Here is a 54,273-nt window from a genome sequence, read left to right as displayed (position 1 = left end):
GCGAGCGTCGCGGCGGCGCTCGCGGCGACCGTCGTCGGGACGCCCGAGCCGCGGCTGGGCGACCGCGAGGAGCTGGCCGACCTGGCCTGCGACGCGCTCTGCGACCTGGTCGCGGCCTACGCGCTGGCCGGCGCGGGCTGGTTGCTGGTGGTCGAGTCGGCGGCCGGCGAGGCGTTCCTCGGCGCGGACGGCGCCGCCCGTGCGCGCGGTCCGCTGCTGCAGGCGGCCGAGGACGCGAGGATCCACGGGATCGCCCTGCGCCCGCCGGCCGCGGACGGCGTCGCCGACGCCGATGCGCACGTCCACGTCCCGGCCGAGGTCTGGGCCGGCGCGCCGACCACGTTCGGCGACCGGTTCGCGCCGTTCGTCGCCGCCGCCGGGCCCGACGGCCTGCTGCTCAGCGACGGGCCGATCCCGGCCGACGCGCCGCACGAGAACCTGCGGGCCGGCCGCGCGCTGGTGACCGCCGCCTGACCGCCGGGCGGGGCGGGGCGGGCTCAGCGCCCGGTGCGCTTGGCGGTCCACGGGTTCTTGCGCGTGCAGGACCCGATGTCGTAGTCGATGACGCCGCCGGTGACGCGCGTTCCCCGCAGCCGGCCGCTGACCGTCAGCTTCAGCGGCTTGCCGTCGCGGGTCGTGCGGACGGCGCCGCGGAAGCGCCCGTCGCGCTTGATCGTCGTCGTCGGCAGGGTGACCGTGACGGTCATGACGTACGGGTCGTAGTTGCAGACGGCGGTGAAGGTCGCCTTCCAGCCGCTCAGGCGACGACCGTCGCGGCTGACCTTGAAGCTGACCGGCCCGCTGTCGATCGCCAGGTCGGCGGTCAGGCTGCCGCGGTAGCGCCCGTCCGGGTCCTTGGTGGCGGCGCCGACCGGCGTCGCGAGGACGGCGGCGGCGAGACCGGCGAGTGCGAGCGCGCCGAGCGACGAGCTGGGACGGGACATCGGGGAACCTCCGGGGGGAACGGACGCCGCGGCACCCGGCCGGGCGGGGGTGGGCGCCACGATACCGCCGGCGCGCCACCGACCGGGCCGGTTCGCGTCAGCCGTCGGCGTCGCCGCCGAACAGCGGCCGGCCGCGTCGCAGCAGGTCCAGCAGCGGTCCGCGCAGGTTGCGCAGGCCGTCGAGGTCGTCGAGGGCCAGGCGCGCGGTCACCATCGTGCTGATCGCCGCCACCAGCGCCTCGCAGGCGAACCGCTGCTCGGCGGTGCGGGCGTCGAGCGCGCTGGCGACCAGGTCGACGAAGCCGGCCTGGATCTCGATCCGGCGGGCGAGGGCGGCGGGGCCGGCCGCGTAGACCTCGATCAGGAAGAGGCGGGCGAACGCCGGCTCCGACGCGAGCCCCTCGAGGTAGGCACCGAGCAGCTGCTCGATCCGCTGGTCGGCGGGGGGCTCGGGATCGTCGGGCCCCGGGGCGGCGAGACCGCTGGCGGCGCCGATCTGGGCCAGCAGCAGCTCGACGGCGCGGTCGTAGGCGCTGGTGAAGCAGTCCTCCTTCGACGAGAACTGCTCGTAAAAGGTCTCGCGCGAGACGCCGGCGCGACGGATGATCTGCGCGACGGAGGTGCCGACGTAGCCGTTCTCGGCCATCGCGTCGGCCATCGCCAGCAGGATCCGGTCGCGCTGCGAGCGCACGACCTCCTCGCGGCTGAGGCCGTGGCGCCCGCGCGGCAGCTGGCTGCGGACCTCAGCCACGACGGGACCACGGCGGTCGTCGCGGCTGATCCGGCTGGATCCTGAGCGTGTTGAGCACGGTCGCAAGCATGTCGTAGTGGCCGACCAGCATGCAGAGCTCGATCGCCTCGCGCTCGTCGAGCGTGCCGCGCAGCGCCGCCCAGGCCTCGTCGTCGAGGTCGCGATCGGCCAGCAGCCGGTCGGCCGTCTGCAGCAGCAGCCGCTCGCGGGGGCCCCAGCCGGCGGCCTGGGGTCCTTCGACGACCCGCCGGACGTCGGCCGGGCCGAGGCCGGCGCGGCGCCCGAGCCGGACGTGGTGCTCGAACTCGTACCGCGAGCCGCGGAGGTGCGCGACCCGCAGGATCACCAGCTCGGTCTCGCGCCGCGGCAGCAGGCCGCCCGGCATCAGCCGGCCGGCGAAGCGCAGCCAGCCGCGGAACAGCTTGCGGTGGCGCCCGAGGGTCAGGAACAGGTGCGGGGCGCGGGTGCCGGTGACGACGCCCGCGACCTGGGACAGGGCCCAGACCGGCAGGCCGACGTCTCGACGACCGCCGGGGTGGATCCGCGGGCCGGCGCTGGACGGTTGCTGACCGGTGCGCGAGGATCCGCTGGTGCTGGGCATGCCGGCACGGTAGCATCTGCGAACAGTGGTGTTCGCAGAGCGCCCGTCGGGATCCGCGCCCAGCGCGGAGCGCCGCCGGAGCGACGCAGGGCCACGACCCCGGAGCCCCATCTCCGGGACCCCTCGTCGCTGCGCGCGGGACTCGGGGGATTCCCGTGCGCGGCCCCTGGGTCGGTGGCGCAGACGCGCCGCCGACCCGGGGCGGGGAGGAGGAGTCGCCCCGGGCCGGCGACGAGGGAGGGCGGCGACGCCGATCGTGGAAATTGGACGCCGCCTCGCTCTCCGTCGCGGGGGATCCGTCGCCGGACCCCCGGTGGGACCTCACCCGGATCGGCCGAACGGCCCCCGGGATCGGCCCCTCAGACCAGCGCGCCGGTCGATCCGCCGTCGAGCACGAAGGCTTCGGCGGTGGAGAACCGGCTGCGGTCCGAGGCCAGGAACAGGACCAGGCGGGCGACCTCCTCGGCGGTGCCCATCCGACCCTGCTTCGCGTTGATGACGTCCTCGATCGGCATCCCGATCGCGGCGCTCAGCTCGTCGGCGTGGTCGCGGACCAGCTGGGTGTCGATGAAGCCGGGGCAGACGGCGTTCACCCGCACTCCGTGGTCGCGCAGCTCCAGCGCCAGGGTCTTGGAGAGCGAGATCACGCCGGCCTTCGCCGCCGCGTAGGTCCCGATCAGCGGCGATCCCCGGAGCCCGGTGATCGAGGCCATGTTGATGATCGAGCCACCGCCCCGCGGAGCCATCTGGATCGCGGCCTCGCGGGCGGTCAGGAAGACGCCGTCGAGGTTGATCTCCATCAGCCCGCGCCAGTCCGCCAGCGACGTCTCCGTCAGCGGCTTCACGAACGCGACGCCGGCGTTGGCGACGACGACGTCCAGCCGCCCGTGCTGCTCGGCGGTGTCGGCGATCACCTGCTTGACCTGGGCCTCGTCGCGGACGTCGAGCGTCACGTCGGTGCCCTGGATGTCGGTGCGGACCACGGTCGCGCCCTCGCTCGCCAGCGCGTCGGAGACCGCCGCGCCCAGGCCCTGGGCGGCGCCGGTGACCAGCGCGACCCGTCCTTCCAGCTCACCGCTCACAGGAGACCAGCCACCAATCCACCGTCGAGGACGTACTGCGACCCGGTCGTGAACGACGAGTCGTCCGAGGCCAGGAACGCGACCATCTCGGCGACCTCGGCCGCCGTGCCGATCCGGCCCTGCTTGACCTTCAGGACCTCGCCGAACGGCATCCCGACCGCGGCCTCGAACGGCGAGACCAGCCGGTCGACCATCGCGGTGTCGATGAAGGCGGGGCAGACCGCGTTGACGCGGATGTTGGCCGCCTTCAGCTCGATCGCCGCGACCTCGGTCAGCCGCACGACCGCGCCCTTCGACGCGCAGTAGGCGCCGAGCAGCGGCGCGCCGCCGATCCCGGCGACCGAGGCCATGTTCACGATCGACCCGCCGCCGGCCTCCGCCAGCGCCGGCACCGCGGCCTTGATCCCGAGGAAGACGCCCGTGACGTTGATCTTCATCAACGCGTCGAACTCCTCCTCGGTGGTCTCGGTCAGCGGCTTGCCGATCTCGATCCCGGCGTTGTTGACCATCACGTCGAGGCCACCGAACGACGACCGCGCGACGTCGATCGTCTCGGCGATCTGGGCGGCGACGGTCACGTCGCAGGTCGCGGCGACCGCGTTCGGGCCGAGCGCGGCGGCGGCCTCGGCGGCCCCGTCGCCGTCGCGGTCGGAGACCACGACCTTGGCGCCCTGGGCGATGAACAGCTCAGCGGTCGCGCGGCCGAGGCCGGCGGCCGCGCCGGTGATCACGGCGCGCTTGCCGCTCAGGTCGGAGATCACGTGCCGTGCCTCCTCTGCCGCTGCCCGGAGCGCTCGGCGCTCCGCGCACGGCGAACGTGCGGGGTGTCCATGTGCTTCCTCCTCCTCGTGCTGACAGGACCCGGGACGGTGGCGCTGGACGCCCGCGCCGTCCCGGCAGGACGACCGTATCCGCGGCCTCCGGGGGCGTCGCTGGGCCTCGGCGCCACGCCCCGCGGCGCCCGGTGTGGTGCGGGCACACGAGGCCCGCCGGCGCCGCTCGGGAACGGCCCGCGGGGCGCGCGTCCCACCCCAGCGGAAGGCCGATTCCTCCCTCCGGCCGACGGCGGGCGCGGGACGCGGAGGCGCGGTCGTCGCGGTTCGGGGCGCTTGGTCCTCCGGAGCGGCGAGCGCCGGCCGCGGCCGTCAGTCCAGGGCCCGCAGCAGCCGGTCGAGGTCCTGCTCGTCGTTCCAGGCCCCGACCGAGGCCCGCACCCGGTCGCTGCCCGGCAGGTCGCGGACGACCACGCCGGCCGCCGCCAGCGCGGCGACCGTCGCCGCCGGGTCAGCCTCGCTCCAGGCGACCAGGGTCGTGCGACCGCGCGGGGCCACCGTCCGCCCGCGCGCGGCGAGCCCGTCCGCCAGCTGCTGCGCCAGATCGGCGGCCCGCTCGTGGAGCGCCGGCCAGCCGTGCTCGTCGAGCACGTCGAACGCCGCAAGCGCGGCCGCGGCGGCCTCGCCCGAGGTGGTGACCGCGTCGTGGGCGCGGGCGTCCGGCCACGGCCGCGCGGCGAGCCCGGCGGCGGGGTCCGACAGGTTGAGGTAGGTCGGGCCCGGGGCCCGCAGCCGCGCCTGCCAGGCCGGGTCGATCCACAGGAACCCGGTGCCGATCGGACCGCACAGCCACTTCTGGCCGGCCGCGGCGTAGAACGCGCAGCCGAGCGCGGCGACGTCGACGGGGATCGCGCCGGCTCCCTGCGCGCCGTCGATCAGCACCGGCACCTCGTCGCGCAGCTCGGCCAGGGCGCTCGGCGCCAGGGTCCCGTCGGTCCAGCGCACGTGCGAGCAGGCGACCAGGCGCGTGCGCTCGTCGACGGCCTCGACGATCCGCTCGAGCGGCACGGTCCGGATCCGGACGTCGTGCTGGCGGGCGAGCGCGGCCAGCGGCCCGAGCAGGCCGGGGTGCTCCTGCTCGGCCGTCAGGACCTCGTCGCCGGCGTGCCACTCGAGCCCCTGCAGCACCCGCACCATCCCCTCGGAGGTCGCCGTCGTCAGTGCCACGTCCTCGGGCTCGCCGCCGACCAGCGCGGCGTAGCGCCGGCGCCGCGCGTCCTGCGTGTGGCCGGTGGCGACGAAGTGGTCGTGGGTGCGGCCGTGCTGCTCGGCCTGGTGGACGACCCCGGCCGCGGCGGCCGAGGAGGCGCGGGGCAGGGGCCCGCAGGTCCCGGCGTTGAGATAGGCCACCTCGCGCAGGACGGGGAACTCGGCGCGCAGCTGGGCGGGGTCCATCGGCCGAGCATACGAGGAGCGCGCGACGGCCCGAGAGCCATCTCCGTGTCCCGTTCCTCGCGGCGGGCTCGAACCGGCCCTCGGTCGTCCGTCCCGCCGCGGGGCACGGAGCCCGGCGCTCGCATACCCTTGGCCTCGCTATGCAGGTGACGCTTCCCGACGGCAAGGCTCTCGATCTCCAGGACGGGGCCACGGGCGCGGACGCCGCCGCCGCCATCGGGCCCGGTCTCGCGCGGGCCGCGCTGGCGATCGTCGTCGACGGCGAGCAGCGCGACCTGGGGCGTCCGCTGCCGGACGGGGCGGTGATCGGGATCGTCACCGACCGCTCCGACGAGGCGCTCGAGCTGATCCGCCACGACACGGCGCACGTGCTGGCGGCGGCGATCCTCGACCTGTACCCGGGGACGAAGATCGCGATCGGCCCGCCGATCGAGAACGGCTTCTACTACGACTTCGAGTTCCCCGAGGGCGTCGTCCTCAACGACGGCGACTTCGCGGCGATCGAGGCCAGGATGGCCGAGCACGTCGCCGCCGACGAGCCGTTCGTGCGCCAGGACGTGACCGTGGCCGAGGCGCTGGAACGCTTCCGGGCCGAGGACCAGCCGTACAAGGTCGAGCTGATCGAGGACCTGGTCAGGAACGCGCCGGCCGACGCGCCGGTCGAGACCGTCTCGCTCTACACCAACGGCCCCTTCACCGACCTCTGCCGCGGCCCGCACGCGCCGACCACCAAGCGGATCGGCGCCTTCAAGCTGCAGTCGCTGGCCGGCGCCTACTGGCGCGGCGACTCCGACCGCCAGCAGCTGGTGCGGATCTACGGCACCGCGTTCTTCAAGCGCAAGGACCTCGAGGCGCACCTCGAGCGGCTCGAGCTGGCCCGCCAGCGCGACCACCGCAAGCTCGGCAAGGAGCTGGGGCTCTACCACTTCAGCGAGGCCGCGCCCGGCTCCGCCTTCTGGACCCCGGCCGGGACCCGGATCTTCAACGACCTCGTCGGCCTCAGCCGCGAGATGGGCGAGCCGCGCGGCTACACCGAGGTCAAGACCCCGCAGCTGTTCGACAGCTCGCTGTGGAAGACCTCCGGCCACTGGGACAAGTACCGCGACGACATGTTCCTGACCTCGACCGGCGACGCGGCGACCGCGGCCGAGGAGGGGCGCGCGATCGAGCCGAACATGGGCTTCAAGCCGATGAACTGCCCGGGCCACTACGAGCTGTACCGGCAGACCCGCTGGAGCTACCGCGACCTGCCCGTGCGCTTCAGCGAGCCGGGGCTGCTGCACCGCAACGAGCTGTCCGGCGCCCTGCACGGCCTGCTGCGCGTGCGCCAGTTCTGCCAGGACGACGCGCACCTGTTCGTCACCGAGGAGCAGATCCAGGACGAGGTCACCGCCTGCCTGAAGTTCGCCCAGGACACCTACCGGCTGTTCGGGTTCTCGGAGGAGGACTTCTCCTACGAGCTGTCGACCCGGCCCGAGAACCGCCTCGGCTCCGACGAGCTGTGGGACAAGGCCGAGGGCGACCTGCAGCGCGCGCTGGAGGCCAACGGGCTGGCCTACACGGTGCACGAGGGCGACGGCGCCTTCTACGGGCCGAAGATCGACATCCAGTTCCACGACTCGCTCGGGCGCTCGTGGCAGCTGGGCACGGTCCAGATCGACTACCAGGCCCCCGAGCGCTTCGACCTGACCTACACCGGCGCCGACAACGCCGAGCACCGCCCGGTCGTCCTGCACCGCGCGCTGCTGGGCTCCTACGAGCGCTTCATCGGGATCCTGCTCGAGCACACCGGCGGCGAGCTGCCGTTCTGGCTGCAGCCGGTCCACCTGACGCTGCTGACCGTGTCGGACCGCCACGCCGACGCCGCCCACCGGATCGCCGCCACGCTCAAGGCGGCGGGCCTGCGGGTCGCGATCGACGACCGGACCGAGACCGTCGGCCGCAAGATCCGCGAGACCGAGCTGGCGAAGGTGCCCCTGATGGCCGTGATCGGCGACCGCGAGGCCGACGAGGACGTCCTGACCCTGCGCCACCACGGCGGTGCCGAGGACGACGCGGCCGCGGTCGCCGAGATCGCGGCGACCCTCGGCGGCAAGCTGCGGGAGCGCGCCCTGCGCTGAGCGCCGGCCAACGCGGCCGCCGGATCGGCCGATGGAGGGAGGAAGTTCGGCCCAAGGGCCAATGGCGCGTTGGCGCTCTTGGCGGCTACGGTCGGGATCGTCGTGGGGACGCGCGCGGAACGACCGCGGGCGGCGCCCCGCCGATCGTCTCGCCACAGGAGCGCCACCGTGGGTCTCTCGTACGCCGCGCTGCTCACCCGCAGCGCCTCCAACCACCCCTCACGCGTCGCCGTCCGCCTGGACGACCGCACGCTGACCTACGCCGAGCTGGACGATGCCGCCGGCCGGATGACGACGCTGCTGCGCGAGCGCGGGATCGCTCCCGGCGACGCCGTCGCGCTGATGCTGCCGAACCTGCCCGAGTTCGTGATCGCCTACTGGGGCATCCTGCGGGCCGGCGGCGTGGTGATCCCGATGAACCCGCTGCTGCGCTCGCGCGAGATCGGGTACTTCCTCGCCGACTCGAGCGCCAGGGCGTTCATCCACCTGGCCGGCGCCGAGGAGCCCGACCCCGACGCCGACGTGCGCCTGGCGGCCCGCTGGACCGTCGGTGGCGATCCCGCCGGCGCCGACGATCTCTCGCTGGCCCTGGCCGGCGCCGCGTCGACCGCCGAGGTGCTCGCCCGCGGCGCCGACGACCCCGCCGTCGTGCTCTACACCAGCGGCACCACCGGGACCCCGAAGGGCGCGGTCCTGACGCAGTCGAACCTGGCGTGGAACGCGCACGTGATCTCGACCGAGCTGCTGACGGAGACCTGCGAGGACGTCGTCTTCGGCGCCTTGCCGCTGTTCCACAGCTTCGGCCAGGTGGTCGGGATGGGCGCGGCGATCCAGAGCGGCGCCGAGCTGACGCTGATGACCCGCTTCACGCCCGAGGCGGCGCTCGAGGTGATGGAGCGCGACGGCGTCAGCGTCCTGCCGGCGGTGCCGACGATGTTCAACGCGCTGCTCAACGCGCCCGACGCGCGGCCCGAGCGGCTGGCGTCGCTGCGGGTCTGCATCAGCGGCGGCGCGGCGATCCCCGTCGAGGTCCTGACCGGATTCCAGGAGCACTACGCCTGCACCGTGCTCGAGGGCTACGGGCTCTCGGAGACCTCGCCGGCGGCGTCGTTCAACCATCCCGACCGGCCGAGCAAGCCGGGCTCGATCGGCACGCCGATCACCGGCGTCCAGATGCGGGTCGTGGACCCCGAGGGCCGGGTGCCGGAGAGCGGCGGCGTGGGGGAGATCCAGATCCGCGGCCACAACGTCACCAGCGGCTACCTTGGGCGGCCGGACGCGACCGCCGAGGCGATCGACGAGCACGGCTGGTTCTCGACCGGCGACCTCGGCTACGTCGACGAGGACGGCTACTTCTTCATCGTCGACCGCAAGAAGGACCTGATCATCCGCGGCGGCTACAACGTGTACCCGCGCGAGGTCGAGGAGGTCCTCTACGAGCACCCGTCGGTGCTCGAGGCCGCCGTCGTCGGGATGCCGCACGACGAGCTGGGCGAGGAGATCGCGGCCGTGGTCGCCGTCAAGCCGGGGGCGACCTTCGACGCCGACGCGCTGCGCGACCACGTCAAGCAGCGGATCGCCGCCTACAAGTACCCGCGCGTGGTGATCGAGACCGACGCGCTGCCGAAGGGGCCGACCGGCAAGATCCTCAAGCGCGAGATCTCGATCGCGTCGTTGACCGCCGGCGCCGCCTGAGCGGCGGCCGGGGCGGAGCTCGCGGCTCCGTCCCGGCGCCCTTCGGCGCTGACGGCGTCCGCGTGACCGCGTCCCATCGGCGCCCCGGCGGCGGCTCCCGGTCCCTGTCGTCCCGGCCTGGCGAGCTGGTCGCTCGTGGGATCTCGTCCCTGCGCGCCCGCGGGCAGCGGTGATCACACCATCGAAACAGCCGTCCGGCCAGCGGCTAGCGTCGGCTCGACCGGATCAGGGGAGGGCCTGTCGATGGGCATCGAGCTCGCATCGCCGACCAAGCGCGCCAAGTGGGACGACCCGGAGATCCGGCGGCGTCGCGACGCCGCGCTCGAGCACCGGATCGTCGAGGCGCTCGACCGGGCGCGGCTGCTGACCGACGTCCCGTCGTGGACCGCGGGCCAGGGCGGTGAGCACATCGAGGGCGTCGAGCGCTATCTCGATGCCGCCGTGGGCGAGGTCCTCGACCGCGTCCGCGGCGACGGGGTCGGGATGTCGAAGGCCGAGCTGGTGCTGGCCTGCGAGCTGGCCGTCGAGCTGCAGCGGCTGCGTCAGCAGCACCAGGAGGGCCGGGTCCGCCAGCGCCTGCTGGCGCTGACCGCGATCAGCGACAGCCTCAACCGGCCGCGCGGCGAGGCCAGCCTGACCCGGCTGCTGCAGCGGGCCGCCGAGGAGGCATGCACCGCCTGCGGCTTCGATCGCGCGATGCTGTTCCGCGTCGACGGGTCGCTGCTGGTGATCGAGTCGACCCACTTCAACGGCCACCCGGTGTGGGCCTCGGACTGCCACCGCCACGCGGTCGAGCACCCGCTGGAGCTGGATCCCGAGCGGCTCGAGACCGAGATGCTGCGCCGCAAGGCGGCCGCGCTGATGACCGACCCGATGGACGATCCGCGCGCCTGGAAGCCGATCATCCACAAGGTCGAGACCGCCGGCTACGTCGCGGTGCCGCTGCTCGCCGACGGGCGGGTGATCGCCACGATCCACGCCGACACGCACTTCAGCGGCCGGGTCGTGGACGCGCTCGATCGCGACGCGATGTCGGCCTTCGCCGCCGGCCTCGGCTACGCGCTCGAGCGCGCCGTGCTGGTCCACCGGCTGGAGGCCCAGCGCGACGCCGTGCGCGAGATGGTCCGCGCGACCGAGGTCAGCGTCGCCCAGCTGTGCGAGGAGGAGATCAGCCTCGCCGGCCGCGACGGCCGAGGGCGGGGGACGCGCGAGCTCGGCGGCGCGGGAGCGGCCGGCGGCGGCCCGGCGCCGTCCCGGGTCCATGCCGGGTCGCGGCTGCACGAGCTGCTGACGCGGCGCGAGCTGGAGGTTCTGCAGCTGCTGGCCACCGGCGCCACCAACTCGTCGATCGCCGACCGGCTGGTGATCTCGCACGGGACCGTCAAGTCGCACGTCAAGCAGGTCCTGCGCAAGCTCCACGCGAGCAACCGCGCCGAGGCGGTGTCGCGGTTCATGCGGATGAACGCCGGCGATCCCACGTGCCCGTGACGCCGGACTATGCTTGCGGGATGGGAGTGGAGGGCAGGCCAGCCCTGGCCGTCGCCGACCCCGACGAGTGGCGATCGACCTCGCGGCCGATCGCGGATCCGGAGTTGCGGGCGGGGCTCGAGGACGTGCTCGACCGGGCCGCGTCGCTGACGCGGCTGGACGTCGGGCAGGACGGGCGATCGTCCGACCCGACGCTCGACGTCGACCGGCTGCGGGCCGTGCTCGACCGCGTTCACCGGTCGGTCGTCGAGGCGCTGCGGGACGAGGCGCCCGGCGGGCCGTCCCACCCGCGGCTGCTCGACCTGCTGCTCGATGCGCGGGCGCTGGACGACCGGGTCGTGGCGGTGGTCGAGGCCGACCGGGGGGCCGCCTTCGATCGCGTCCGCGAGGCGATGGCGGCGCTGCGCGATGCCGCCACCGTCGACCAGATGCTGGCGCGCGCGCCGGTCGCCGCCTCGCGCCTCGGCTTCGACCGCGCCTTCGTGTCGGCGATCGAGCGCTCCTGCTTCATCCCGCAGGCGTGCTTCATCCAGGGCGACCCGGAGTGGGCGGCCGCGGTCGTGCAGGCCGGCAAGGAGCGGCCGCGCCGGCTCGACCAGACGCTCGCCGAGACCGAGATCGTGCGGCGGCGGGCGCCGATTCGCGTCCTCGACGTCCAGCGCGATCCGCGGGTCCACCGCGAGATCGCCGAGGTCTCGATGTCGCGCTCCTACGTCGCCGCGCCGGTCGTGGTCCGCGGTCAGGTCGTGGGCTTCCTGCACGCCGACTACTTCGCGCAGCGGCGGCTCGTCAGCGCGCTCGACCGCGACATGCTCTGGATGTTCAGCGAGGCCTTCGGCCAGGCGTTCGAGGGCGTCGCCCTGGCGGCCCGGATGTCGACGCTCCGGCAGGTCGTCAAGCAGGCGGCGGCGACCACCGACGGCACGGTCGCGTGGGCGGTCGACGGCGAGCTGCCGCTGACGGCCGAGGCGTCGGCTCCGGCGGTCGACGCGCCGGGCGCACCGCCGGCCGCGGGCCCCCGCGTCGCGGCGATCTCCGGTGGCCCGGAGATCGACGAGCTGCTGACGCGTCGCGAGCGCGAGGTGCTGCGGCTGATGGCCGCGGGGGAGACCAACGGCGGGATCGCCGACCGGCTCGTGATCTCGCACGGGACCGCCAAGACGCACGTCAAGCACATCCTGCGCAAGCTGCGCGCGTCCAACCGCGCCGAGGCCGTCTCCCGCTACCTGCAGATCGAGCACCGGCGCGCCCACGCCGACGGCTGACCGCGCGCCGCCGGCCCGGCGCGACGGTCGCGGCGCCCGTGTCGCCCCGGCCTCAGGTCCAGGCCGCGGGCGCGGCGTGGATGCCGTGGATGAAGTTGTTGACCTGCAGCGTCGGCTCCGCGGTCAGGCGCAACCGCGGCATCCGGGTGTACAGCTCGAGGATCGACGACTTGATCATCTGCCGGCCGAGCGCCGCGCCGATGCAGAAGTGCGGCCCGCCCGCCCCGAACCCGAGGTGGCGGTTCGGGGTCCGCAGGACGTCGAAGCGGCCGGGCGCATCGAAGACCTCCTCGTCGCGGTTGCCGGAGCAGTACCAGAGCACGCACTTGTCGCCGGCCCGGATGTCGACGCCGCGGATCCGGGTGTCCGCGACGCAGGTGCGACGGAAGTGCATCACCGGCGAGACGTAGCGGAGGATCTCCTCGACCGCCGAGTCGGCGCGGCCCTCGAGGTCGGCCCTGAGGATCTCGAGCTGGTCGGGGTGCTCGTGGAACAGCCGGATCGCGTGGCCGATCGAGTGGCGCGTGGTGTCGTTGGCGGCGGAGCCCAGCAGCGAGAAGAACGCGGCGACCTCCCAGTCCTCGAGCACGCGATCCTCGAAGCGCGCGTTGACGACCCAGCTGACGAGGTTCTCGGCCGGGTTGCCGCGGTAGTGCTCGGCACGCGCCATCGCGATGTCCTGGATCCGCTGCGCCTCGTCGGCGAACGTCGTCAGCGCGTCGCGGCCGAGCGCGCAGTTCGGGTCGTCCCAGGCCAGCATCCGCTCGGCCGCCTCCATGATCACGTGCTGCTCCTCGCTGTCGCGCTCGACCCCGAAGAAGTGGGCGAAGATCCGCCCCGGCAGCTGCTTCGCGAACAGGTCGACGATGTCGCCCTCCCCGCGATCGATGATCTCGTCGACGAGCTCCGACGCGACCTCGCGGATCCAGCCCTCGATCTTGCGGACGTTGCGGGGCGTGAACGCCTGCGACACGATCCCGCGCACCTGGCGGTGCTCGGCGCCGTCCATCGCGAGGAACGACGTGGTCGCCAGCGTCACGACCTCCGGCATGTCCTCCATCAGCACGCCCTGGCCGTTGACGAAGGTCGCGGCATCGCGCGAGATCGCCCGGCAGTCCTCCCACTTGGTGATCGCCCAGAAGCCGGGCGTCTCGGCCGTCGGGGGCAGCAGCGAGGACTCGTACGGGCGGTGGAACGACACCGGCGCCTCGCGGCGCAGCCGGGCGAACGCCCGCTCCCGCTCCTCGAACGGGCGCTCCCAGAAGGCGCGGCCGCCGAGGTCGAGCTCGGGCTCCCAGGTCGGGTGCGGGGTGGGGGTGGTGGTGCTCATCTCAGGTCCTCCTGGTTGCGGCGGGCGGTCACCGGCCCGCCGGCGGCTCGGACAGCAGGGCGTCGAAGATGTGGCGGTCCAGGCGCGTGGTCAGGTCGACGTGGACGTGCCGCGGCTCGGTGTACTCGTCGAGCGCCCCCTGGCCCAGCTCGCGTCCGAGGCCGCTCTGCTTGCAGCCGCCGAACGGCAGAGCCGGGTCGATCTGGTGCCAGTTGTTGATCCAGACCGTGCCGGCGCGCAGCCGCTCCGCGACCTCGATCGCGCGCTCGGGATCGCTGCTCCAGATGCCGGCGGTGAGGCCGTAGGGGGTGTCGTTGGCGATCGCGACCGCCTCCTCCAGCGACGAGTAGCGCAGGACGCAGAGGACCGGCCCGAAGATCTCCTCGCGGGCGACGGTCATGTCGTTGGTCACGTCGGTCAGGATCGTCGGCTCGATCCAGAAGCCGCGCTCGAACTGCGCGCCGTCCGGGGCGCCGCCGCCGAGGGCGACGCGCGCGCCGTCGCGGCGCGCGGCGTCCAGGTAGCCCAGGACCCGGTCGCGCTGCCGGGCCGAGACGACCGGCCCCATGTCGGTGTCGAAGTCGGCCGGGTCGCCGAGCCGGATCGTCGCCGCGCGCGCCACGAGCCGCTCGACGACCTCGTCGTGGAGCGCGTCGGGCACGAGCAGGCGGGTGCCGGACTCGCAGATCTGCCCCGAGTAGAGCATGCAGCCGAAGAGCGCCCCGTCGACGGCGATGTCGAGGTCGGCGTCGTCGAGCAGGATCGCGGGCGCCTTGCCGCCGAGCTCGAGCGAGATCCGCTTGACGGTGCCGGACGCGAGGCGCATGATCTCGCGGCCGACCGCGGTCGACCCGGTGAAGGCGACCTTGTCGACGTCGGGGTGGGACGCCAGATGCGCGCCGACCTCCGGGCCGTCACCGGTCACCACGTTGAGGACGCCCTTCGGCAGCCCGCACTCGTGCGCGATCTCGGCCAGCCGCAGCAGGCTCAGCGGCGTCTTCTCGTCGGTCTTGACGACGATCGAGTTGCCGGCCGCCAGCGCCGGGCCGATCTTCCAGATGCCCAGCAGCAGCGGGAAGTTCCACGGCACGATCGCCGCGCAGACGCCGATCGGGTCGCGGTGGATCCGGTTGCTGGACGCCGTCGGGTAGGCCGCGGTCGCGACCGTCGACTCGAACGGGTAGCTGGCGGCCTGCTCGGCGAAGTACAGGAAGTGCGGCGCCGCGTAGCCGACGAGGAACGCCATCGCCTGGCGCAGCGTCGCGCCGTTGGCGGCGATCTCGAGCTCGCAGAGCTGCTCGGAGTCCTCGCCCAGGCGGTCGGCGATCGCGCGCATGACCTGCGAGCGCTCGTGCGGGGGCTTGCGCGACCACGACCCCTCCTCGAACGCCCGTCGCGCCGCCGCGACGGCCGCGTCGGCGTGCGCCACGGTCCCCTTGGCGACGGTGCAGACGAGCTGCTCGGTGGCGGGGCTGATGATCTCGTAGTGGTCCGGGGCGTCGATCTGCGCCCCGTCGATGAACAGCTGGTGGTGGCGGACGCCGACGGTCGACATGTCGTGCTCCTCGCTGGCGGCGGTCGTCAGACCGCGGCGCCGTCCTTCTCGGCGACCATCTCGCGGTAGAGCGGGAACAGCGGCTTGGTCAGCGGGACGAGCTTGAGGATCTTCGTCACGGGGCCCTTGGCCTTGACCTCGCCGCGGGCCAGGCCGACGGCGAGGTTGTACTCGCCGCGCCAGAAGCGGTTGCCGATGTCCGCGGGCATGAAGAGCTTCACGTCGGCGTCCTCGTCCTCGCCGCCGTCGACGACCTCGACGTTGGGGGCGCGGAGCTTGATCAGCACCTTCGCGTCGGGGTCGGCGTAGTAGACCTGCAGGTCGATGTCGGCGGTCGCCAGCTTCGGGCCGATCTCGCTCTCGGCGGCCTTGCGGAAGACCCCGCCGAGGTAGGCGAAGACCTCGTCGGCGTCGGTGAAGTAGGACATGGGGCTCCTCGTCGTCGTGATCGGACGGGTTGTCCGATCTGGAGCCACGCTAGTCGCGGTCCCGGGGCCGTCGCGTCTCCTCGACGGGAGATCTTTGCCCCCCGTTCTGCTCGGCCGGGAGCCGCGGAGCGCCGGTCCTCGCGGGCTGTTCGGAGGAGGAAGCTCTCCCGAACGACGCATGGTCGCCGGGCCCGGCCGGGGCTACGGTCGAGCCCCTTCGACCGCAACCGTCCGGGAGGACCCGTGAAGGCCACCGCAGCCGTGCTCCGAGAGATCGACCAGCCGCTCTCGATCGAGGAGGTCGAGCTCGACGAGCTCCAGGACGACGAGGTCCTCGTCGAGATCAAGGGTGCCGGCATCTGCCACACCGACATGACCGCGATCGACGGCACCGTGCCGCTCCCGCTGCCGACCGTCCTGGGGCACGAGGGATCGGGCGTGGTGGCCGCGGTTGGGGCGGCCGTGACGAGCGTCGCGCCCGGCGACCACGTCGTGCTGAGCTTCGGCCACTGCGGCGAGTGCCGCATCTGCTCCGCCGGGCGCCCGGCCTACTGCGAGCTGTTCGCCCCGCTGAACTACTTCGGCACCCGCCTGGACGGCTCCGTCACCCTCCACGGCCACGACCACGGCGAGGACGTGCACGGCAACTGGTTCCAGCAGTCGTCGTTCGCCAGCCGGGCGATCGCCAAGGCGACGAACACCGTCAAGGTGCCCGACGACGTCCCGATCGAGCTGCTCGGGCCGCTCGGCTGCGGGATCCAGACCGGGGCCGGGACGGTCCTCAACGTGCTGCGCGCCCGCGAGGGCGAGGGGATCGCGATCTTCGGGCTCGGCGGCGTTGGCCTGGCGGCGGTGATGGCCGCCAAGGCGGTCGGCTGCGCGCCGATCGTCGCGGTCGACACCAACCCCGAGCGGCTCGCCCTCGCCACCGAGCTCGGGGCGACCGACGTCTTCGACCCGGCCCGCCACCGCGACCTGGTCTGGGACGTGATGCAGATCGCCGCGCCCGGGCTCGATCACGCGTTCGACACCGTCGGCACCGGCCCGGTCGTCCGCCAGTGCCTCGAGGTGCTGCGGTCCCCGGGGCACGCGGCAACCGTCGGGTTCCAGGGGCTCGAGAACGAGATCACGATCGACCAGGGGCACCTGATGCTGGGCCGGACGCTCTCGGGCGTGATCGAGGGCGACTCCGACCCGCAGCAGCTGATCCCCGAGCTGATCGCGATGCACCGCGCCGGGCGCTTCCCCTTCGACCGGCTGATCGAGACCTTCCCGTTCGAGCGGATCAACGACGCGCTGGCCGCCTCGACGGCGGGACGGGTCGTCAAGCCGGTCGTGGTCTTCGCCTGATCGCGGCCGTCGCATCGCCCGAGCGGGGGAGGACAACCTGCCGTCCGACGTATGGCGGCGGCCCCGCCGCGTGAGCGAGGGTCGGTCGCAGTCCACCCGACGACCGAACGAGCCTGCCGCATGCATCCCGGAGCCCACCCGCCAGACCACCCCGCGATCGTGATGGCGGCCAGCGGCCGGACCGTCTCGTACGGCGAGCTGGACGCGGCCGCCAACCGGGTCTCGCGGCTCCTGCGCGGGCTCGGCCTCGAGGTCGGGGACCACGTCGCGCTCTGCCTGGAGAACGGCAGCCCGTTCTTCGAGGTCGCCTGGGGCGCGCACGGGGCGGGGCTGCTCTACACCGCCCTCTCGACGCGGTTGACCGCCGAGGAGCTGGCCTACGTCGTCGACGACTGCGGCGCGCGGGTGCTGCTGCTCTCCGCCCGCTACGCCGACCGGGCGGCGGCGGTCCGGGCGGCGACTCCGAGGGTCGAGCGGTACCTGAGCGTCGGCGGCGAGATCCCCGGGTACGAGCCGCTCGAGGCGCTGGTGGCCGACCAGCCGTCGACGCCGCTGGAGGGCACCCGGATCGCGGGGCGGGACATGCTCTACTCCTCGGGCACCACCGGACGCCCGAAGGGGATCAAGCCGACCGGCCTCGCGCAGCCGGTCGACGACGCGGCGATCATCGTGACGCCGATCCTCCGGGACCTGCTCGGCGTCGGCCCCGACACGGTCTACCTGTCGCCGGCGCCGCTCTACCACGCCGCCCCGCTGCGCTTCTCGATGGCGGTCCAGCAGCTGGGCGGGACCGTCGTCGCGATGGAGCGGTTCACGCCCGAGGCCGCTCTCGACCTGATCGCGGAGCGCGGCGTCACCCACACCCAGATGGTGCCGACGATGTTCGTCCGCCTGCTGCGCCTGCCGGAGGAGCTCCGGCGCGCGGCCGACCTGCGGAGCCTGCGCGCGGTGCTCCACGCCGGGGCGCCGTGCCCGAGCGAGGTCAAGCGGCAGATGATCGACTGGTGGGGGCCGATCCTCCACGAGTACTACGCCTCGACCGAGGGCGCGGGGCTGACGTGGATCACGAGCGAGCAGTGGCTCGCGCATCCCGGATCGGTCGGCCGGGCGCTCGTCGGCGTCCCGCGCGTGCTCGCGGACGACGAGGACGTCGAGCTGCCGGTGGGCCGGACGGGGCGCGTGTTCTTCTCCGACGGGCCGACCTTCGAGTACCACGGGGATCCGAGCAAGACCCGCGAGGCGCACAGCCGGCAGGGCTGGGCGACCGCCGGCGACATCGGCCATCTCGACGCGGACGGCTACCTCTACCTGACGGATCGCGCCTCGTTCACGATCATCAGCGGCGGGGTCAACGTCTACCCGCAGGAGGCCGAGAGCCTGCTGGCGGCGCACCCGAAGGTGATGGACGTCGCGGTCTTCGGCGTGCCCGACGAGGAGTTCGGCGAGCGCGTCCACGCCGTCGTGCAGCTGGTCGACCCGGTCGACGACGACGACGCGTGGGCGGCGCTGGAGCAGGAGCTGCTCGCGCACTGCCGCGCGCGGCTCGCCGACGTGAAGTGCCCCCGGCACATCGACTTCCGGGCCGAGCTGCCGCGGCACGACACCGGCAAGCTCTACAAGCGGCTGCTGAAGGAGGAGTACGCACGACGGGCGACCGCGGGGCCGGTCCGCTGATGGCCACCGGCGGGCGAGCGAGCGCGGTCATGGCGGCGTCGCGGGCGCGTCGGGACGGCGCGGTCAGGGGCGCGCCATACAAGGACGGTCCGCGCCTGTCACCCCGCCTGGACGGATGTGTGTCGTGGGCACACGACCTCCCGAAGGTCATGGCTCCCGACGACAGGACGCTCGCAGACGCCGGGGATAGGTTCGTCATGCCCTGTCGTACGACCGAGGAGGAGGGGCGGATGGGCAGCAGCGCTGCGCGGATGACGTGCGCGATCGATGGTTCGAGCACGCGGTGGCCGGTTCCCGACGGGACGCCGCCCGGGACTCGGCCGAAGGGGGCAGGAAGTCCTCTCCCGCGGAGGATGGCGACACCACCGCGCGCTGGAAGGCTGGCGCCGACCGTGGAGGGGAGTCAGGCATGAGGACCACCGAGAGCACCGGCTCGCGACTGCGCTCGCTGTTCGGCGGACGCGGCGTCGCGACCGCGACCGCGACCGGCGGCGACCAGGAGCGCGAGCTCTGGGACGGCAACGCCTGGGCCGAGCCCGAGGCAGCGACCGCGGCCTCCGCCTCCGCCGATCAGACCTTGATGGCCGCCACCCCCGTGGCGACCGCCGAGCCCGCCGCCACGCGCGTGCCGGCGGCGCAGGACCACGAGCCAGAGGACACCGTGCACGACCCGATCGGGAGCACCGAGCGCCGCGAGGCGCGGCCCGTCGCCGGCGATCACGCCGCGCGCCGCAGCTGGGACGCCGTCGTCGATCTGTTCGAGAAGGCAGCCGGCGACCCGTCCGTCGCCGAGCGCGTCGGCCGCGCGGACCTGGTGGTCCGCGTCCGGGCGCTCGACCTCGACGGCGAGGCGATCCTGCTCGACGCGCGCGGCGGGCTCGAGGTCCTCGACGACGGCTCCGGCGCGGACGTCGACCTGGGCCTCGCGACCGGCGACCTGGAGCGGCTGGCCGACGGCCGGCTGCGGATGGCGATGGCGATCGCCGCCGGCCGTGCGCCCTACTCGGGCCCGATCCGGCGCTTCCTGTGGGTGCTGCCGGTGGTGCAGGCGATGGCCCGGCCGCCGGTCGCGGTGGGCAGCGCCCACGCCGACGACGATTCGAACGAGGACCTCGCGTGAGCAGCGACATCCAGGTGCCGACCGCCGGTGGAGCGTCTCCCGAGACCGCTGCCCTGCTGGACCGGGCGGCCGGCTACGACCTGCACCAGGGCGCGATGCAGGTCCAGGAGGACCGGCCAGGCGACTTCTGGTCGATCGAGTGCATCGACCTGTACAAGCGGTTCGGCTCCAACCGGGTCATGAACGGGCTCAACGTGGGCATCCCGGAGGGGATGATCACGGTGATCCTGGGTCCGTCGGGCACCGGCAAGTCGGTGCTGCTGAGCCACCTGATAGGGCTGATGTTCCCGGATCAGGGCGACATCCTCGTGCACGGCCATTCGGTGCCGAACATGACGATGAAGCAGCTGCTGGAGATGCGGCGCAAGTTCGGGATCCTGTTCCAGGACGGCGCGCTCTTCGGGTCGATGTCGGTCTACGACAACGTCGCGTTCCCGCTGCGGCAGCACACCGACTTCAACGAGAAGCAGATCCGCGACATCGTGATGGGCCGTCTGCAGGAGGTCGGCCTGACCGGCGGCGCCGAGGCCCGGATGCCGTCGGAGCTCTCGGGCGGCATGAAGAAGCGCGCCGGGTTCGCCCGCGCGCTGGTGCTGGATCCGCAGATCGTGATGTTCGACGAGCCGGACTCCGGCCTCGACCCGGTTCGCACCGCGCTGCTCTGCCAGCTGATCGAGAAGGTGCATGCCGAGAACGGCGGCACCTACGTCGTGATCACGCACGACATCGCCTCCGCTCGCCGGATCGGCGAGTACATCGCGGTCCTCTGGAAGGGCCGGATCGTGCAGTCGGGCGATCGCGACGACATGTTCGACTCGCCCAACCCGTTCGTCCGCCAGTTCCTCGCCGGAGCCCCGGAGGGTCCCCTTGGCATGGAGTAGCCATCGCGCGGCCCCCGTGGCCGCCGCGACCGACAACGTGCCCGCGACCAGCGGGGAGGTCCGCTGATGGAAGCCGGAATCCTGCGTCCGCCCGCGGTGCCAGACGCCCCGACGATCCCCGCGCCGCCCAAGGAGCGCCGCGGCCCGTCGTCGACATCGGGACCGTTCGCGCTGCTCGAGCAGATCGCCGGGATGATCATCCTGACGGCCCGCTCGACGGTGGCGATGCTGACCCCGCCGTTCTCGTGGACCGACGAGTTCATCGAGCAGGCGTGGCTGATCATCCGCCGCTGCGCGATCCCGGTGATGGTCTCGACCACGTTCTTCGGGCTCGGCGCGCCGGGCCTCCAGGGCGGCAACATCACCTACATCTTCGGCACCGTCGACCGGCTCGGCGCCTTCTTCGTGATGGCGTCGGTTCGCGAGTTCGCGCCGTGGATCAACGGGATGGTGATCGCCGGCGTCGGCGGCACCGCGATCTGCGCCGACCTCGGCGCCCGCAAGGTCCGCCAGGAGCTCGACGCGCTGGCGGTGCTGGGGTTGGATCCCGTGCGCACGATCGTCGTGCCGCGGTTCCTGGCGCTGGGCCTGATCACGGCCCTGATGAACCTGGTCGCGATCGTCTTCGGCGTGCTCGGCGGCTGGATCGCCGCGGTCGTCGTCTTCGGCGACACGACCGCCGGGTACCTGTCGACCTTCACGTCGAACTTCACGATGCCGGACCTGATCGGCAGCGTGCTCAAGACGAGCCTCTTCGGGTTCATCATCGCCGTCGTCTGCTGTTACAAGGGGATGCACGTCAAGGGTGGTGCCGAAGGCGTGGGGAAGGCGGTGAACCAAGCGGTCGTCATCTCGTTCGTGGCGATCTGGGCGTTCAACTTCCTCTTCACCACCACCATGCTCGCCGCGTTCCCCGAGACCGGGAACCTCCACTGATGAACGCTCCCTCAGTCGCAGAAGGGGCGGTCGTTCGCCGCCCGACCGCGGGCAAGCGGCTCGGGGAAGGCCTCGCCGGCCCCGTCCGCGGCCTCCTCAACGAGGCCGGCGCGATGGCCGCCTTCTCCGGGCGCGCGGTGCTGGAGCTGCGCGGGGTCTTCCGCTACACGTCGGAGATCCTGCGCCAGGCCGGGATCCTGATCACCGGCTCGATGGCCGTGGTCTGCCTGATGCAGTTCGTGATGGGCATGGAGTGCGGCACGGAGGCCAACTACGTCCTCCGCGGCTACGGCGCCAGCGCCTACTCCGGCGTCTTCACCGCCTGGTGCGGCGTCCGCGAGATGGGCCCCTACATGTGGGGCTACATCATCAGCGCCAAGGTCGGGTGCGGCCTGGTGGCCGAGCTCGGATCGATGCGGATCAACAACGAGTTCGACGCGATGGAGTCGCTGGGCCTGAACCCGATGCGCTACGTCGTGGCGACCCGCCTGGTCGCCGCGTGGCTCGCGTTCCCGTTCATCTACCTCGTGGCGCTGGCGTTCCACAACCTCGCCGACTACGTGATCATCGTCGGGCAGATCAAGGAGGTCTCCCAAGGCGGGTGGGAAGGGGTCCACTGGGCGTTCATGCAACCCCAGGACATCCTCTTCTCCGAGATCAAGATCATGGTGATGGGCACCGCGATCGTGTTGGTGGCCATGTACTACGGCTACACCGCGCGGGGAGGGCCCGTCGGGGTGGGGACCGCCACGGCCAAGTCGATGATCCTCAACCTGGTCATCGTCCACATCATCGGGTCGGTCTTCACGATGGTGTTCTGGGGACTCAATCCGAGCTCGCCCGTCGGAGGCTGAACGTGCGAAAGCTTGTGTTGGACCGCCCCTGGGCGTTGATCGCCGCTGCCCTCTTGGTGGTGCTGACGATCGTCGTGATCCAGGGCCGCTCGCAGCCCCACAGCGTCCGAGCCTCGTTCTCGGCCGCCATCAGCGTCGCCCCCGGCCTGGACGTCCAGGTCGACGGGGTCGACGTCGGCAAGATCAAGAAGGTCGAGTACCAGGACGGTCAGGCGATCGTCGAGCTCGGCATCAAGGACGAGAACGTCTGGCCGCTGCGCCGTGGCACGACCGCGGCGATCCGCTTCGGCACCACGATCGGCAACGGCACCCGCTCGGTGTCGCTGTACCCGGGCCCGCGCGACGCGCCGCCGATCCCGGAGGGTGGCATCATCGGCGAGAAGCACACGACGACGCCGGTCGAGTTCGACCAGGTCTTCGACACGCTCGACGCCAGCACCCGCCGCCGGCTGCGGTCGATGCTGCAGGGGACGGCGGGGGCGCTCGAGGGGCACGGCCCCGCGCTCCGCTCCGGCCTCCGCCAGGCGCCCGGCGGGATCGAGACCACCGGCGACGTGATCGGCGACCTGCTGGTCGACGACACCGCCCTCAAGGGCCTGATCGCCAACGCCGATCGCGTGACCAGCACGCTGGCCGCGCGCAAGCCGGTGCTCAGCGACCTGGTCACCGTCGCCGCCCGGACGTTCGACGCCTTCGGCCAGCGGACCGCCCAGGTGCGGGCCTCGCTGGACCGCTTCGCGCCGACGCTCGACGACACCAAGCGGACGCTCGCCCGCAGCGACTCGAGCCTCGACAAGGTCGACCGGCTGTTCGCCGCGCTCGGCCCGGGCGCTCGCGAGCTGCCGAGCCTGTCGAAGACCGCCAGCAAGGCGCTGGTGCGGCTGGAGGACGTGGCCCCGGTCGCGGTCCGCACGCTCGAGACGGCCCGCGTGGCCGCCCCGCGCGTGACGTCGCTGCTGGACACCGGCACGCCGTTCATGCCGAAGGCGACCAAGGCCCTCAGCGACCTGGCCCCGATGCTCGAGTGCATCCGGCCCTACGCGCCCGAGATCGCCGGCATGCTGTCGACCTGGGGCGGGTTCACCAAGAACTACGACACCACGTCGCACTACGGCCGGATCCACCTGCGAGAGGGCATCACGTCGGTCAACGGCGCGCTGCCGAGCTCGGAGTTCATCACCAGCGTCCCGGCGACCGACACGCGCTACGCGCTCCCGCGACCGCCCGGCCTCAACGCCGGCAAGCCGTACTTCCTCCCGCAGTGCGGGATCACGAAGGACGCGTTGGATCCCTCGAAGGACCCGGAGCGCCCCTGATGCGCGAGCAGATCAAGAGCAACCCCGGGCGGATCACCGCCGCGCTGCTGGCCGTCGTTGCGGCCGTGGTCGCGGTGATCGTCCTGACCGGCGGCGACGACGACAGCTACGTCGTCCGCGCCGAGTTCAAGGACGCGGCCGGCCTGCGCAAGAACGGCGACGTCAAGATCGGCGGGGTCCCCGGCGGCAAGATCAGCGCGATCGACCTGACCAAGCGCGACACGGCGATGGTCACGATGAAGCTGAAGGGCGGGGCCGCTCCGATCGGGCGCGGCGCCACCGCCGAGGCGCGCCCGGTCAACCTGCTCGGCGAGAAGTACGTCGACCTGGCCGCCGGCGACCTCCGGAACCCGGTGCCCTCCGACACGACGATCCCGCTGAAGGACACGGGCGCGCCCGTCGAGCTGGACCAGGTCCTGAACATGCTCGACCCGACCACCCGCGGTCGGATGCGCGTGATCATCAACGAGTTCGGCGTCGGCCTGCGTGGCCGCGGCACCGACCTCAACACGCTGCTGACGCGGATGCCGTCGGCGCTCGACGAGGCCCAGCAGATGGTCGGCTCGTTCGCGGCCGACACCGAGCGGCTGAAGCGCCTGGCCAGCCAGGGCGACCGCGTCATCGACGCCTTCGCCCGCGGCAAGGACGACGTCACCGAGCTGGTCGACGTCGCCGAGCGGACGCTGCAGATCACCAACGCCAACCGCGCCAACCTCGGTCGCACGATCGACAGCGCGCCGAGCACGCTGCGCCAGCTGCGCGCGACGCTGGTCCAGCTCAGCTCCGCGTCGCAGCGGCTGAAGCCGGCCGCCCGCGAGCTGCGCCGGACCTCCGGGCCGCTGGCGACGACGCTCGACCGGCTGCCGCGGTTCGCCGACGACGCCAAGCCGACGCTGGCCGCCGCCCGGCGGACCGCGCCGACGCTGGCGCGCCTGGGACGCGAGGGCGCCCCGGTGGTCGCCCGCCTGGAGCCGATGGCCCGCGAGCTGGAGCGCTTCTCCAACGTCTTCGCGCCGCTGAGCGTGGTCCTCGACCGCCAGACCAACCCGCTGATCCGGGTGATGGAGGGCTGGGCGCGAGCGATCCAGACCCGCGACAACGCCGGCCACCTGTTCCGGACCGAGGCGGTCCCGAACGAGGAGCTGCTGACGCACCTGATCGGCAAGCTCGGCACGAAGGACCAGAAGAACCGACCGCAGGACGCCGGTCCGCCGCCGATCGCCGACGGCACGCCTCTGCGTGACGCCGCGACGCCGGTCACCAAGTCCCCGGAGCCGACCCCGCAGCGGACCGATCCGCCCAGCGGCGGCGCCGGCCAGCTCCTCGACTACCTCCTCGGCTGATGGCTCGACGCATGCGCAGACCTCAGATGTCCCGGGCGGCCAGCCGCTCGCTCCCGCGGCCCGTGCTGTGGCTGCTGGGCCTGGCCGGGATCGGGGCGGTGGTCGTGATGTTCCTGGTCGGCTACAACGCCCCGAACACGATCCCCGGCCGGTCCTACTACACGGTCAAGGCCCAGTTCGACCACGCCGACAACCTCACCGCCCACTACCAGGTGCGGATCGCGGGCCGCTACGTCGGCCAGGTCCTCGACCCCCGGGTCCAGGACGGCAAGGCGATCGTCGACCTGCAGCTGCAGCCCGACGTCGGCCCGCTGAAGAGCGACACGACCGTGCGCGTCCGTCCGCGCTCGCCGATCGGCGTCCGCTTCATCGAGCTGTCGCCGGGGACCAGCGGCCGCCCGCTGGCCGACGGCGACACGATCCCGGCGTCGCAGACGTCGGCGGCGACCGAGCTCGACACGGTCCTCAACACGCTCGACGCGCCGCGCCGGGCGCAGGCCCAGACCTTCATGCAGGAGCTCGGGGCCGGCGTCTTGGACCGAGGGCAGGACATCAACGACCTGATCGACCGCTCGCCGGCGACCCTCCGCGGCGTCGACCGGGTGCTCGGCGCGGTCAACGACCGCAACGGCGCGCCGGAGCGGTTCGTGGCCGGCACCGAGAGCGCCGCCGGCGCCGCCGATCCCGTTCGCGAGACGATCCGCGAGGGCTTCCGGCTCGGCAGCGACGCGCTGCGGCCGTTCGCCAACGGCGCCGACGACATCCGCGCCACGCTCGAGACCGCACCGGCCTCGCTGACCGCCGCCCGCGAGGGACTGCGCGCCACCGATCCGCTGCTGGCCGAGGTCCGCGGGCTGTCGCGCGCGGCGCTGCCGGCCCTGCGCCCGGCGCCGGCCGGCCTCAACGAGACGTCGCGGCTGCTGCGCGAGTCCCGCGGCGGGCTGCGCTCGCTGCGCACGACGCTCGACACCGCCGAGGCGGCGACGCCGCCGACGCTGAAGCTGCTGGAGACCGCCGACCCGGTGCTGCCGTCGATCTCGACCGGCCTGCGCACGAGCCTGCCGTTGGTCGACCGCTTCGGCGCCCACGGCTGCGACCTCGGGCTCTTCACCCGGACCTGGGGCAGCATGCTCACGTTCGGGGTCCCCGGCGGTCGCAAGGACCTCGGCCTGATCACCAACCTGCGGCTGCTGATCCTCAGCAGCGAGGAGACGGTCGGCGGCTGGAAGCAGAAGTCCGGCCTGGTCGCCGACAACCCCTATCCCGCCCCGTGCACCGTCACGCAGGACGCAAGGAGCCGAAAGTGAGCTGGCTGAGCGAGCGCTTCACGCATCGCCCGGGACGGCACCGTCCGCGGCCGCTGCGCGACGGCACGATCCTGCTGGTCGTCATCGGCGCCCTGCTCTACGCCGGGTACACGAAGTCGATCCCGCTGCTGGGCAAGGGCGGGACCGTCGTCGAGGCCCGCTTCTCGGACGCCACCCACGTCCAGAAGGGCAACGCGGTCCGCGTCGCCGGCGTCGACGTCGGCGAGGTCGAGAGCGTCCGGCTGGACGCCGGCCGCCGCGGCGCCGTGGTCAAGATGCGGATCGACGACGGCAAGGGCGTCGAGGTCCACGACGACGCCCGCGCGAACCTCTGGTGGCGGACGCTGCTCGGTCGCAACATGTACATCGAGCTCGACCCGGGCTCGAAGAGCGCGCCGAAGCTCGGCGATCGCGAGATCCCGGTCTCCCGGACCCAGGTCCAGCAGGAGTTCGACCAGGTCCTCGAGCCGCTGGGCGACACCCAGCGGGCGGCGATCAAGAAGGTCATCGCCAGCTTCGACGACGCGGCCAAGGACCCCGAGGCGATCGGCGGCACGATCGACGCGCTGGAGCCGTCGATGAAGCACCTGCGCCAGGGCCTGCCGTCGCTGCGCGGCACCCAGCAGGGCGACCTGACGCGGCTGGTCCGCGAGGCGAGCCACACGATGGGCGCGCTCGGCGCGAGCGAGGAGCAGCTCGCCGGCCTGATCGACAACGGCTCGACGGCGCTCGGCGTGACCGCCGCCCGCCACGACGAGCTCGGCTCGACGCTCGACCAGGGCGCGCCGACGATGGACGACACGCGCCGGACGCTGGCCCGCCTGCGGACCACGCTCGACACGCTCGATCCGGTGGCCGTCGACCTGCTGCCGGGCGCCGAGCGGCTGAAGCCGGCCGCCCAGGCCGCACGGCCGATGCTGGCGCGCCTGGACCGGGTCCTCGACGACGCCGAGCCGACCCTGCGGAGCCTGCGGCCCGCGGTCACCCGGCTGGCCGAGACGGTCGACCCCGGCGAGGCCGTGATCAACGGCCTGCGCCCGACCGTCGACCGCGCGAACAAGACGATCCTGCCGTGGCTGGCGGAGAAGGACCCCGACACGAAGCTCAAGAACTACGCCTCGATCGGGCCGTTCTTCAGCGTCCTCGCGTCGGCGGCGTCGATCTTCGACGGCAACGGCAACCTGCTCAACTTCCAGACGGCGCCGGACGAGCGGACGGCGATGTCGGTTCCGTGCACGCTGCGGCTGACCGACCCGAGCGCCGCGCCGGAGAACAAGATCAACTGCGAGGCGCTGGGCGACTTCCTCAGCATCCTGACCGGAGGCCAGGGGGCGCCGAGCACCGACTACCCCGCCGATCCGCCGTCGCCGGAGGACGTGCCGGCCAAGCGCTCCGCGCGCTCGGCCGCCGACCGCTCGGCCGCTGAGCGGGCCGCAGGCGCCCGGGCCGCGGGTCGCTCCGCCGCCTCGGCCGCCGACCGGCGAGCCGCCGACCGTGCGGCGCAGGCCGCGACCGCCGGGAGGGCCGGCCGATGAAGTTGCGCAGTGATCGCCTGGCGCTCGAGCTGAAGCGCTCGCGGGTCCCGTTCCTGCTGGTGCTGTTCATGATCGGCTGCGCCCTGATCGGCGGCTGGTACCTGTTCCGCCAGCAGAAGGTCCAGTGGTTCTGGCAGGACACGCACCAGGTCAAGGTCGAGTTCGACGACGTCAAGGGCGTGCGGCCGAACCAGCAGGACGTGCGGCTGGCGGGCGTCTCGATCGGGATGATCTCCGACGCCAAGGTCTCGCCCGACGGCAAGGCCGTGCTGACGCTGTCGCTGCAGAAGAAGTTCGGCGACATCTACAAGAACGCGCGGATGCGCCTGCGGCCGGTCACCCCGCTGCAGGACATGTACGTGTCGATCGAGTCGCGGGGCACGCCGTCCACCGGCAAGCTCGAGGGCGACCAGGTGCTCGCGCTCCAGCGGACCGCGTCCCCGGTCGACATCTCGCGGGTCCTCAACACCTTCGACCCGGACACCCGCACCCACCTGGCGTCGTTGCTGAACGACATGGGCAAGGGGCTGGGGGATCACGGCGACGAGCTGCGGCGATCCTTCGTCCAGCTGGCGCCTTTCCTGCAGGCGGCCGATCGCCTGACCGGGGCGATGACCGATCGCCGCAAGGAGATCGCCCGCGTGGTCCACAACCTGGGCGCGCTGACGGCGGCCGTCAACACCCGCGACAAGCAGCTGTCGAGCCTGGTCCAGGTCGGCAACGGCACCCTCGCCGAGCTCGCCGGCCACGACAGCACGTTGTCGGCGACCCTCTCCGAGCTGCCGCCGACGCTGCAGCAGATGCGGACGTCGTTCTCCGACCTGCGGAGCGCCGAGGACGAGCTGGATCCGGCGCTGCGCGGCCTCAAGCCGGTCGCGGAGAAGCTGAAGCCCGGCCTCGACGCGCTCGAGCAGGTCAGCCGCGACGCGATCCCCGCGCTGCGCAGCCTGCAGCCGGCGGTCAAGCAGCTGCGGCCGCTGGCCGAGGACCTGCAGCCGACCTCGCTGGCGCTGAAGGACGCGCTCGGACGGCTCGCGCCGACGACGCCGCGCCTGGACCGCGCGACCCAGAAGATCGTGCCCTGCCGGTTGGCGATCGGGAAGTTCTTCCAATGGACCCTGTCGGTCCTCAAGTTCTACGACGGCGGCGGGGCGTACCCGCGAGGTGAGCTGGTGCTCGGGATGCCTGCGTTCACGCTCGGCAAGGGCAAGGACCCGGTGCTGCGCCGCGGTTGGACCTGCACCCAGGGAGGGCCGCCGAAGTGAGGATCGAGCACCGCGCATTCAAGGTCCTCGCGATCGTCACCTTCACGGCGATCTGCGTGGGCATCTTCGCCTGGCTGTTCGGCAAGGCCGGCGGCACGCTGCCCGGCGCCGAGGCCAAGTACGAGGCCAAGGTCCTCGTGCCGACCGCCTTCCAGCTGGTGCCGAACGCCGACGTCCGGCGCGCGGGCGTCAAGGTCGGCAAGGTCACCGACATCACCAACCGCGGTGACGTCGGCGTCGTCGACATCGCCGTCGACAAGGACCAGGGTCCCGTCTACCGCGACGCGACCGTCAAGGTCCGGACCAAGACGCTGGTCGGCGAGAACTACATCGACCTCGACCCGGGGACCCCGCAGGCGGGGCCGCTGAAGAAGGGCGCCGCGCTGCCGGTCGAGCAGGCCGGCGAGGCCGTCCAGCTCGACCAGATCCTGTCGGGCCTCGACGCCCCGACGCGAGCGGCGGTCCAGCGCAACCTCGACGCCCTCGGGCCCGGGCTGAAGGGCCGCGGCGACTCGCTGAACGCGTTCTTCGGCGCCGCGGCGCCGACCGTCCGCAAGGCCGGCGACCTGACGCAGCTGCTCGACGCCCAGCGCCAGCAGCTGGCGCGCGTGGTCGACGACACCGGCACCGTGATGCAGGCGTTCGGCGACCGCACGGCCGACGTCCGCCAGCTCGCGATCCAGGCCAAGAACACCGCCGATGCCGCCGCCAGCCGCGACCAGCAGCTGTCCGACGTGCTCGCGACGCTGCCGGCCACGCTGAAGCAGGTCCAGTCGACCACGACCCACCTGGGCAAGGTCTCGCGCAGCAGCACGCCGGTCGTCGCCGACCTGCGGGTCGCGGCCGAGAACCTGCCGCCGGTGACCGAGCGGCTGGCGGACGCGGCGAAGGCCGGCCGTCGCCTGTTCGAGGTCCTGCCCGGGTTCTCGCGCCAGGCGGAGCCGATGCTGCGGTCGCTGAAGACCTTCGGCGGCGAGACGACGCCGATCGTCCCGGCGCTCGACGCGGTCCTGCGCAACCTCAACCCGGCGCTCGCCTACCTGGCGCCGCGGGCGACCGACATGGCGACCGCGTTCGCCAACCTCGGCTCGGCCGTCGACACCCGCGACGCGACCGGCAACCTGGCGCGCGTCCACCTGACGGTCGACGAGCACACGATCACCGGCATGCGCAAGGAGGTCACCGACACGCTGCAGGTGCTCCTCAGCGCCGGCGGCCTGCTGGGGACGGACAAGATGCGGCTCAACGCCTACCCGGATCCCGGGACCCGCGGCAACCCGCAGACGCCGAAGGGCGATCCGCCGCGGATCGCGGCCTCGCCGTCGGCGCTCGGCACCAGCGGACGCTGATGCCGCTGCCCTCCTGGGTGAGCGACAACCGGCGAGCCCTCGGGCTCGTCGGCGTCGTTCTGGTGGCCGTCGTCGCGGCGATCGGCGTCCTGCGCCTGAGCCCGACGCCGGTCTCCCAGCTGCTGGCCGGATCGGGCAGCCGCGAGGGCGCCGCGACCGAGCGCCAGGAGCGCGCGTTCGGCGGCGAGCCGATCGTCGTCTCGGTGACCGGCGAGCTCGGGACGACGCTGTCGCCGTCGGGGCTGGTCGCCCTGGTCGGGCTCGAGGGGCGGCTCGCCAAGCTCGACGGCGTCAAGGCGGTCTTCGGGCCGGGGACCTTCATCAACCAGACGATCGTGCAGGCCGAGCGGCTGATCAGCCGCCAGCTCGGCCCGGTCGCGACCCGCGCCGCGCGGGCCGCCTCGCGCGCGGAGCGCGCCGCACGTCGCAACGGCGCCAGCGCGACCGCCGCCACCCGCGCCGGCGAGCAGGCCCGCCTGGCCGCGCTCGGCCCGGCGCGCGAGCAGTTCGAGCAGATGCTGGTCCGGTTCGGGGCGATCGGGATGCCGTCGCTGTCCAACCGCAGCTACGTCAACGCGGTCGTCTTCGGCGCCGGCGTCGTGCCCAAGGCGCGCTTCCGCTGGCTGTTCCCGGACGGCGAGCACGCCCTGATCGTGGTCCGCCCGAAGGCGGGCCTCGGCGACGGCGAGGTGCTGGCGCTCGGCCGTCGCGTGCGCGCGCTCGCCGGCGCGGCCAAGCTGCCCGGCGCGAAGCTGACGGTCGGCGGCGCGCCGCTGGTCGCCGCCGCGGTCGCCCACGAGGTCCCGACCGAGCTGCTGCGCCTGGCCCCGCTGGCGCTGCTGGTGATGGCGATCGTGCTGCTCGTCGGCCTGCGGCGCCGGGCGACGGTGCTGGCGCTGCTCGGGCTCGCCGCGGCCGCGGCGACGCTCAGCGTGCTGCTGGCGAGCGGGATCGGGCTCGGCCTGACCGCCGCGACGGTGGCGGGGCTGCCGGTGATCCTCGGCCTCGCCGTCGACTACGCCGTCCAGCTGCACGCGCGCCATCGCGAGCTGCGCCGCGCCGGCCGCGCGCCGCGCCAGGCCGCGATCGGCGCCCGCCGGTCGCTGACCGGGGTGCTCGGGCTCTCGGCCGGAGCGGTCGTCGCCGGCGGCCTGGTCCTGCACCTCAGCCGCGTGCCGCTGCTGGAGCGGCTGGGATCGACGCTCGCGATCGGCGCCGTCGCGGCGCTGGCGGTGGTGCTCGCGATCGGCCCGCGGGTGTTGGTCAGCCTCGATGCGCGCGGCGGCGACCGCGAGCGGACGGAGCCGGCCGCACGCCCCGCCGGCGGGCGCCTCGGGCGCCTGCGGCTGCCGTCGCTGCCGCGCCCGCTGCGGCCGCTGGCGATCGGCGCGCTGGTCGTGCTGGTGGCCGCCGGCCTGGTGCTCTCGACGATGTCGAAGGTCGAATCCGACGTGGCCCGCCTGGCTCCGGGCGACCTGCCCGAGCTGCGGGACGCCCAGGCGGTCCAGCGGCAGGTCGGCAGCGTCGGCGAGCTGCGGATCGCGTTGCGGGGCGACGTGACCTCGCCGGCGACGATCACCTGGCTGCGGAGCCTCGGCAGCCAGGCGACGCGGATCGACCGTCGGATCGTCCCGGGCCCGAACCTGGGCGAGATCCTCGGCGGCGACGGCACTCCGACCCGCAAGCAGGTCGACGGCCTCCTGAAGCTCGTGCCGCCGTACCTGGTCGCCCCGGTGCTCGACGGCCGTCAGGCCGAGCTGAGCTTCGGGATCCCGTTCGTCGACGGCCGCGAGCAGGCCGCGCTCGCCGAGCGGATCAGCGACCGGCTGGCCGATCCGCCCGCCGGGGTTCGCGCCGACCCGGCCGGCCTGGTCGCGACCGCGGCCTACAGCCTGCGGCAGCTGGAGTCGACCCGCCACTGGCTGCTGCTGGCCTGCGTGCTGCTCGTCGGCGGCCTGCTGTTCGTCGTCCGGCGGTCGTGGTCGCGGGCGCTGGTCCCGCTGGTCCCGGCGCTGGCCGGCGTCGGCGTCGCCGGTCTGCTGGTGGCGCTGCTGGACCTGCGGCTCTCGCCGATGGCCGCCGCGCTGGAGCCGACGGGCCTGGCGATCGGCGTCGAGTTCGGGCTGCTGATGGAGGCGCGCTACGAGGCGTTCCGCGCCCGCGGCCTCGACCCGGCCGCCGCGGCCCGCAACGCCACCCGCACGATCGGGCGGGCGGTCGCGCTCTCGGCCGCGACGGTCGCGGCGGGCTTCCTGGTGCTGGCGGCCAGCCGCCTGGGGATGCTGCAGCAGCTCGGGCTGCTGGTCGCCGTCGAGGTGATCGTGTGCGCCGTGGTCGCCGTCTGGGCGGTGCCGCGGCTGGCCGCGGCGATCGAGCGCCGGACCGTCGCGCCCGGCCCGGCGCCGCGCGGGTCCGGACGGCGGCGGCCGGATGGCGGCGATCGGCCGGCCCGTGACGGATCCCCGCGCGAGGGCGAGGGGGGCCGCGCGCCCCGGTCGCCGGCCGCCGAGGGCGATCCGCTGACGGCGACCGCGGGAGGCCGTCGATGAGCGGTCGTGCCGCCCGCGCGCGCCGAGGAACCGCGCGCGCCGAGGAACCGCCGGTCGACCTCGGCCGCGAGCGCCGCCACGGCCGGATCGCCGGAATCCTCGGCATCGTCGGCGTGCTGGCGACGGTGGCCGCGCTGCTGGTGTCCGCTCGCGGCTCGGCGAGCGGTGCGAGCGGGACGAGCAGCGAGGACCGCGCCCGCCGGCTGACCGACTTCCACGCCGACGTCGGGGCCCAGGCGCTCGGCCTCGGGCTGCGCGTGCTGGGGCTGGTCGCGACCATCGCGCTGGCGCTGTTCCTGGCCCGGGCGGTGATCGACCGCGGCGGTCGCGATGGCGCGGCGCTGCGCGCGCTCGGGATCGCCGGACCACTGGCGCTGGTCGCCGTGCTCGTCGTCGGCTTCCTCGCGATGCGCGACGTCGCCGACGTCTACGCCGCGGGCGCGCCGTCGCCCGACCGCGCCAAGCGGCTGATGGACGACGACGGCCTGCTGCGCGCGGTCGGCGTGGCCGAGATCGCGGCGCACCTGCTGTTCGGGGTCTGGCTGGCGCTGCTGTCGCTGCGGGCGATGTCCGTCGGCCTGCTGACGCGCGTGCTCGGCTACTGGGGGATCGCCGCCGGCGTCGCCGGCGTCCTGCTGCCGCTGGGCGACACGCTCTTCATGGGCTGGCTCGCCAGCGTCGCGCTGCTCGCCTACGGCTGGTGGCCGGGCGGGGTGCCGCTGGCCTGGACGAGCGGCCGGGCGGTACCGTGGGACGTCCCGCTGGAGTCCGGAGCGGCTGCACGATGAGCGGGGGAGGAGCAGTGACGTGACACGACTGGCCTACGTCCGGATCGGCATCGATCGGGCGCTCGACCTGCCCGACGGGCGGTTCGTGATCGCCCCCGACGGCAGCACCCACGACGACCGGGTGACGGGGGAGCTGAGCGCTCGCGCCAGCGGCGACGTCCTCGATCTGCGGCGCGTCGAGGCCGGCAGCGGCAAGCGGCTCGCGGCGGCCGCCGGTGGCCGCCGGGCCGAGAGCGGCGGCCCCGAGCACACGATCGCCACGATCATCCGGGCCGCGACGCCGCTCGACCGCCGCGGCGCGGCGGCGGCGCTCGAGCAGTGGAAGCGCGACGCCGACGACCTCGGCCGCTGGGTCGACGCCGCGCTGGCGATCGTCAACCGCGCGATCCGCGCGCACCGCCTGGTCTGGCGGGATCCCTACCTCGTCGAGCTGACGGGCGAGGACCTGTGGATGGCCTGCGTCGGTCACGCCTCGGCGCAGGGCCTCGCCGCCGGCACCGCCGGTGACGAGGTCGACGCGCTCCCCCAGCAGCGCGCGAAGCAGTCCGTCGGCGACCGGGCGCGACCGGGCGAGGTCGTGGCGTCGGCGCTCGCCGGGACCCTGCCGCTGCTGCAGGGCGAGGAGCTGGTCGCCTTCGCGGCCCGCGAGGTCAACCACGGACGCCTGCAGGGCGCGGCCGCGGCGCTCGCGGCCGGGGCCCGGTTGCTGAGCGCGGAGCTCGGTCGCGGCAGCCTCGACGGCGCGGCGGTCGAGGAGATCGCCCGCGGGGCCGGCAACGGCTCGGCGGCGGCCCTGCTGGCCGCGATCAGCGGCATCCAGGACGTGCTGGACGGCTGGCGCAGCGGCGGCGGCGTCGAGGGCCGCGACGTCATGGCCCGCGGCGCGGCCTGAGCCCCCTGGTCGGCGCTCAGCGCGGCCGCGCCAGAACCTCGGCGAGCAGACCGCGACAGGCCGCCTGGACGTGGTCGAGGACCAGGTCGAAGCCGTCGGGGCCGCCGTAGTAGGGATCGGGGACGTCGAGGTCGCCGGCGGCCACGGCCGCGGGGTCGTACTCGCGCAGCCGCCTGATCTTGGCGGCGGCCGCCGCGTCGGGCGCCCGACGGAGCAGCTCGGCCTCGTTGTCGGCGTCCATCGCCAGCAGCAGGTCGGCGCCGGAGAAGTCCTCGGGGCGGACCTGGCGGGCGGCGCCGGCCAGCCGGATCCCGCGGCGGGCGGCGGCCGCGGTCGCCCGCTGGTCCGGCGGATTGCCGGCGTGCCAGCCGCCCGTGCCCGCCGAGTCGACCTGCACCAGATCGCCGGCGCCGGCCTCGTCGACGAGCGCGGCCATCACGCCCTCGGCGGTCGGCGACCGGCAGATGTTCCCGAGGCAGACGAAGAGCAGGCGCACGCACGACAGCCTAGGTCGTCTCCGGATCGACGGATCGGCCTGGCGCCCTGGCGGGACTGCGCTATCATCTGTCCCTTGTTTGCTAGCGATACCTCGCCCGCGCATTCCGTGCGCCGCGCGAACAGCTCCCTCTAGTGCCGGTCCCCCGTAGGTTCGACCGGCGCCCGCCCGAGCGTGACACGACTCGGGTCAACGACCGCATCCGGGTCCCCGAGGTCCGGGTCATCGACGAGAACGGCAATCAGATCGGTGTCATGCGCACCGACGAGGCCCTTCGGTACGCGCAGTCGCGCGACCTGGATCTCGTCGAGGTCGCGGCCGCTGCCCGCCCGCCCGTCTGTCGCGTGCTCGACTACTCGAAGTACAAGTACGAGCAGGCGCAGAAGAAGAAGACGGCCAAGAAGCACCAGACCCAGGTCGTCACGCGCGAGATCAAGTTCCGCCCGAAGATCGCCGATCACGACTACGCCACCAAGAAGGGGCACGTGATCCGGTTCCTCAAGGGCAAGGACAAGGTCAAGGTCACGATCATGTTCCGCGGGCGCGAGGTCACGCACCCCGAGCGCGGCCGGATGGTGCTCGAGCGGCTGGTGGAGGATCTCGGCGATCTCGCCCAGATCGACCAGCGGCCGAACCTCGAGGGCCGCAACATGACGATGATGCTGAGCCCGTCGAAGGCGGTCATCAACGGCACCTGGGTGCCGTTGGGCGACCGTGACGACGGCGAGGCCGACGACGGCGACGGGGTCACCGTCGACGGCACCGCCGAGGCGCCGGCCGCCGACGGCGCGGCCCCGGAGGCTCCGGAGGCCGTCGTCGAGGAGCCCGCGGCCGACGAGGTCGAGGAGTCCGAGGACGCTCCGGCCGACGAGGTCGAGCAGGCCGACGACGCTCCGGCCGACGAGGTCGAGGAGACCACGGCGGAGGACGCCGAGGTCGAGCAGGTCGAGGAGCCCGCGTCGGCGCCCGCCGACGCCAGCTGAGCCGTACCGGACCGGGCCGCCCGACGCGGCCCGGACCGTCCCCGCACCGGCGGCCACGGGGTCGCCGGGGCACTGCTTCGCGGGCTCGCCGTGGCGCACCGCACGCGCCCGGAGGATCTGGCACAATTCCCGATCCGCATGCCCAAGCAGAAGACCCACTCGGGCGCGAAGAAGCGCTTCAAGACCACCGGAACCGGCAAGGTGAAGGCGCGTCACGCGATGTCGTCCCACATCCTCGGGAAGAAGTCGCCGAAGCGCAAGCGCAAGTTCGGCAAGGACGCGATCCTGTCGAGTGCTGACGCACCGCGGGCCAAGCGACTCCTGGGAGAGGGCAAGTGACTCGCGTCAAGCGCTCCGTCCACGCGCGCAAGAAGCGCCGTGCCACGCTCGAGCGGTCGAAGGGGTACGTCGGCCGCGCGAACAACACGTACAAGGAGGCGAAGGAGGCCCAGCTCAAGGCGGGCGTCTACGCCTACCGCGACCGGCGCAACCGCAAGCGCGACTTCCGCAAGCTGTGGATCACGCGCATCAACGCCGCCGCGCGCCTCAACGACCTGACCTACGGCCAGCTCATCCACGGGCTGTCGCTGGCGGGCGTCGAGGTCGATCGCAAGAACCTCGCCGACCTGGCCGTGACCGACGCCGAGACGTTCTCGGCGATCGCGACCGTCGCCAAGGACGCGCTGGCCGCCAAGGCCTGATCGTCGTCGGCGGCCGCTCGGCCGCCGCGCAGCAGGAGTTCGAGGGCGTCCGCAACGGGCGCCCTTCGTGCGTCTGGACCACCGATCTCGTCGTTCTCGGGGAGAATCGCCCAGTGGACATCAGCTCCCCCAGCAACCCGCGGATCAAGCAGGTCCGAGCGCTGCTCGATCGGCGCCGCGAGCGGGCCCGCAGCGGCCTCTTCGTCGCCGAGGGCGAAGACCTCGTCGCGGCGGCGGCCGCCGCCGGCTGGGTCGCCGAGGACCTGCTGGTGGCCGCCGGCAGCGAGCCGGAGCTGCGCGAGCACGGGATCGACCTGGCGGGAGCGACGATCGTGGCTCCGGCGCTGCTGGCGTCGGCCTCGTCGCTGGGCTCGGGAACGCGGGTCCTCGGCGTCTACCGGCAGCGGTTCGCCGACGCGGCCGCCGGCCCCCGCTGCCTGCACCTGCACGGCGTCCGCGACCCCGGCAACGTCGGGACGGCGATCCGCGCCGCCCACGCCCTCGGCGCGTCGTCGATCGCGATCGGACCGGGAACGGCCGACCCCCACGGGCCGAAGGCGGTTCGCGCCAGCATGGGCTCGCTGTTCGCCCTGCCGCTGGCCCGCGCCGACGGGCCGGCGGAGCTGCCTGGGCTGACGGTGGCGCTGGCGCTGCGCAGCGGCGAGGTCCTGCGCGCCGATGCGGCATGGCTCGCGCCGGCCCTGGCCGATGCCTCCGGCGGCGGGGTCAGCCTGCTGATCGGGGCCGAGCGCGACGGGCTGCCGGACGACGTGGTGGCGGCCTGCGACCGGGTCGCGCACCTGCCGATCGGCGGCGCCGAGTCGCTGAACGCGGCGATGGCGGCGACGGTCGCGCTCTACGAGCTGGCCCGGGAGCGCTGAGCGCCCGGCGGCGGCCGGACGATCGCCGTCTCACGACGGGCGCGACGCCGAGACGGCAGAGCGATGTGCCGAGCCCGGACGATCGCCGGCTCGCCGCGCCGGCCATGCCGAGACGACGATCGTAGGCCCGCCCCGCCGGACTCGAACCGCGGCCGAGCGTCGGGCGCACCGGGTCCGGCGGCGCGGTTCTCGTACCATCGCCTTCGATGATCGACCGGATCGCCCAGCTGCGTGCCGCGGGAGAAGCGGACGTCGCGGCGGCCACCACCACCGACGAGCTGGAGGAGCTGCGGGTGCGGCTCCTCGGGCGCAAGGCCGAGCTGCCCAACATGCTGCGCGGGGTCAGCGAGCTGCCGCCCGAGCAGCGCGGCCCCGTCGGCAAGGCCGCCAACCAGGCCCGCCAGGCGCTGCAGCAGACGCTCGAGGCGCGGATCGCCGAGCTGGCCGCCGGCGAGCTCGACGCCCGGCTCGTCGCCGACCGCGTCGACGTGACCCTTCCCGGCCGCCGCGAGCCGGTCGGCGGGCTGCACCTGATCACGCGCGTCCGGCGCGAGATCGAGGACGTCTTCCTGGGCCTCGGGTTCGACGTCCTCGAGGGGCCCGAGACGGAGACGGTCCACTACAACTTCGACGCCCTCAACCACGCGCCGAACCATCCGGCGCGCGACCGCTCCGACACCTTCTACCTGGCGCCGTCGGCGAACCTGCCGGCCGTCGAGCGGGCCGGCGACCCGCGGGCCGAGGACGGCGGCAGCGGCCGCCTGCTGCGGACCCACACGTCGCCGATGCAGATCCGGACGATGGAGCGCGAGGATCCGCCGATCGCGGTGATCGTCCCGGGCCGCGTCTACCGCCCCGACAGCGACGCGACCCACACCCCGCAGTTCCACCAGGTCGAGGGGCTCTGGGTCGACGTCGACATCACGCTGGCCGACCTCAAGGGCGTGCTGCTGAGCTTCGCCCGCTCGATCTTCGGCGACGAGCGCGAGGTCCGGCTGCGGCCGCACTTCTTCCCCTTCACCGAGCCGAGCGTCGAGGTCGACGTCAGCTGCTTCGCCTGCAAGGGCACCGGGATCCGCGAGGACCTCGCGGGCCATCCGCGCTGCGGCCTCTGCAAGGGCACCGGCTGGATCGAGATCCTCGGCTCCGGCCTGGTCGACCCGAACGTCCTGCGCTCGGTCGGCGAGGCGCGCGGCGACGACGCCTACAGCCCCGAGGCCGTCCAGGGCTTCGCGTTCGGGATGGGGATCGAGCGGATCGCGATGCTGCGCTACGGGGTGCCCGACCTGCGGCTCCTCTACGAGAACGACGTCCGCGTCCTGGAGCAGTGGGCATGAGGGTTCCTCTCAGCTGGCTCGGCGAGCTCGTCGACGTCGCCGGTCGCGACGCGACCGAGATCGCCGCCCGCCTCAACGTCACCGGCACCGAGCTCGATCGGCTGCTCCACCACGGGATCCTCACGCCGGAGACGGTGGTCGTGGGCCGGGTGCTGGCGACCGAGCCGCACCCCGACGCCGACCGGCTGAAGGTCTGCCGCGTCGCGACCGGCGGGGACGAGCCGGTCCAGATCGTCTGCGGCGCCCCGAACGTGGCCGCCGGCCAGGTCGTGCCGGTCGCCCAGATCGGGACGGTGATGCCCGACGGCACGAAGATCAAGCGCGCGAAGCTCCGCGGGCAGGTCTCCGAGGGGATGATCTGCTCCGCCCGCGAGCTGGGGATCGGCGACGCCCACGACGGGATCCTGGCGCTCGACGAGCAGCTCCCGGGCGCCCGCGAGATCCCGCCGGGGACGCCGCTGTCGGACGTGCTGCCGCACGCCGACGACGTGCTCGAGCTGGAGATCACCCCCAACCGCCCGGACTGCCTGGGCCTGTACGGGATCGCGCGCGAGGTCTCCGCCGCCACCGGCGCCGCGCTGCGGCCGGCACCCTGGACCCGCGCCGGGGGACTGGACGAGGAGGCGGGCGATCCCGACCCCGCCGGCGACGCGATCGACGGCTTCTCGGTCGAGGTCCGGACGCCGCGCTGCCCGCGCTTCACCGCCCGCCTGTTCGACGGCGTCACGGTCGGCCCGTCGCCGCTCTGGCTGCAGGCGCGGCTGGCCGCGGCCGGCCAGCGGCCGATCAACAACGTGGTCGACGTCACCAACTACGTGATGCTGGTGACCGGCCAGCCGCTGCACGCCTTCGACGCCGATCGGATCGCCGGCGGCTTGCTGGTGGTGCGCGAGGCGACCGACGGCGAGCAGCTGCGGACGCTCGACGACCAGGAGCGCACGGTCCAGGCCGGCGAGCTGGTGATCGCCGACGACGAGGGGATCACCTCGCTGGCCGCCGTGATGGGCGGCGCCCGCTCCGAGGTCCACGAGGGAACCACCCGCGTGCTGCTCGAGGTCGCCAACTGGGACGGCCCGACGATCCACCGCACCGCGCAGCGGCTGGGGCTCTTCAGCGAGGCCGCCTCGCGCAACGCCAAGGGCCTCGCGCCCGAGCAGGCGGCCTGGGCGCAGGCGCTGGCCACGCGGCTGATCCACGAGGTCACCGGCGGTCGCAAGGTCGGCGGCACGATCGACGTCGGCGGCTGGCGCGAGCGGCCGGCGCAGCAGCCGATCGCCCTGCGCGAGGCGCGCGTCACCCGGCTGCTGGGGACCGCGGTCTCGCGGCGCCGGCAGGCCGAGCTGCTGGCGTCGCTCGGGTTCATGGTCGCCGACACGTCGCCGGAGACGGCCGAAGGCGAGGGCGAGCAGCTGGTGCTGGTCCCGTCGGAGCGGCGCGACGACATCACCCGCGAGATCGACCTGATCGAGGAGATCGCGCGGATCGGCGTGGTCGCCGACCTGGCCCCGACGCTGCCGGTCCGCCGGCGGCTGACCGCGGCGACGCTGACGCCCGCCCAGCGGGCCCGGCGGCGGGCCGAGGACGTGCTGGTCGGCCGCGGCCTGCAGGAGGTCGCCGGCTGGTCGTTCACCGACGCCGGCGCCGCCGAGCGGCTCGGCCTCTCGGCGGACGACCCGCGGGCCGCGGCGGTGCGCCTGGACAACCCGCTCAGCGAGGACCACGCGGTCCTGCGGCCGACGATCCTGATCTCGCTGCTGGACATCGCGCGCCGCAACCGCGCCCGCGGCGTCGACGACGTCCGGATCTTCGAGACCGGGACCGTCTTCCGCGACGCGCCCGACCCGCGGCGGCCCGACATGCCGTTCGAGCACCTCGCGATCGCCGCGCTGGTGCAGGACGACCTGTTCGCCGCCAAGGGCCTGCTCGAGTCGCTTCTCGGCGCGCTCGGGATCGACGGCTGGTCGGTCGAGGCGACCGACCAGGTCGCGTTCCTGCACCCCGGGCGCGCCGCGCGGGTGCTGGTGACGCCCGCGGGCGGCGCGCGCCGCAACGGCGACGGGCCGGACGGGCCGCTGCAGGTCGGCCTGCTCGGCGAGGTCCACCCGCGGGTCGCCGAGCGCTGGGACCTGCCGCAGGTGGCGGTCTTCATGATCGACCTCGACCAGCTGCTGCCGCTGGTACCCGCCGACGTCGACTTCCGCGACGTCGGCCAGTTCCCGGACGCGCGCTTCGACCTGGCGGTGATCGTCGACGACGAGGTGACCGCGGCGTCGGTGGTCGAGGCGGCGCGCGGCGCCGGCGGGCCGCTGCTGGAGCAGGTCGGCGTCTTCGACGCCTACCGCGGGACGGGGATCCCGGAGGGGCAGGTCTCGCTGGCGCTGCACGTGCGGCTGCGGGCGGCCGACCGGACGCTCGACGACGAGGAGATCAGCGGCGTCCGCGAGCGGATCGTGGCCGCGCTGGCGGAGCGGGTGGGAGGGACGCTCCGTGGTTGAGGGGGCAGGTGGGACGTCGTCGGTCACGCTGCCGGGCCAGAGCGCCCAGTCGGCGGCCGACGCGCCGCGGGTCGCCGTGCTCGGCGCCTCGGGGTTCGCCGGGGCGCTCGCCGCCGCGCTGCTGCACCGCCACCCGTACTTCGCCCTCGGCGCGATCACCGCGCGGGCCGAGGCGGGGATGCGGCTCGACGAGCTGTACCCGCACCACCGCGTGCCGGTCGCGCTCCAGGAGCCGGACCTCGAGGCGATCGCCGCCGCCCACGACGTGGCGATCGTGGCCTACCCGCACGGGGCGTCGAGCGAGGCGGTCGCGGCGCTGCACGCCGCCGGGCTGCTGGTGCTCGACCTCTCGGCCGACTTCCGGCTGCGCGACGCCGACACCTACCGCCACTGGTACGGCGACGTCCACGTCGCGCCCGACCTGTTCGGGACGGCGGTCTACGGCCTGCCCGAGGTCCACCGCGCCGCGCTGGCCGGGGTCCGCGAGGCGAGTCGCCTGATCGCCGGCCCGGGCTGCTTCCCGACCGCGGCGATCCTGACCCTGGCGCCGCTGACGCGGGCGGGGCTGGTCGCCGACGTCGTGATCGACGCCAAGACCGGGGTCTCGGGCGCGGGCCGCAAGCTGGCGCGGGGGACCCACTACGTGGCGGTCTCCGAGAACGCCCACGCCTACGGGGTCGCGGGGCACCGTCACCAGCCCGAGATCCGCCAGGAGCTGGCGGGGCAGGGGATGGACGCCGCGCTGCAGCCGGTCTTCGTCCCGCACCTGCTGCCGGTCGACCAGGGCGAGCTGGTGTCCTGCTACGTCCGGCCGACGCGCGACGTGACCGCCGACGAGGTCGCGGAGCTGTTCCGCGAGGCATACGGCGAGGAGCCGTTCGTCGAGCTGACCGAGGCCGAGCCGGGGATGCGCGACGTGCTGGCGACCAACATCGCCCGGATCCGCACCCACGTCGACCCGCTGTCCGGACGGATCCTGGCCTTCGGCGCGATCGACAACCTCTGGAAGGGCACCTCGTCGCAGGCGATCCAGTCGCTGAACGTGGCCTTCGGCCGTCCCGAGGACGAGGGCCTGCAGGCCTGAGCGGCGCGCCGCGGCCCGGGCGAGGGCCTGGCCACCATCGGCGGTGTGTCGAACGGCTGGCAGGGAGATGCGCTCCGGGACGCCCGCGTTGCGACGCGTCGTGCCGGGCGAGCCGAGAGATCGCTGAAGGCTCGTCGCCTGACCGGGGCTCCGACGCTTCGCGAGGACGGGCGCGTCAGGCGCTTCGGCAACAGCGTCACACGTGCGGAGCAAGGGCTGGGCCAGGCGAAGCTCCTTGGAGGGCTCGCAACCGCGGGGGCCTTCGGCTACGACGTCGCTCGCGGGAAGAACGTCGCAAGGAGCGCCATCAAGACAGGGTTCTCGGCTACGCTCGGTGGAGTGGGAGCTACAGCCGGCGGCCTCTGCACCATCGGTGCACCAGCCTGTTCGTTGGTCCTTGGCGGGCTTGGCTCTGCGGTCGGCGGCCTGGCTGGCGACGCCTTGAGCGACCTCTTCGGTCTGGGCGAATGAGCATGGACGGGCTCATGTTGGCTGGCGTCGGGTTCCTCTTCTCGTTGCTCGGGGCGCTGATGGCGAGGCGCGCTTGGCGATGGCAGGGCGAAGTGCCATTGCGTTGGCAGCATCGGGTGGCGCAGCACGCCGCGGCGCTCCCGATTGCCCTGTCAGCATTCTCATTCGGGATCCTCGGGTTGGTGTTGGCGGCAGTGGGCCCGGGCGAGGGGTCGCCGGTCGAGAAGGTCGTCGCTGGTGTCTTCGCTGTCGTGCCGATGGTGTTCGCGGGTTTGGCGATCACCGTGGCGCGGTACGGTCGTCCTCGTCGTCTGACGCCGCCTGTGCTGCGGCGCCCGCCTGAGCAGTTCGGGAAGGAGCCTCGGCGGTGAGGCCGATCGTGCTGGTGGGTGCGTTCTGGGGTCTGTTGGTGATGCCCGGGACCGTGCGTGCGGCTCGTGCCGCGTGGCGCTTGCCTGCTGGGGCGGCTCTCGATGTGGAGGATCTGCGGCACGCGCGTCGTGCGGCGGCCGACGCTGTCTGGAGCGGGAGCTTGATCTTGATCGCGGTCGCGATTGGCGTGGGTGCGCCGCTTGTGCCTGCGCTGGTGCTGGCCGGTGTCGTCGCTGGTGGGGGTGCTGTCGCGATCGTTTGGATCGGTCGTACCGGGCGGCCGGTGTGGGCGACGCCGCCCGCTGTGCGGTCCCCGATGGCTGGGACCGGCCGCCCGAATGGATGGCCTCGCTATCGGGCTTGAGCGCGGGAGGAGGGCCGGCGGCGCGGCAGTTCGGGGCGGACAGGTGCAGCCGCGTCGGACCAACGCCAAGGGACGCGTCAGCGGCGTCCGCAGGTCCTGCGCCCATGATGCAGCCTGATCTTCCCGGGGCTTCGGTGACGGTTCGATTCTTGTCGGCCGTCGAAGGTGGTTGTCCTTCGCCCGTCAACTCCGGCTACCGGGCCCAAGTCGTCTTCCACGAGGGTGGAGGGCCCCAGCGGCGAACCCGCTCACGCGGGCGCCGCGCCAAGCGCTCGCGGCAGCCCGCCGGCGCGGCGCCGCCTTCAATGATCACGCCGTCCCAGCGTTGGCACCTCCATCGCGGGTTCACCGCTACATTCGCCCCGATGCCCGACCCGACCACCGCCCCGACGCCCGCGACCGCTCCGCCGTTCTTCCGCTCCCGCTGGGTCGAGGTCCCGGACACGATCGTGGGAGTCGCCGACCGCGGGCTGCCGCTCGGGTTTCGCGCCGCCGGGATCCACGCCGGGATCAAGCCGTCGGGCAAGCACGACGTGGCGCTGCTGGTCTGCGACGCGCCCGAGGCGGTCAGCGCGGCGCGGTTCACGCGCTCGGGCACGGCGGCGCCGCCGGTCCTGGTCACCCGCGAGACGTCGCGGCTCGAGGCGCTGCGGGCCGTCGTCGTCACCAGCGGCAACGCCAACGCCGGCACCGGTCGCGACGGGTTCGAGACCGCCCGGCAGGTTCGCCAGGCGGCGGCCGAGGCCGCCGGGGTCGACGCCGACCGGGTCGCGGTCGCCGCCACGGGCGTGATCGGCGTGCCGCTGCCGATGGACGTCGTCCCGCGCGGGGTCGCGACCGCGGGCGAGCAGCTGCGCGCCGACGGCGACGACGACTTCCGGCGGGGGATCGAGACCACCGACCTGTTCCCGAAGACCGCCACGCTGAAGGTCGCGCTCTCCGGTGGAGAGGTCACTCTGCACGCGGTCTGCAAGGGCGCCGGGATGATCCAGCCGAGCTTCGCGACGATGCTCTGCTTCATCACCACCGACGCGGTCCTCGAGCCGCGCACCGCCGACCTGCTGCTGGGCGTCACCGTCAAGCGCAGCTTCGACCGGATCACCGTCGACGGCCAGCTCTCGACATCGGACACCGCGGTCCTGATCGCGTCCGGCGCCAGCGGGATCGCGGTCGCGCCCGAGAGCGCCGACGAGCAGCGCTTCGGCCTGGCGCTCGACGCCCTCCTGCGCCAGCTGGCGCTGCTGATCGTCGCCGACGGCGAGGGGGCCCGCCGGGTCGGCCGGATCGTGGTCAAGGGTCCCGACGGCCCGGCCTGCGAGCGCGTCGCCCGCCAGATCGGCAACAGCCCGCTGGTCAAGACCGCCCTCTACGGCGGCGACCCCAACTGGGGCCGGATCGTCCAGGCCGTCGGCGCGGTCCTGCCCGGCCCGCGGCTGACCCCGGTCGGCGTTCGGATCGAGGGCGTCGAGATCTGCCGCGACGGCCAGGAGGTCCCCTTCGACCGGCCGGCGCTCGCGGCCCTGGTCCAGGGCCCCGAGGTCGACTACGAGGTGACGATCGGCGCGCCGACGGTCGAGGACGGCGCCCCCGGGACGGCCGCGGCCTACGCCAACGAGAGCGAGCTGTACTTCAGCGACCTCGGCCACGAGTACGTGACGCTCAACGCCGAGTACACGACCTGACGCGTGGCGGCCGGGCCCGGGGCGATGCGGGGCGTTGGGCAGGCCAAGGCGAGCCTGGAGCGGGACGTTCCGGTCGCTGAGCGACCGGAACGCCACATCGGTCGGGTCGCCGGTGGTGCGGTGGCGGCGTGGCGGCGACGTTCCGGTCGTTGGGCGACCGAAACGTCACAACGGCCGGATCGCCGCTCGGCCGCCGCGCCGCCGGCCCCGGCCACGCGTACCGGCTTGCCAAGCTCGGGGTCGCCAACCGGACCGAGCTGGCCGCGTTGGCCGCCCCCGAGCTGGGCGGCTGATGGAGCGGCCGCTCAGGCCCCGCCGACGAGCCGGAAGTCGCAGCGCGGGCCGGGCGCGCCGGCCAGCCGGGCGTCCGCCGTCAGCAGCGGAGCGGCGAGCAGCTCGGCCAGCGCGACGTAGGCGGCGTCGTAGGCCGTCACGGTGTCGCGCAGCTCCCAGATCCGCGGCAGCAGCGGCGAATGCGCGACCCGGCGCAGCGGCAGTCGCTCCAGGTCCGCGAAGGCGAGGGCGGCCCGTCGCGGCTCCAGCCGGCCCGACCGGGCGGCGCGGCGCCAGACCGACGTGACCTCGAGGTCAACGACCTGAGGCGCGCTCAGCCGCCGCGCCGTCGCCAGCTCCGCCCGCGTCAGGTCGCCGTCCTCGCCGTCGTCGGCCAGCGCGACCGCCAGCACCGATGCGTCGACGACGATCAAGGGCCGTCGCGCTCGTCACGGACCGCCGCGACCGCGTCGCTCAGGGACAGCCGCCCGCCGGCCCGCCCGCCGGCGTCCCGCAGGACCTCCTCGAGCGTCGGCAGTCGGGCCTCCTCGATCAGCCGCAGCAGCAGGTACTCCTGCAGCGAGCGGCCCTCGCCGGCTGCCCGCTGGCGCAGGATCCGGTGGACGTCCTCCGGGACGTTCTTGACCTGGACGGTGCTCACCCGGCGAACGTAGCGCCGAAATGGCGCCACCGCAAGCAACCTGGCGCCCTCCTGCGCGGTGGGTCGACTCCGACTGGCACCCCGGGGGCTCGAACCCGGCTCGTGCCCGCGACCGGCGACGCTCCGCCGACGGCGACCGCGGCGATAGCCTCTGCGCCGATGCCCGAACCCGCAGCCGAGCCGTCAGCGACCCCGTCCGGCCTCGGCGTTCGCGACGTCGGGACCCTGCTGGAGGCGCTGCCCTACATCCGCCAGTTCCGCGAGCGGACGATCGTCATCAAGTACGGCGGCGCGGCGATGACCGACCCCGAGCTGCGCGAGGAGTTCGCCCGCGACATCGCGCTGCTGAAGTACGTCGGGGTCAACGTCGTCGTCGTCCACGGCGGCGGCCCCGCGATCACCGAGTACATGGAGCGCCTGAACCTGCCGGTCGAGTTCCGCGGCGGCCTGCGGGTCTCGGACGAGCAGACCGTCGAGGTGGCCAAGATGGTCCTCATCGGCAAGGTCAACAAGGACATCGTGGTCCGGATCGGGCGCCACGGGCAGCCGGCCGTCGGGCTCTCCGGCGACGACGGCAACCTCTTCCGCGTCGAGACGACGACCGGCCCCGGGGGCGAGGACGTCGGCTTCGTCGGCCGCGTCACCCGCGTCGACACCGGCGTCATCGATCACGTCGCCGAGGACTTCGTGCCCGTGATCGCGTCGGTCGGCTCCGACGAGGCGGGTCGCTCGCACAACGTCAACGCCGACGAGGCCGCGGCCGCCGTCGCCCGTGCGACCGGCGCCACCCGCCTGATCTTCCTGACCGACGTCGCGGGCTGGCTGCGCGACCCGGCGGATCCCGACAGCCTGATCGTGCAGGCCGGGACCGACGAGGTCGAGCAGGCGCTCGACGGCATCTCCGGCGGGATGCGGCCGAAGCTGCAGGCCTGCGTCGACGCGGTCCACAGCGGCGTCGGCGCGGCCTCGATCGTCGACGGGCGCAAGCCGCACTCGGTGCTGCTGGAGCTGTTCACCGACGACGGCTGCGGCACCCAGATCCGGCCCGCGCGCTGAGCGCCACCGTCCGCCCACCCGAGGACCTCCCCGCATGACCGATCCACTGACCCTGGAGCAGCTCGAGGCGATCGAGCGCGACCACGTCCTGCCGACCTACGCCCGGATGCCCGTGGCCGTCACGTCCGGCGCCGACGTCTGGCTGCACACCGCCGACGGCCGCCGCGTGCTGGACCTGCTCTGCGGGCTCGGCGTCACGTCGCTCGGCCACGCCCACCCGGCGGTCACGATGGCGATCGTCGAGCAGGCCGGCCGCCTGCTCCACACGAGCAACCTGATGCACCTCGAGGGGCCGGTGACGCTCGCCCGGCGGCTCTCGCGCAGCTCGCTCGGCGGCGGCGTCTTCTTCACCAACTCGGGGGCCGAGGCGAACGAGGCGGCGATCAAGCTCGCCCGCCGCCACAAGCGCGGGGGAGAGGTCATCAGCCTCCACCGCGGGTTCCACGGCCGCACCTACGGCGCGCTCTCGGCGACCCCGCAGGAGGCCAAGCAGGAGCCGTTCGCGCCGCTGGTGGCCGGCTTCCGGGCCGTTCCGGCGACCGCCGAGGCGGTTGCCGGCGCCGTCGACGACGGGACGGCCGCCGTGCTGCTGGAGACGATCCAGGGCGAGAGCGGCGTGCTGCCGATCGGCCACGACGTGCTGGCCGCCGCCCGCGAGGCCTGCGACGCCCACGGCGCGCTGCTGATCGTCGACGAGATCCAGACCGGCGTCGGCCGCAGCGGCACGCTCTGGAGCTACGAGGCGTCCGGGATCGTGCCCGACGCGATCACCGTCGCCAAGGCGCTGGCCAACGGCCTGCCGATCGGCGCGCTGATCACCGGACCGCACCTGTACGACACCTTCCGGCCGGGCGACCACGGCTCGACCTTCGCCGGCGGGCCGGTGGCCGCGGCGGCGGCCCACGCGGTCCTCGACGTCGTCACCGGCGAGGGCTTCCTGGCCCGGGTCGGCGAGGCCGGTGAGCGGTTCGCGGCCGGCCTGCGGGCGCTGCCGGGCGTCGCCGACGTGCGCGGCCGCGGGCTGATGCTGGCCGTCGAGCTGGACGCCGACGCGGTCGCCCGCCACGGCTCGACCGCCGAGCTGGCGGTCCGCCTGATCACGGACCACGACGTCTGGGTCAACGCCCCGAGCCCGACCGCCCTGCGGCTGCTGCCGCCGCTGACGATCCGCGACGAGCAGATCGACGAGGGCGTCGCGCGGATCGGCGCCGGGCTCGCGGCGCGCTAGCGCGCCGCCACCGGCGCGCGGCCGGCGCCACGTGCCGTCGAACGGGCACCGGTCCCGCGCGATCGCGCGCTCAGACCGGCGGCAGGTGCTGGATCCGGCGGCCGACGGTCCGCGCGGTGACGTCGACGATCCCGTCCAGCAGGTCCAGCACGGTGGCGACGTCGTCGATCCCGAGGTCGTTGCGGGCCAGGTGGACGGCGCGGCCGCGGCGCGCGATCGCGTCGGCCAGCACGTCGGCGCCGGGGTGGCCGTCGACGTCCGGCCAGCGGGGCGAGATCGGCGCCATCCCGGCGACCTGCTGCGCCAGCCGGTCGACGCCGTCGGCGCTGGGGGTGTTCCAGTGCCGGAAGCGCCCCTCGAGCGATCGGCCCATGTGCCGGATCGCGGCCTTGTGCCACCCGCCGCCGAGCCGCCGCAGCACGTGCTCCCACGGCTCGCCCGGCTCGCCGACGACCTCGACCAGCGTCTCGCGGATCGCCTTCGGCAGGTCCTCGGGGCGGCGGGCCGCGCCGATCACGGCGACCGCGGCGGCCCGCAGCAGCTCCTCGCAGGTGGACTCCCAGGCGCCAAGCGCGAAGACCAGCGCCGACGCCGGGATGAGCTGCGCCCGGGGATCCTCGTCGTCCGCCAGCTCCAGCAGCCCACGGGGACCGGTCATCAGCTGCGCGTAGCGCTCGCGGGCCTGCTGGATCGGGACCGGCTCCACGGCGGGGACGCTAGCGGGCGGCGCCGTGTGGCAGGTCGGAGAACTGGGGTTGCGCGACGGCGCCGGGACCAATAGACCTCTCGCGTCCACGCACCACGATGGGAGCCTTCCTGTGACACCTCCAGACACCGTCAGCTACGCCGTCGCGTACGAGGCGAAACGCAGTCGCCTGACGACGTTCTTCCGCTACTTCATGGCGATTCCGCACTTCTTCGTGCTGTTCTTCTACGCGATCGCTGGCCTCTTCGCCGTGATCGCGGCCTGGTTCGCGGTCGTGATCACGGCCAAGTACCCGGCCGGCATCTACGGCTTCGTCGCGGGCCTGCAGCGCTACGTCGCCCGGGTCAACGGCTACCTGTACCTGCTGACCGACGTCTACCCGCCGTTCAACGGCAGCGAGGACCCGGAGTATCCGATCCAGCTGGCGATCGGACCGCCGAAGGAGCAGTACAGCCGCCTGTTGGCCTTCTTCCGCGCGATCCTCTTCATCCCGGTCTACATCGTGATGTACCTGCTGGGGATCGCCGCGATGGTGATCGCCTTCCTGTCCTGGCTCGTGATCATCGTGACGGGCAAGCAGCCGGAGGGGCTGCAGAGCGCGCAGGTCTTCTGCCTCGGCTACACGGCCCGCGCGGGCGTCTACGGCTCGCTGCTGACCGAGAAGTTCCCGTCGTTCGACAACGAGGCCGACGGGCCGGCGGTGCCGACCGCGCCGATCCCGGGCGGCCTGCAGGGCTGATCCACCCGCCCGCGCCCGGCGACGGGCGCGGGCCGGGACCCGCCGCTACCTGCGATGGCAGCGCGCCAGCGCGTCCGCGTAGAACCGCAGGTAGGCGGCCAGGTGCCGGTCCCAGTACCGCTGCTCGTGGCCGCCCTGCCACGAGCGGACGGTCACCTGCTCGCCGTTGCGGCGGAGCGCGGCCGCGAACGTCCGCTGGGCCCCGCGGAACGGATCCTGGGCACCCGCGTCCAGCCACAGCGGCACGCGATAGCGGACCCGGCCGGCCCGCACCGGCGCGACCGGGTCGTGGCGGCGGAAGTCGGCACGGTCGTCGAACGCCCCCGGAGCCGACGCCGACGCCGACAGCCAGAGCGCCGCCGAGTGCCCGCCGACGGCGCAGAACCGCCCGGGAGCCTCCTGGGCCAGCGCGTAGGCGCCCGAGCCGCCCATCGAGATCCCGCCGATCGCGACCCGGCGCCCGTCGACCCCGAGCCGGCGGATCGCCGTCGGGATCGCCTCGCCCAGCACGTACGCGCTCCAGCGCCCGGTCTGGCGGTCGTGCCAGTAGGAGCCGCCGTCGTCGGCCGGCAGCAGCACCACCGGCGCGCGGTCGCCCAGCCGCGCCAGCGCGGCCCGCAGCGGATCGCCCGCCAGCGTTGCCGGGTCCTGGGCCTTGCCGTGCAGCAGCACCAGCAGCGGGCGGCCGCGGGTGTCGCCGGGCGGGACGACGACGGTCTGCACCAGCCGCCGCTCGGCGGCCCGGCTGCGCAGCTCGTAGCGGGTGACCGCGGTGCCCTTGGTCGCCGTCTCGGGCACGTCGACCGGCGGCAGCGACGAGCCCTCGCCGTTGCGGGCGACCACCGCCACCAGCGTCCCCAGGACGAGCGCCACCGCCAGCAGCAGGACGGCCCGACGCAGGGCGCGGGCGCGGGGCGACACGGTGCCACCGTCACGCATCGGCGACATCATCGCGGTTCCGGCGCTCGCGAGGGCCGCCGGCACCACCGCCTGCGGGCGCGATACCGTTCGGGCGCACATGGTTCTCGCTTCAGGGGGCACGGTCGCCGTCGAGCTGGTGGTCGCCGGGCTCTTGGTCCTCGCCAACGGCTTCTTCGTCGCCAGCGAGTTCTCGCTCGCCCGCGTCCGCGACAGCCAGATCGAGGACTGGGTCACGGCCCGCCGGCCGGGCGCCAAGTCGGTGCGCCACGCGGTCGATCACATCGACGCCTACCTGGCCGCCTGCCAGCTGGGGATCACGCTCGCCTCGCTCGGCCTCGGCGCCTTCGGCGAGCCGGCCTTCGACGAGCTGCTGCACCCGATCCTCGGCGACGGGGCGAAGATCGGCTCGGTCGCGCTCGCCAGCGTGCTGGCCTTCTCGATCATCACCCTGCTGCACGTAGTCGCCGGCGAGCTGGCGCCGAAGAGCGCCGCGATCGCCCGCACCGGGCCGGTCGTGCTGGCGCTGATGCCGCTGCTGCGGGCCTTCTACCTGCTGACCCGGCCGGTGGTCCAGCTCTTCAACGGGCTCGGCAACCTGCTGCTGAAGCCGTTCGGGATCCCGCCCGCGAGCGAGGCCGGGTCGTCGCCGCACACCCAGCGCGAGCTGCTGCAGATCATCCGCGAGGCGAACGAGGGCGGCGAGATCAACCCCGCCGAGCGGCGCCTGACCGAGAACGTCTTCGAGTACGACGACCGGCGCGTGCGCGAGGTCATGGTCCCGCGGCGAAAAGCCGTGCTCGTCCACGACGACGAGTCCCTGGAGGAGGCCGCCCACCTGGCGGTCGAGACCGGCGTCACCCGGATGCCGCTCTGCCCCGAGGACGCGGGCCTCGACGGCGCGCACGGGGTCGTCCACGCGAAGGACCTGCTGGCCGCGCTGCTGGAGGACCGCCGCCCGTCGCTGGTCGACCTGGCGCGCCCGGTCGTGCGGGTCGGCGACGCGGCCTTCGTCGGGTCGGCGCTGCGCGAGATGCGCCGCGCCCGCCAGCACCTGGCGATCGTGATCGACGAGCACGGCACCGCGGTCGGGATCGTGACCGTCGAGGACGTGATCGAGGAGCTCGTCGGCGAGATCGAGGACGAGTTCGACCGCGACGCCGAGCGGCTGATCCGGATCGACTCCGACGGCCTGCTGGTCGACGGCGAGGCCGGCGTCAACGAGCTGCTCGACCGGCTCGAGATCGTGATCGACGAGAGCGACATCCACGAGGCGACCGTCGGCGGCCATCTGCTGGAGACGATCGGCCGGCTCCCGAGCCCCGGCGAGGAGCTGGAGCTGTTCGGTCGCCGGGTCGAGGTCGAGGAGGTCGCGGAGGGTCGGATCCGGATGATCCGGGTGCTCGGTCCGGCCGGGGTCGAACCCGCGCCCGACGACGACTGACGCCCGCGCCCGATCGCACGGCAGGAACGGGCTTCGCGACGCTACGCTCCAGCCCGCATGTCCGAGCCGCTGACCCCCGCAACCGACCCCTCAGCCGACCACACCGAGGTGCGACGCGTGGCGGACCCGGGGCGGACCCGGGTCGCCTCCTACCTCGCCGACAAGGACGAGGTTCGCAAGGTCCTGCTGCTGTACTCCGGCGGGCTCGACACGAGCGTGATGCTCAAGTGGATCCAGGACGAGTACCAGGCCCAGGTCGTCGCGCTGACGGTCGAGCTGGGCCAGCCCGGCGAGGACTACGACGAGGTCACCGGCAAGGCCCGCACCCTCGGCGCGGTCGAGGCGATCGTCCACGACGCCCGCCAGGAGTTCGCCGATGAGTACCTGATCCCCGCGATCAAGGCCAACGTCAACTACGGCGACGGCTACCCGGCGTTCACCTCGCTCGGGCGCCCGCTGATCGCCAAGTTGGCCTGCGAGTACGCCCGCCGTCACGGCTGCGACACGATCGCCCACGGCTGCACCGGCAAGGGCAACGACCAGGTCCGGATCGAGGCCACGATCGCGACCCTGGCGCCGGAGCTGAAGGTGATCGCGCCGGTCCGCTCGTGGGCGATGGGCCGCGACGAGGAGATCGCCTACGCCCGCGAGCACGGCATCCCGGTCAAGAACGCGCCCGAGGGCCAGCCCGCGCCGTACTCGATCGACGACAACCTCTGGGGCCGCTCGTCCGAGGGCCGCTGGATCGAGGACCTCGGTCACGCGCCCGAGGACGACGTCTTCCAGCTGGTGACCCGGCCGGAGGAGGCGCCGGACGAGCCCGAGATCGTCACCGTGACCTTCGAGGCCGGCGTGCCGGTCGCGCTCAACGGGCAGCGGATGGAGATCGTGCCGCTGCTCGAGGAGGCCGCCCGCCTGGGCTGCAAGCACGGCGTCGGGATCCTCGACCACATCGAGGACCGGATCGTCGGGCTCAAGGTCCGCGACATCTACGAGGTGCCGGCCGCGGCCGTGATCCTGCCCGCGCACAAGGAGCTCGAGCGGCTCGTCGGCACGATCCACCAGAACCAGTTCAAGCCCGGGCTGGACCAGAAGTGGGCCTACCTGGTCTACGCCGGCCTCTGGTGGGAGCCGCTGCGGACCGACATCCAGGCCTACATCGAGCACGTCAACCTGCGGGTGACCGGCACGATCGGGATGAAGCTCTACAAGGGCTCGGCCCGGGTCGTGACCCGCGAGTCGCCGAACGCGGTCTACGACGCCCAGCTGGCCACCTTCTCGGAGTCCGGCGGCCTCTTCGCCCAGGACGCCTCGCCCGGCTTCATCGAACTCTGGTCGCTGCAGTCGCGGTTGGCGTGGCGCCTGGCCAACGGCAAGTTCGATACCGGCACCGGGGCGTAGCTGGTCTAGGGTTCGGTCGATGCGCGGACCGGAGCGGAGCTTCTACACGCTGCTGGGCTGGGTCACCTGGCGGGCCGCTCGCTGGTACGTGGTCCGGCGGCTGGGGCTGAAGCGCAAGGCGCGCAAGGGCGCGATCGTGCTGCTCGGTGCCGCCGCCGTCGGCGGCACCGCCTGGGCGATCCGCTCGCGCGACCGCCTCGGGAGCCCGGGGCCGGGTGCCTGACGGGGCCGCCATGGACGCCGAGCAGCAGCCGGCGGCGGACACCGGCCCGCTGGCGCGGGCGGCGGAGCTGCGGCTGCGGGTGGCCGAGGAGGCCCGCGCCCGCGGTCGCGCC

49 protein-coding genes are annotated in these 54,273 nt (G+C 73.7%); 35 read left to right on the top strand and 14 right to left on the bottom strand.

The annotated features are described in order from the left end of the window. A partial coding sequence (locus PAI11_RS27350) for a hypothetical protein (RefSeq protein ID WP_040600499.1) occupies nt 1-474 on the top strand: 474 nt, incomplete at its 5' end. Between the two features lie 23 nt (nt 475-497). On the opposite strand, the gene PAI11_RS24565 is transcribed toward PAI11_RS27350, so the two are convergent. The 6 genes from PAI11_RS24565 to PAI11_RS15200 all read right to left on the bottom strand — a co-directional run bounded on the left by PAI11_RS24565 (nt 498) and on the right by PAI11_RS15200 (nt 5,606). Further along, entirely contained in the window at nt 498-944 is a 447-nt protein-coding gene (locus PAI11_RS24565) for a hypothetical protein (protein WP_007576366.1), read from the bottom strand. Nucleotides 945-1,041: 97 nt separating this feature from the next. After that, complete coding sequence (locus tag PAI11_RS15220; RefSeq protein ID WP_007576365.1) at nt 1,042-1,695, bottom strand: TetR/AcrR family transcriptional regulator; 654 nt, start codon at nt 1,693-1,695, stop codon at nt 1,042-1,044. After that, nucleotides 1,688-2,296, bottom strand: a complete 609-nt coding sequence (locus PAI11_RS15215) for a carboxymuconolactone decarboxylase family protein (protein ID WP_007576364.1) — start codon at nt 2,294-2,296, stop codon at nt 1,688-1,690. The genes PAI11_RS15220 and PAI11_RS15215 overlap by 8 nt, the downstream gene beginning before the upstream one ends. Before the next feature lie 359 nt (nt 2,297-2,655). Beyond that, nucleotides 2,656-3,378: an SDR family NAD(P)-dependent oxidoreductase gene (locus PAI11_RS15210; RefSeq protein WP_007576363.1), complete on the bottom strand. Its 723-nt coding sequence runs from the start codon at nt 3,376-3,378 to the stop codon at nt 2,656-2,658. After that, a complete protein-coding gene (locus PAI11_RS15205; protein ID WP_040600514.1) occupies nt 3,375-4,136 on the bottom strand; it encodes an SDR family NAD(P)-dependent oxidoreductase in 762 nt (253 codons plus the stop codon). The genes PAI11_RS15210 and PAI11_RS15205 overlap by 4 nt, the downstream gene beginning before the upstream one ends. A 387-nt stretch (nt 4,137-4,523) precedes the next feature. Then, the gene (locus PAI11_RS15200; protein ID WP_007576360.1) at nt 4,524-5,606 is read right to left on the bottom strand and encodes an aminotransferase class V-fold PLP-dependent enzyme; all 1,083 of its coding nucleotides are present in this window, start codon (nt 5,604-5,606) and stop codon (nt 4,524-4,526) included. Nucleotides 5,607-5,746: 140 nt separating this feature from the next. Between PAI11_RS15200 and thrS the strand changes: the two genes are divergently transcribed. The 4 genes from thrS to PAI11_RS15180 all read left to right on the top strand — a co-directional run bounded on the left by thrS (nt 5,747) and on the right by PAI11_RS15180 (nt 12,174). Next, the gene (thrS, locus tag PAI11_RS15195) at nt 5,747-7,726 is read left to right on the top strand and encodes a threonine--tRNA ligase (protein ID WP_007576359.1); all 1,980 of its coding nucleotides are present in this window, start codon (nt 5,747-5,749) and stop codon (nt 7,724-7,726) included. 168 nt (nt 7,727-7,894) lie between these two features. Next, nucleotides 7,895-9,421: a long-chain-fatty-acid--CoA ligase gene (locus PAI11_RS15190; protein ID WP_007576357.1), complete on the top strand. Its 1,527-nt coding sequence runs from the start codon at nt 7,895-7,897 to the stop codon at nt 9,419-9,421. Nucleotides 9,422-9,664: 243 nt separating this feature from the next. Beyond that, a complete protein-coding gene (locus tag PAI11_RS15185) occupies nt 9,665-10,909 on the top strand; it encodes a LuxR C-terminal-related transcriptional regulator (RefSeq protein ID WP_007576356.1) in 1,245 nt (414 codons plus the stop codon). A gap of 20 nt (nt 10,910-10,929) precedes the next feature. Next, nucleotides 10,930-12,174, top strand: coding sequence for a LuxR C-terminal-related transcriptional regulator (locus PAI11_RS15180; RefSeq protein WP_050897263.1), 1,245 nt, complete (start codon nt 10,930-10,932; stop codon nt 12,172-12,174). Nucleotides 12,175-12,226: 52 nt separating this feature from the next. Here the strand turns inward: PAI11_RS15180 and PAI11_RS15175 are convergent, their stop codons facing one another. The 3 genes from PAI11_RS15175 to PAI11_RS15165 are packed head-to-tail and all read right to left on the bottom strand — an operon-like array spanning nt 12,227 to nt 15,487. After that, nucleotides 12,227-13,504 carry a cytochrome P450 gene (locus tag PAI11_RS15175; protein WP_007576354.1) on the bottom strand — a complete coding sequence of 426 codons (1,278 nt, stop codon included), beginning with the start codon at nt 13,502-13,504 and terminating at the stop codon, nt 12,227-12,229. Between the two features lie 28 nt (nt 13,505-13,532). Beyond that, nucleotides 13,533-15,059, bottom strand: coding sequence for an aldehyde dehydrogenase family protein (locus tag PAI11_RS15170; RefSeq protein WP_007576353.1), 1,527 nt, complete (start codon nt 15,057-15,059; stop codon nt 13,533-13,535). Nucleotides 15,060-15,085: 26 nt separating this feature from the next. Beyond that, complete coding sequence (locus tag PAI11_RS15165; protein WP_007576352.1) at nt 15,086-15,487, bottom strand: hypothetical protein; 402 nt, start codon at nt 15,485-15,487, stop codon at nt 15,086-15,088. 243 nt (nt 15,488-15,730) lie between these two features. Between PAI11_RS15165 and PAI11_RS15160 the strand changes: the two genes are divergently transcribed. From PAI11_RS15160 to PAI11_RS15090, 15 genes are all read left to right on the top strand, one after another. After that, nucleotides 15,731-16,837 (top strand): NAD(P)-dependent alcohol dehydrogenase, encoded by a 1,107-nt coding sequence (locus PAI11_RS15160; protein WP_040600495.1) that lies wholly within the window; start codon nt 15,731-15,733, stop codon nt 16,835-16,837. Nucleotides 16,838-16,957: 120 nt separating this feature from the next. Beyond that, the gene (locus tag PAI11_RS15155) at nt 16,958-18,511 is read left to right on the top strand and encodes an acyl-CoA synthetase (RefSeq protein WP_007576350.1); all 1,554 of its coding nucleotides are present in this window, start codon (nt 16,958-16,960) and stop codon (nt 18,509-18,511) included. A 409-nt stretch (nt 18,512-18,920) separates the two neighbouring features. Then, nucleotides 18,921-19,631, top strand: coding sequence for a hypothetical protein (locus tag PAI11_RS15150; protein ID WP_007576349.1), 711 nt, complete (start codon nt 18,921-18,923; stop codon nt 19,629-19,631). Beyond that, a complete protein-coding gene (locus tag PAI11_RS15145) occupies nt 19,628-20,512 on the top strand; it encodes an ABC transporter ATP-binding protein (RefSeq protein WP_007576348.1) in 885 nt (294 codons plus the stop codon). The genes PAI11_RS15150 and PAI11_RS15145 overlap by 4 nt, the downstream gene beginning before the upstream one ends. 96 nt (nt 20,513-20,608) lie before the next feature. Then, on the top strand, nt 20,609-21,448 hold the full coding sequence (locus PAI11_RS15140; RefSeq protein ID WP_007576347.1) for an MlaE family ABC transporter permease: 840 nt from the start codon (nt 20,609-20,611) through the stop codon (nt 21,446-21,448). Next, on the top strand, nt 21,448-22,302 hold the full coding sequence (locus PAI11_RS15135; RefSeq protein ID WP_138974340.1) for an ABC transporter permease: 855 nt from the start codon (nt 21,448-21,450) through the stop codon (nt 22,300-22,302). The genes PAI11_RS15140 and PAI11_RS15135 overlap by 1 nt, the downstream gene beginning before the upstream one ends. A 35-nt stretch (nt 22,303-22,337) precedes the next feature. Beyond that, nucleotides 22,338-23,618: an MlaD family protein gene (locus PAI11_RS15130; protein WP_170320736.1), complete on the top strand. Its 1,281-nt coding sequence runs from the start codon at nt 22,338-22,340 to the stop codon at nt 23,616-23,618. Then, nucleotides 23,618-24,961: an MlaD family protein gene (locus PAI11_RS15125; protein ID WP_007576344.1), complete on the top strand. Its 1,344-nt coding sequence runs from the start codon at nt 23,618-23,620 to the stop codon at nt 24,959-24,961. Before PAI11_RS15130 ends, PAI11_RS15125 begins: the two co-directional genes overlap by 1 nt. An 11-nt stretch (nt 24,962-24,972) precedes the next feature. Beyond that, the gene (locus tag PAI11_RS15120; protein ID WP_170320735.1) at nt 24,973-26,268 is read left to right on the top strand and encodes an MlaD family protein; all 1,296 of its coding nucleotides are present in this window, start codon (nt 24,973-24,975) and stop codon (nt 26,266-26,268) included. Further along, on the top strand, nt 26,265-27,803 hold the full coding sequence (locus PAI11_RS27345; RefSeq protein WP_007576342.1) for an MlaD family protein: 1,539 nt from the start codon (nt 26,265-26,267) through the stop codon (nt 27,801-27,803). Before PAI11_RS15120 ends, PAI11_RS27345 begins: the two co-directional genes overlap by 4 nt. Next, a complete protein-coding gene (locus tag PAI11_RS15110; protein ID WP_007576341.1) occupies nt 27,800-29,068 on the top strand; it encodes an MlaD family protein in 1,269 nt (422 codons plus the stop codon). The genes PAI11_RS27345 and PAI11_RS15110 overlap by 4 nt, the downstream gene beginning before the upstream one ends. Continuing rightward, nucleotides 29,065-30,417 (top strand): MlaD family protein, encoded by a 1,353-nt coding sequence (locus PAI11_RS15105; RefSeq protein WP_007576340.1) that lies wholly within the window; start codon nt 29,065-29,067, stop codon nt 30,415-30,417. The genes PAI11_RS15110 and PAI11_RS15105 overlap by 4 nt, the downstream gene beginning before the upstream one ends. After that, on the top strand, nt 30,417-32,966 hold the full coding sequence (locus PAI11_RS15100; protein WP_040600492.1) for an MMPL family transporter: 2,550 nt from the start codon (nt 30,417-30,419) through the stop codon (nt 32,964-32,966). Before PAI11_RS15105 ends, PAI11_RS15100 begins: the two co-directional genes overlap by 1 nt. Then, a complete protein-coding gene (locus PAI11_RS15095) occupies nt 32,963-33,754 on the top strand; it encodes a hypothetical protein (RefSeq protein WP_007576338.1) in 792 nt (263 codons plus the stop codon). Before PAI11_RS15100 ends, PAI11_RS15095 begins: the two co-directional genes overlap by 4 nt. A 19-nt stretch (nt 33,755-33,773) precedes the next feature. Continuing rightward, on the top strand, nt 33,774-34,646 hold the full coding sequence (locus PAI11_RS15090) for a hypothetical protein (protein ID WP_007576337.1): 873 nt from the start codon (nt 33,774-33,776) through the stop codon (nt 34,644-34,646). A 16-nt stretch (nt 34,647-34,662) separates the two neighbouring features. On the opposite strand, the gene PAI11_RS15085 is transcribed toward PAI11_RS15090, so the two are convergent. Then, nucleotides 34,663-35,151: a low molecular weight protein-tyrosine-phosphatase gene (locus PAI11_RS15085; RefSeq protein ID WP_040600508.1), complete on the bottom strand. Its 489-nt coding sequence runs from the start codon at nt 35,149-35,151 to the stop codon at nt 34,663-34,665. Nucleotides 35,152-35,276: 125 nt separating this feature from the next. On the opposite strand from PAI11_RS15085, the gene infC reads away from it, so the two are divergent. The 9 genes from infC (at nt 35,277) to argJ (ending at nt 45,512) form a co-directional block, all read left to right on the top strand. After that, nucleotides 35,277-36,125: a translation initiation factor IF-3 gene (gene infC, locus PAI11_RS24560; RefSeq protein WP_050897262.1), complete on the top strand. Its 849-nt coding sequence runs from the start codon at nt 35,277-35,279 to the stop codon at nt 36,123-36,125. 138 nt (nt 36,126-36,263) lie between these two features. Continuing rightward, entirely contained in the window at nt 36,264-36,464 is a 201-nt protein-coding gene (gene rpmI / locus PAI11_RS15075) for a 50S ribosomal protein L35 (RefSeq protein WP_007576334.1), read from the top strand. Next, nucleotides 36,461-36,826 carry a 50S ribosomal protein L20 gene (gene rplT / locus PAI11_RS15070; RefSeq protein ID WP_040600491.1) on the top strand — a complete coding sequence of 122 codons (366 nt, stop codon included), beginning with the start codon at nt 36,461-36,463 and terminating at the stop codon, nt 36,824-36,826. The genes rpmI and rplT overlap by 4 nt, the downstream gene beginning before the upstream one ends. A 113-nt stretch (nt 36,827-36,939) precedes the next feature. Beyond that, the gene (locus PAI11_RS15065) at nt 36,940-37,707 is read left to right on the top strand and encodes a TrmH family RNA methyltransferase (RefSeq protein WP_040600490.1); all 768 of its coding nucleotides are present in this window, start codon (nt 36,940-36,942) and stop codon (nt 37,705-37,707) included. A 206-nt stretch (nt 37,708-37,913) separates the two neighbouring features. Continuing rightward, complete coding sequence (gene pheS / locus PAI11_RS15060; RefSeq protein ID WP_007576332.1) at nt 37,914-39,044, top strand: phenylalanine--tRNA ligase subunit alpha; 1,131 nt, start codon at nt 37,914-37,916, stop codon at nt 39,042-39,044. Beyond that, complete coding sequence (pheT, locus tag PAI11_RS15055; protein WP_007576331.1) at nt 39,041-41,539, top strand: phenylalanine--tRNA ligase subunit beta; 2,499 nt, start codon at nt 39,041-39,043, stop codon at nt 41,537-41,539. The genes pheS and pheT overlap by 4 nt, the downstream gene beginning before the upstream one ends. Then, nucleotides 41,532-42,623: an N-acetyl-gamma-glutamyl-phosphate reductase gene (argC, locus tag PAI11_RS15050; protein ID WP_007576330.1), complete on the top strand. Its 1,092-nt coding sequence runs from the start codon at nt 41,532-41,534 to the stop codon at nt 42,621-42,623. The genes pheT and argC overlap by 8 nt, the downstream gene beginning before the upstream one ends. A gap of 467 nt (nt 42,624-43,090) precedes the next feature. Next, on the top strand, nt 43,091-43,465 hold the full coding sequence (locus tag PAI11_RS15045) for a hypothetical protein (RefSeq protein ID WP_040600489.1): 375 nt from the start codon (nt 43,091-43,093) through the stop codon (nt 43,463-43,465). A 730-nt stretch (nt 43,466-44,195) separates the two neighbouring features. Further along, nucleotides 44,196-45,512, top strand: a complete 1,317-nt coding sequence (gene argJ, locus PAI11_RS15040) for a bifunctional glutamate N-acetyltransferase/amino-acid acetyltransferase ArgJ (protein ID WP_007576329.1) — start codon at nt 44,196-44,198, stop codon at nt 45,510-45,512. Nucleotides 45,513-45,817: 305 nt separating this feature from the next. Here argJ and PAI11_RS15035 read toward each other — a convergent pair whose 3' ends face one another. Together PAI11_RS15035 and PAI11_RS15030 are read right to left on the bottom strand one after the other, a co-directional pair. Next, a complete protein-coding gene (locus PAI11_RS15035) occupies nt 45,818-46,219 on the bottom strand; it encodes a type II toxin-antitoxin system VapC family toxin (protein WP_007576327.1) in 402 nt (133 codons plus the stop codon). Beyond that, nucleotides 46,216-46,446: a FitA-like ribbon-helix-helix domain-containing protein gene (locus PAI11_RS15030; protein WP_007576326.1), complete on the bottom strand. Its 231-nt coding sequence runs from the start codon at nt 46,444-46,446 to the stop codon at nt 46,216-46,218. Before PAI11_RS15030 ends, PAI11_RS15035 begins: the two co-directional genes overlap by 4 nt. A 159-nt stretch (nt 46,447-46,605) precedes the next feature. On the opposite strand from PAI11_RS15030, the gene argB reads away from it, so the two are divergent. Both argB and PAI11_RS15020 read left to right on the top strand, forming a co-directional pair. Next, nucleotides 46,606-47,502, top strand: a complete 897-nt coding sequence (gene argB, locus PAI11_RS15025; RefSeq protein ID WP_007576325.1) for an acetylglutamate kinase — start codon at nt 46,606-46,608, stop codon at nt 47,500-47,502. 34 nt (nt 47,503-47,536) lie between these two features. Further along, nucleotides 47,537-48,730: an aspartate aminotransferase family protein gene (locus tag PAI11_RS15020; protein ID WP_007576324.1), complete on the top strand. Its 1,194-nt coding sequence runs from the start codon at nt 47,537-47,539 to the stop codon at nt 48,728-48,730. A 70-nt stretch (nt 48,731-48,800) separates the two neighbouring features. Here PAI11_RS15020 and PAI11_RS15015 read toward each other — a convergent pair whose 3' ends face one another. Then, the gene (locus PAI11_RS15015) at nt 48,801-49,436 is read right to left on the bottom strand and encodes a hypothetical protein (RefSeq protein ID WP_007576323.1); all 636 of its coding nucleotides are present in this window, start codon (nt 49,434-49,436) and stop codon (nt 48,801-48,803) included. Nucleotides 49,437-49,548: 112 nt separating this feature from the next. On the opposite strand from PAI11_RS15015, the gene PAI11_RS15010 reads away from it, so the two are divergent. Then, nucleotides 49,549-50,175, top strand: a complete 627-nt coding sequence (locus tag PAI11_RS15010; RefSeq protein WP_050897261.1) for a DUF4389 domain-containing protein — start codon at nt 49,549-49,551, stop codon at nt 50,173-50,175. 45 nt (nt 50,176-50,220) lie between these two features. Here PAI11_RS15010 and PAI11_RS24555 read toward each other — a convergent pair whose 3' ends face one another. Beyond that, nucleotides 50,221-51,114 (bottom strand): alpha/beta hydrolase, encoded by an 894-nt coding sequence (locus tag PAI11_RS24555; RefSeq protein WP_007576321.1) that lies wholly within the window; start codon nt 51,112-51,114, stop codon nt 50,221-50,223. 79 nt (nt 51,115-51,193) lie between these two features. On the opposite strand from PAI11_RS24555, the gene PAI11_RS15000 reads away from it, so the two are divergent. The 3 genes from PAI11_RS15000 to PAI11_RS14990 are packed head-to-tail and all read left to right on the top strand — an operon-like array spanning nt 51,194 to nt 54,161. Further along, the gene (locus tag PAI11_RS15000; protein ID WP_007576320.1) at nt 51,194-52,537 is read left to right on the top strand and encodes a hemolysin family protein; all 1,344 of its coding nucleotides are present in this window, start codon (nt 51,194-51,196) and stop codon (nt 52,535-52,537) included. Between the two features lie 57 nt (nt 52,538-52,594). Continuing rightward, nucleotides 52,595-53,938 (top strand): argininosuccinate synthase, encoded by a 1,344-nt coding sequence (locus PAI11_RS14995; RefSeq protein ID WP_138974339.1) that lies wholly within the window; start codon nt 52,595-52,597, stop codon nt 53,936-53,938. Nucleotides 53,939-53,957: 19 nt separating this feature from the next. After that, nucleotides 53,958-54,161 carry a hypothetical protein gene (locus tag PAI11_RS14990; RefSeq protein ID WP_007576318.1) on the top strand — a complete coding sequence of 68 codons (204 nt, stop codon included), beginning with the start codon at nt 53,958-53,960 and terminating at the stop codon, nt 54,159-54,161. Nucleotides 54,162-54,273 lie beyond the last annotated feature (112 nt).

It is taken from the genome of Patulibacter medicamentivorans (assembly GCF_000240225.1).
GTDB lineage: Bacteria > Actinomycetota > Thermoleophilia > Solirubrobacterales > Solirubrobacteraceae > Patulibacter > Patulibacter medicamentivorans.
Note: the sequence above shows the minus strand (reverse complement) of the source record. Positions and strands in the feature narration are given on the sequence as shown.

Excerpts from the sequence above, each read along its gene's own strand:
- PAI11_RS24565 (WP_007576366.1), bottom strand. The coding sequence starts at position 944 with ATGTCCCGTCCCAGCTCGTCGCTCGGCGCGCTCGCACTCGCCGGTCTC.
- PAI11_RS15215 (WP_007576364.1), bottom strand. The coding sequence starts at position 2,296 with ATGCCCAGCACCAGCGGATCCTCGCGCACCGGTCAGCAACCGTCCAGC.
- PAI11_RS15200 (WP_007576360.1), bottom strand. The coding sequence starts at position 5,606 with ATGGACCCCGCCCAGCTGCGCGCCGAGTTCCCCGTCCTGCGCGAGGTG.
- thrS (WP_007576359.1), top strand. The coding sequence starts at position 5,747 with ATGCAGGTGACGCTTCCCGACGGCAAGGCTCTCGATCTCCAGGACGGG.
- PAI11_RS15185 (WP_007576356.1), top strand. The coding sequence starts at position 9,665 with ATGGGCATCGAGCTCGCATCGCCGACCAAGCGCGCCAAGTGGGACGAC.
- PAI11_RS15180 (WP_050897263.1), top strand. The coding sequence starts at position 10,930 with ATGGGAGTGGAGGGCAGGCCAGCCCTGGCCGTCGCCGACCCCGACGAG.
- PAI11_RS15175 (WP_007576354.1), bottom strand. The coding sequence starts at position 13,504 with ATGAGCACCACCACCCCCACCCCGCACCCGACCTGGGAGCCCGAGCTC.
- PAI11_RS15170 (WP_007576353.1), bottom strand. The coding sequence starts at position 15,059 with ATGTCGACCGTCGGCGTCCGCCACCACCAGCTGTTCATCGACGGGGCG.
- PAI11_RS15165 (WP_007576352.1), bottom strand. The coding sequence starts at position 15,487 with ATGTCCTACTTCACCGACGCCGACGAGGTCTTCGCCTACCTCGGCGGG.
- PAI11_RS15155 (WP_007576350.1), top strand. The coding sequence starts at position 16,958 with ATGCATCCCGGAGCCCACCCGCCAGACCACCCCGCGATCGTGATGGCG.
- PAI11_RS15150 (WP_007576349.1), top strand. The coding sequence starts at position 18,921 with ATGAGGACCACCGAGAGCACCGGCTCGCGACTGCGCTCGCTGTTCGGC.
- PAI11_RS15135 (WP_138974340.1), top strand. The coding sequence starts at position 21,448 with ATGAACGCTCCCTCAGTCGCAGAAGGGGCGGTCGTTCGCCGCCCGACC.
- PAI11_RS15125 (WP_007576344.1), top strand. The coding sequence starts at position 23,618 with ATGCGCGAGCAGATCAAGAGCAACCCCGGGCGGATCACCGCCGCGCTG.
- PAI11_RS15120 (WP_170320735.1), top strand. The coding sequence starts at position 24,973 with ATGCGCAGACCTCAGATGTCCCGGGCGGCCAGCCGCTCGCTCCCGCGG.
- PAI11_RS15110 (WP_007576341.1), top strand. The coding sequence starts at position 27,800 with ATGAAGTTGCGCAGTGATCGCCTGGCGCTCGAGCTGAAGCGCTCGCGG.
- PAI11_RS15100 (WP_040600492.1), top strand. The coding sequence starts at position 30,417 with ATGCCGCTGCCCTCCTGGGTGAGCGACAACCGGCGAGCCCTCGGGCTC.
- PAI11_RS15095 (WP_007576338.1), top strand. The coding sequence starts at position 32,963 with ATGAGCGGTCGTGCCGCCCGCGCGCGCCGAGGAACCGCGCGCGCCGAG.
- rpmI (WP_007576334.1), top strand. The coding sequence starts at position 36,264 with ATGCCCAAGCAGAAGACCCACTCGGGCGCGAAGAAGCGCTTCAAGACC.
- pheS (WP_007576332.1), top strand. The coding sequence starts at position 37,914 with ATGATCGACCGGATCGCCCAGCTGCGTGCCGCGGGAGAAGCGGACGTC.
- pheT (WP_007576331.1), top strand. The coding sequence starts at position 39,041 with ATGAGGGTTCCTCTCAGCTGGCTCGGCGAGCTCGTCGACGTCGCCGGT.
- PAI11_RS15045 (WP_040600489.1), top strand. The coding sequence starts at position 43,091 with ATGAGCATGGACGGGCTCATGTTGGCTGGCGTCGGGTTCCTCTTCTCG.
- argJ (WP_007576329.1), top strand. The coding sequence starts at position 44,196 with ATGCCCGACCCGACCACCGCCCCGACGCCCGCGACCGCTCCGCCGTTC.
- argB (WP_007576325.1), top strand. The coding sequence starts at position 46,606 with ATGCCCGAACCCGCAGCCGAGCCGTCAGCGACCCCGTCCGGCCTCGGC.
- PAI11_RS15020 (WP_007576324.1), top strand. The coding sequence starts at position 47,537 with ATGACCGATCCACTGACCCTGGAGCAGCTCGAGGCGATCGAGCGCGAC.
- PAI11_RS24555 (WP_007576321.1), bottom strand. The coding sequence starts at position 51,114 with ATGCGTGACGGTGGCACCGTGTCGCCCCGCGCCCGCGCCCTGCGTCGG.
- PAI11_RS15000 (WP_007576320.1), top strand. The coding sequence starts at position 51,194 with ATGGTTCTCGCTTCAGGGGGCACGGTCGCCGTCGAGCTGGTGGTCGCC.
- PAI11_RS14995 (WP_138974339.1), top strand. The coding sequence starts at position 52,595 with ATGTCCGAGCCGCTGACCCCCGCAACCGACCCCTCAGCCGACCACACC.
- PAI11_RS14990 (WP_007576318.1), top strand. The coding sequence starts at position 53,958 with ATGCGCGGACCGGAGCGGAGCTTCTACACGCTGCTGGGCTGGGTCACC.